The organism is Porphyromonas sp. HMSC077F02 (assembly GCF_001815465.1).
GTDB classification, from domain to species: Bacteria; Bacteroidota; Bacteroidia; order Bacteroidales; family Porphyromonadaceae; genus Porphyromonas_A; species Porphyromonas_A somerae.
The window spans coordinates 985-48923 of the sequence record NZ_KV820687.1; the positions used below are offsets into that span (position 1 = coordinate 985).

Annotated in this window: 45 protein-coding genes; 13 read left to right on the plus strand and 32 right to left on the minus strand. The window is 47.8% G+C overall.

Annotation, left to right across the window (positions count from 1 at the left end):
- Window positions 1–122: 122 nt before the first annotated feature.
- The 5 genes from guaA to HMPREF3027_RS08135 all read right to left on the minus strand — a co-directional run bounded on the left by guaA (window position 123) and on the right by HMPREF3027_RS08135 (window position 4307).
- On the minus strand, window positions 123–1637 hold the full coding sequence (gene guaA, locus HMPREF3027_RS08115) for a glutamine-hydrolyzing GMP synthase (protein WP_070708000.1): 1515 nt from the start codon (window positions 1635–1637) through the stop codon (window positions 123–125).
- Window positions 1638–1654: 17 nt separating this feature from the next.
- A complete protein-coding gene (gene trmD, locus HMPREF3027_RS08120; RefSeq protein WP_070708002.1) occupies window positions 1655–2347 on the minus strand; it encodes a tRNA (guanosine(37)-N1)-methyltransferase TrmD in 693 nt (230 codons plus the stop codon).
- A 469-nt stretch (window positions 2348–2816) separates the two neighbouring features.
- Complete coding sequence (locus tag HMPREF3027_RS08125) at window positions 2817–3149, minus strand: hypothetical protein (protein ID WP_070708004.1); 333 nt, start codon at window positions 3147–3149, stop codon at window positions 2817–2819.
- A gap of 11 nt (window positions 3150–3160) precedes the next feature.
- Entirely contained in the window at window positions 3161–3757 is a 597-nt protein-coding gene (locus HMPREF3027_RS08130; RefSeq protein ID WP_244401282.1) for a cob(I)yrinic acid a,c-diamide adenosyltransferase, read from the minus strand.
- Between the two features lie 22 nt (window positions 3758–3779).
- Window positions 3780–4307 (minus strand): hypothetical protein, encoded by a 528-nt coding sequence (locus HMPREF3027_RS08135; RefSeq protein WP_070708006.1) that lies wholly within the window; start codon window positions 4305–4307, stop codon window positions 3780–3782.
- A 96-nt stretch (window positions 4308–4403) separates the two neighbouring features.
- Between HMPREF3027_RS08135 and HMPREF3027_RS08140 the strand changes: the two genes are divergently transcribed.
- The 5 genes from HMPREF3027_RS08140 (at window position 4404) to menA (ending at window position 9646) form a co-directional block, all read left to right on the plus strand.
- A complete protein-coding gene (locus tag HMPREF3027_RS08140) occupies window positions 4404–5303 on the plus strand; it encodes a M48 family metallopeptidase (RefSeq protein ID WP_070708007.1) in 900 nt (299 codons plus the stop codon).
- Window positions 5304–5307: 4 nt separating this feature from the next.
- On the plus strand, window positions 5308–6642 hold the full coding sequence (tilS, locus tag HMPREF3027_RS08145; protein WP_070708009.1) for a tRNA lysidine(34) synthetase TilS: 1335 nt from the start codon (window positions 5308–5310) through the stop codon (window positions 6640–6642).
- A 61-nt stretch (window positions 6643–6703) separates the two neighbouring features.
- Window positions 6704–7393: a cell division ATP-binding protein FtsE gene (locus tag HMPREF3027_RS08150; protein ID WP_070708011.1), complete on the plus strand. Its 690-nt coding sequence runs from the start codon at window positions 6704–6706 to the stop codon at window positions 7391–7393.
- Window positions 7394–7409: 16 nt separating this feature from the next.
- Window positions 7410–8765 (plus strand): aspartate kinase, encoded by a 1356-nt coding sequence (locus HMPREF3027_RS08155; RefSeq protein ID WP_070708013.1) that lies wholly within the window; start codon window positions 7410–7412, stop codon window positions 8763–8765.
- Complete coding sequence (gene menA, locus HMPREF3027_RS08160; RefSeq protein WP_070708015.1) at window positions 8762–9646, plus strand: 1,4-dihydroxy-2-naphthoate octaprenyltransferase; 885 nt, start codon at window positions 8762–8764, stop codon at window positions 9644–9646. Before HMPREF3027_RS08155 ends, menA begins: the two co-directional genes overlap by 4 nt.
- Here menA and HMPREF3027_RS08165 read toward each other — a convergent pair.
- The 3 genes from HMPREF3027_RS08165 to HMPREF3027_RS08175 are packed head-to-tail and all read right to left on the minus strand — an operon-like array spanning window position 9638 to window position 11767.
- The gene (locus HMPREF3027_RS08165) at window positions 9638–10273 is read right to left on the minus strand and encodes a DsbA family oxidoreductase (protein ID WP_070708017.1); all 636 of its coding nucleotides are present in this window, start codon (window positions 10271–10273) and stop codon (window positions 9638–9640) included. The genes menA and HMPREF3027_RS08165 overlap by 9 nt on opposite strands.
- Before the next feature lie 6 nt (window positions 10274–10279).
- Complete coding sequence (locus HMPREF3027_RS08170; RefSeq protein WP_070708019.1) at window positions 10280–10927, minus strand: DedA family protein; 648 nt, start codon at window positions 10925–10927, stop codon at window positions 10280–10282.
- Window positions 10928–10933: 6 nt separating this feature from the next.
- Window positions 10934–11767, minus strand: a complete 834-nt coding sequence (locus HMPREF3027_RS08175) for an enoyl-ACP reductase FabI (protein ID WP_070708021.1) — start codon at window positions 11765–11767, stop codon at window positions 10934–10936.
- A gap of 1234 nt (window positions 11768–13001) precedes the next feature.
- On the opposite strand from HMPREF3027_RS08175, the gene queC reads away from it, so the two are divergent.
- The 3 genes from queC to HMPREF3027_RS08190 are packed head-to-tail and all read left to right on the plus strand — an operon-like array spanning window position 13002 to window position 14697.
- Complete coding sequence (gene queC, locus HMPREF3027_RS08180; RefSeq protein WP_070708022.1) at window positions 13002–13652, plus strand: 7-cyano-7-deazaguanine synthase QueC; 651 nt, start codon at window positions 13002–13004, stop codon at window positions 13650–13652.
- Entirely contained in the window at window positions 13649–14095 is a 447-nt protein-coding gene (locus tag HMPREF3027_RS08185; RefSeq protein ID WP_070708023.1) for a 6-pyruvoyl trahydropterin synthase family protein, read from the plus strand. Before queC ends, HMPREF3027_RS08185 begins: the two co-directional genes overlap by 4 nt.
- Window positions 14095–14697, plus strand: coding sequence for a 7-carboxy-7-deazaguanine synthase QueE (locus HMPREF3027_RS08190; RefSeq protein WP_070708025.1), 603 nt, complete (start codon window positions 14095–14097; stop codon window positions 14695–14697). The genes HMPREF3027_RS08185 and HMPREF3027_RS08190 overlap by 1 nt, the downstream gene beginning before the upstream one ends.
- Window positions 14698–14703: 6 nt before the next feature.
- Here the strand turns inward: HMPREF3027_RS08190 and HMPREF3027_RS08195 are convergent, their stop codons facing one another.
- The 15 genes from HMPREF3027_RS08195 to HMPREF3027_RS08265 all read right to left on the minus strand — a co-directional run bounded on the left by HMPREF3027_RS08195 (window position 14704) and on the right by HMPREF3027_RS08265 (window position 28813).
- Window positions 14704–15768 carry an adenosylcobinamide amidohydrolase gene (locus tag HMPREF3027_RS08195; RefSeq protein WP_070708027.1) on the minus strand — a complete coding sequence of 355 codons (1065 nt, stop codon included), beginning with the start codon at window positions 15766–15768 and terminating at the stop codon, window positions 14704–14706.
- Window positions 15765–16142 carry a diacylglycerol kinase gene (locus HMPREF3027_RS08200; protein WP_070708029.1) on the minus strand — a complete coding sequence of 126 codons (378 nt, stop codon included), beginning with the start codon at window positions 16140–16142 and terminating at the stop codon, window positions 15765–15767. The genes HMPREF3027_RS08195 and HMPREF3027_RS08200 overlap by 4 nt, the downstream gene beginning before the upstream one ends.
- A gap of 3 nt (window positions 16143–16145) precedes the next feature.
- Window positions 16146–17246, minus strand: coding sequence for a phosphotransferase enzyme family protein (locus HMPREF3027_RS08205; RefSeq protein ID WP_070708031.1), 1101 nt, complete (start codon window positions 17244–17246; stop codon window positions 16146–16148).
- 5 nt (window positions 17247–17251) lie between these two features.
- Window positions 17252–17947, minus strand: a complete 696-nt coding sequence (locus HMPREF3027_RS08210; RefSeq protein WP_070708033.1) for a phosphatase PAP2 family protein — start codon at window positions 17945–17947, stop codon at window positions 17252–17254.
- 6 nt (window positions 17948–17953) lie between these two features.
- Window positions 17954–18712, minus strand: a complete 759-nt coding sequence (locus HMPREF3027_RS08215; RefSeq protein WP_021903570.1) for a tetratricopeptide repeat protein — start codon at window positions 18710–18712, stop codon at window positions 17954–17956.
- 4 nt (window positions 18713–18716) lie between these two features.
- Window positions 18717–20519, minus strand: coding sequence for a BatD family protein (locus HMPREF3027_RS08220; RefSeq protein ID WP_070708034.1), 1803 nt, complete (start codon window positions 20517–20519; stop codon window positions 18717–18719).
- Complete coding sequence (locus HMPREF3027_RS08225) at window positions 20519–21259, minus strand: tetratricopeptide repeat protein (RefSeq protein ID WP_244401265.1); 741 nt, start codon at window positions 21257–21259, stop codon at window positions 20519–20521. Before HMPREF3027_RS08225 ends, HMPREF3027_RS08220 begins: the two co-directional genes overlap by 1 nt.
- The gene (locus HMPREF3027_RS08230) at window positions 21256–22293 is read right to left on the minus strand and encodes a vWA domain-containing protein (RefSeq protein ID WP_083317567.1); all 1038 of its coding nucleotides are present in this window, start codon (window positions 22291–22293) and stop codon (window positions 21256–21258) included. Before HMPREF3027_RS08230 ends, HMPREF3027_RS08225 begins: the two co-directional genes overlap by 4 nt.
- On the minus strand, window positions 22293–23273 hold the full coding sequence (locus tag HMPREF3027_RS08235) for a vWA domain-containing protein (RefSeq protein WP_070708038.1): 981 nt from the start codon (window positions 23271–23273) through the stop codon (window positions 22293–22295). The genes HMPREF3027_RS08230 and HMPREF3027_RS08235 overlap by 1 nt, the downstream gene beginning before the upstream one ends.
- Entirely contained in the window at window positions 23270–24238 is a 969-nt protein-coding gene (locus tag HMPREF3027_RS08240) for a hypothetical protein (RefSeq protein ID WP_070708040.1), read from the minus strand. The genes HMPREF3027_RS08235 and HMPREF3027_RS08240 overlap by 4 nt, the downstream gene beginning before the upstream one ends.
- 35 nt (window positions 24239–24273) lie before the next feature.
- A complete protein-coding gene (locus tag HMPREF3027_RS08245; protein ID WP_018028775.1) occupies window positions 24274–25146 on the minus strand; it encodes a DUF58 domain-containing protein in 873 nt (290 codons plus the stop codon).
- 10 nt (window positions 25147–25156) lie between these two features.
- The gene (locus HMPREF3027_RS08250; RefSeq protein WP_070708042.1) at window positions 25157–26155 is read right to left on the minus strand and encodes an AAA family ATPase; all 999 of its coding nucleotides are present in this window, start codon (window positions 26153–26155) and stop codon (window positions 25157–25159) included.
- A 180-nt stretch (window positions 26156–26335) separates the two neighbouring features.
- Entirely contained in the window at window positions 26336–26893 is a 558-nt protein-coding gene (locus tag HMPREF3027_RS08255) for an FHA domain-containing protein (protein ID WP_070708044.1), read from the minus strand.
- 39 nt (window positions 26894–26932) lie between these two features.
- Window positions 26933–27685, minus strand: a complete 753-nt coding sequence (locus HMPREF3027_RS08260; RefSeq protein WP_083317568.1) for a JAB domain-containing protein — start codon at window positions 27683–27685, stop codon at window positions 26933–26935.
- A 3-nt stretch (window positions 27686–27688) separates the two neighbouring features.
- Window positions 27689–28813: a mannose-1-phosphate guanylyltransferase gene (locus HMPREF3027_RS08265; RefSeq protein WP_070708070.1), complete on the minus strand. Its 1125-nt coding sequence runs from the start codon at window positions 28811–28813 to the stop codon at window positions 27689–27691.
- Between the two features lie 185 nt (window positions 28814–28998).
- On the opposite strand from HMPREF3027_RS08265, the gene HMPREF3027_RS08270 reads away from it, so the two are divergent.
- Entirely contained in the window at window positions 28999–29343 is a 345-nt protein-coding gene (locus HMPREF3027_RS08270; RefSeq protein WP_070708046.1) for a PAS domain-containing protein, read from the plus strand.
- 389 nt (window positions 29344–29732) lie between these two features.
- On the opposite strand, the gene HMPREF3027_RS08275 is transcribed toward HMPREF3027_RS08270, so the two are convergent.
- From HMPREF3027_RS08275 to HMPREF3027_RS08315, 9 genes are all read right to left on the minus strand, one after another.
- On the minus strand, window positions 29733–30659 hold the full coding sequence (locus HMPREF3027_RS08275; RefSeq protein WP_070708048.1) for a hypothetical protein: 927 nt from the start codon (window positions 30657–30659) through the stop codon (window positions 29733–29735).
- Window positions 30660–30673: 14 nt separating this feature from the next.
- On the minus strand, window positions 30674–31849 hold the full coding sequence (locus HMPREF3027_RS08280) for a hypothetical protein (protein WP_070708050.1): 1176 nt from the start codon (window positions 31847–31849) through the stop codon (window positions 30674–30676).
- Between the two features lie 27 nt (window positions 31850–31876).
- Window positions 31877–33079: a DUF4856 domain-containing protein gene (locus tag HMPREF3027_RS08285; RefSeq protein WP_070708053.1), complete on the minus strand. Its 1203-nt coding sequence runs from the start codon at window positions 33077–33079 to the stop codon at window positions 31877–31879.
- Complete coding sequence (locus tag HMPREF3027_RS08290; RefSeq protein ID WP_070708054.1) at window positions 33076–33699, minus strand: hypothetical protein; 624 nt, start codon at window positions 33697–33699, stop codon at window positions 33076–33078. Before HMPREF3027_RS08290 ends, HMPREF3027_RS08285 begins: the two co-directional genes overlap by 4 nt.
- A gap of 11 nt (window positions 33700–33710) precedes the next feature.
- Window positions 33711–34748: a DUF4302 domain-containing protein gene (locus HMPREF3027_RS08295; RefSeq protein WP_070708056.1), complete on the minus strand. Its 1038-nt coding sequence runs from the start codon at window positions 34746–34748 to the stop codon at window positions 33711–33713.
- Window positions 34745–35737, minus strand: coding sequence for a putative zinc-binding metallopeptidase (locus HMPREF3027_RS08300; RefSeq protein ID WP_070708058.1), 993 nt, complete (start codon window positions 35735–35737; stop codon window positions 34745–34747). Before HMPREF3027_RS08300 ends, HMPREF3027_RS08295 begins: the two co-directional genes overlap by 4 nt.
- Before the next feature lie 5 nt (window positions 35738–35742).
- Window positions 35743–37278: a RagB/SusD family nutrient uptake outer membrane protein gene (locus tag HMPREF3027_RS08305; RefSeq protein ID WP_021903585.1), complete on the minus strand. Its 1536-nt coding sequence runs from the start codon at window positions 37276–37278 to the stop codon at window positions 35743–35745.
- 5 nt (window positions 37279–37283) lie between these two features.
- Window positions 37284–40676 carry a SusC/RagA family TonB-linked outer membrane protein gene (locus tag HMPREF3027_RS08310; RefSeq protein WP_371440878.1) on the minus strand — a complete coding sequence of 1131 codons (3393 nt, stop codon included), beginning with the start codon at window positions 40674–40676 and terminating at the stop codon, window positions 37284–37286.
- Window positions 40677–40743: 67 nt separating this feature from the next.
- Entirely contained in the window at window positions 40744–43020 is a 2277-nt protein-coding gene (locus HMPREF3027_RS08315; RefSeq protein ID WP_070708060.1) for a TonB-dependent receptor family protein, read from the minus strand.
- Window positions 43021–43812: 792 nt separating this feature from the next.
- Between HMPREF3027_RS08315 and HMPREF3027_RS08320 the strand changes: the two genes are divergently transcribed.
- The 4 genes from HMPREF3027_RS08320 (at window position 43813) to HMPREF3027_RS08335 (ending at window position 47777) form a co-directional block, all read left to right on the plus strand.
- Complete coding sequence (locus HMPREF3027_RS08320; RefSeq protein ID WP_070708062.1) at window positions 43813–44439, plus strand: porin family protein; 627 nt, start codon at window positions 43813–43815, stop codon at window positions 44437–44439.
- A gap of 194 nt (window positions 44440–44633) precedes the next feature.
- Entirely contained in the window at window positions 44634–44960 is a 327-nt protein-coding gene (locus HMPREF3027_RS09455; protein WP_244860747.1) for a DUF4492 domain-containing protein, read from the plus strand.
- A gap of 60 nt (window positions 44961–45020) precedes the next feature.
- On the plus strand, window positions 45021–46604 hold the full coding sequence (locus tag HMPREF3027_RS08330) for a cytochrome ubiquinol oxidase subunit I (protein WP_026161839.1): 1584 nt from the start codon (window positions 45021–45023) through the stop codon (window positions 46602–46604).
- A gap of 12 nt (window positions 46605–46616) precedes the next feature.
- On the plus strand, window positions 46617–47777 hold the full coding sequence (locus tag HMPREF3027_RS08335; RefSeq protein WP_018029251.1) for a cytochrome d ubiquinol oxidase subunit II: 1161 nt from the start codon (window positions 46617–46619) through the stop codon (window positions 47775–47777).
- Window positions 47778–47939 lie beyond the last annotated feature (162 nt).

Consider the following 47939-nt stretch of genomic DNA (forward strand, 5'->3'; position numbering starts at 1 on the left):
GTGCGAGAATGGCACTTCGTGCAACATTCTCTGTAACTGTATCAGATAAAAACTTACTGCTAAAAAATATGCGGAACATACCGAGGTATATTCCGCATAATATATTTAGTGGATATTGAAGATTACTCCCACTCAATGGTTGCTGGTGGCTTGGAGGAGCAGTCGTAGACTACACGATTGATGCCCTTAACATTATTAATGATCTCATTGGAGACCTTGGCGAGGAACTCGTGAGGGAGCTTCGCCCAATCGGCCGTCATTGCATCGATGGAGGTGACAGCTCTCAAGGCACATACATACTCGTAAGTACGCTCGTCGCCCATCACACCAACTGAGCGGATGGGTAATAAGATGGCTCCAGCTTGCCATACCTCTTCATAAAGCCCCCACTCCTTGAGTAGTGATATATATATATGGTCTGCTTCCTGAATAATCCGCACTTTTTCGGGGGTAATATCACCTAAGACACGGATGCCTAAACCTGGGCCAGGGAATGGATGACGGAAAATCATATCGTGCTTCATACCCAGTTCGAGGCCTACCTTTCGTACTTCATCCTTAAAGAGCAGCCGTAGAGGCTCCACCAACTTCAGCTTCATCTTTGCTGGCAAACCGCCCACATTGTGGTGGCTCTTAATCACTTGCCCTGTTATTGAGATCGACTCAATCACATCGGGGTAAATCGTTCCTTGTGCCAACCACTTGACATCTTGGATCTTGCTCGCCTCTACCTCAAAGACATCAATGAAGCCTTTGCCAATAATCTTGCGTTTCTTCTCTGGATCAGAGACGCCGGCAAGTTGACGGAAAAAGTAATCCTTTGCGTCTATCCCCTTAACATTCAGTCCGAGATGCTTATAATCGTCCAGCACTTGCTCAAACTCTCCCTTGCGAAGTAAACCATGATCCACGAAGATACAGGTCAATTGGTCGCCAATTGCTTTATTGAGCAAAACTGCTGCTACACTAGAGTCCACACCACCACTTAGAGCGAGTAGCACCTTGTCACTTCCGAGCTGCTTTCTTAGCTCTGCCACCGTGCTCTCGACAAATGATGCAGGGGTCCATTCCTTAGCCACTTTGCAGATAGCAAGGAAGTTGTCTAGCAATTTAGTTCCCTCTTCCGAGTGTGCCACCTCGGGATGGAATTGCACACCCCAAATCTCCTTGCCCTTAATACGATAAGCAGCATTTTCGATCGTCTCGGTACTTGCTAATCGCTGGCCATCTGTAGGAAGTTGTGTAATGGTATCACTGTGTGACATCCAAACGGTACTCTTGGAGGAAAGTCCTTTGAGAAGGGGATCCTCGGCGAGAATATCCAAGTGAGCCCTTCCATACTCACGAGTAGCAGATTTCCCTACTGCTCCACCCAACTGACTAGCGATGAACTGAGCCCCATAGCAGATCCCCAATAGAGGCACCTTGGGTAGCTTGCTAAGATCTATCCGAAACGCCTCTGGCTGAGAGACGGAGTAAGGGCTACCAGAGAGGATAATACCCTTGAGGCTCTCCTCGGTCTTAGGAACAAAATGGTATGGGTGCACCTCACAATAGACGCCTAATTCGCGTATGCGACGAGCAATCAGCTGAGTCGTCTGCGACCCAAAGTCTAGGATGATAATCTTATCAAGCATAATCTATATCACTATTATCAGTTGTCAATTTCTCTTTTCTCCAATAGATGAGGTCTCAGTCTCTGCGTCCTTTCAAGTGCCTGCTCCATTTCCCATGCCTCGATCTTGGCAGGATTGCCTGAGAGCAGTACCTCTGGCACCTTCCAGCCTTGGTAATCTGCAGGGCGGGTATAGATGGGCGGAGCCAAAAGGTTGTCTTGGAAAGAATCGCTCAGTGCACTCTGTTCATCGCCTAGCACACCAGGTATAAGGCGAACCACGGCATCGGTGATAACGGCAGCTGGGAGCTCGCCCCCAGTAAGTACAAAGTCGCCAATGGATATTTCTCGAGTAATGAGATGCTCACGAATACGGTGGTCGATACCTTTATAGTGACCGCAAAGGATGATGATATTTTGTGCCAAAGAGAGAGTATTTGCCAATGGTTGCGTTAAGATTTCGCCATCGGGCGAGGTATAGATCACCTCGTCATAGCTACGCTCCTGCTTCAGGGCTTTGATGGCATTGTCCACCGGCTCAATCTGCATCACCATACCAGCAGCACCGCCGAATGGATAGTCGTCCACCCTACGCCACTTATCGGTGGTGTAGTCTCTAAGATTGTGCACGTAAATCTCAGCCAGCCCCTTATCTTGGGCTCTCTTAAGGATGGAGGTATGCACAAAGTCCTCCAACATCTCTGGCAAAACGGTCAGTATATCTACCCTCATATATGGGGCAAAGTTACTTAAAAGTAAAGAAACAGACTATAAACGACACACATATAGTAGAGGTTACGCATTAGAAGGTCTTACCATTAATGACCTCCCCTTGTGGAAGGGCAGACGGATTCTAGCCCCTAGTCGAGGCTCGTAGAGCCGATGACTAGGGGTGAAAAACCGCTCCCACCATTCGACCCCTTGTGGGTCGGACAATCCATTCCAGAATTAATCTGATGCGGTTGTCCGACCCGCAAGGGGTCGTGGGATAGGGGAGGGAATGACCGTTAACCCCCAGTCGTTCGGGGCTAACGCCCCTCCGACATGGGGGCTAGGATCCGTCGGACCTCCTCGCGGAGGTCCTTCTAGCCTATCAGTAGCTTTGGTGAATATAAGTTGTTAATGTTGTACAGTGTATGAGATGCAGGACTCTTTCTAATGCGTAATCCCTGCACATATATACGTAGCGTAGAGAGTGGCTCTACCTTCCACGCCAATAGCTGAGCCACGCAAAGTGCTTTCGCTCTTGAAGGTATGAGGGTTGAGACTGGTAGGCATAGGCTTCACGTTCAAAGCCAATTCGCCAATAAGCTCCAGCACCTCCGGCTATTCGGCGTACCAACCACTCAACAGCATAGATGAGATAAAAGCCCACATAAAGGAGTTCTCGCATCTGTGCTGTATGAATCTTTTCGTGCCGGATAAGAAACTCATCGACTTTACCACGATGATCACTTCTCACTACGATCCAACCTAGCAGATTGATCGCGATGAAGGGGCGAAAAGGAACGAAACGGCTAAAGTAGACCTTCACTCGGGATCAGCTTAATCTCTAAAGCGCTTCCAAGTGACTTCCTCACCATTTTCGTGGCGAGCCAAAACGCGTGCCAGCACAAAGAAGTAGTCGCTCAGACGATTGATAAAGTTCTTTACGCCAGCCTCTATCTCTGCTTCAGGGTCGGCATCGAGGAGTTGATAAATCACCCTTTCGGTACGCCTTGCTACCGTCCTACAGATGTGGGCAACACTAGCGGCTTGACCACCAGCAGGGAGAATAAACTCCTTCAGCTTTGGGAGCTGAGAGTCCATAATATCGATCTGACGCTCCAAGTGGAGGATATCCTCAGGGGTGACACCCGAAGGGACGTCATACTCCCGCTTTTGTCCCCTAAAGTCGGCTGCCAAGTAGGCACCACACGTAAAGAGTCGATCCTGAATCATCTCGAGTGTCGCATCCTGACCTATCTCGGTAGGAGTCAACGCCCGCAGCAACCCCACAAACGAATTGAGTTCATCGGCCGTACCATAAGTATTCAGCCTCAGCGAACCTTTAGAGACCCGTTGGCCACTCATTAGGGAAGTCTTTCCCTTGTCACCAGATCGCGTATAAACGGAACTTTTCTTTATCTCTTTCTCTTCCATAATATCTCATTTATATAGTTTACTACATTGTCGTTCTGTAAAGATACTTAACTCTCGGCATATCCACCACCAATATTGCCTCGTAAAGGTCTAATATCAGCCCTGAGGGTAGCTTTTCAACCCACTCTTTTATCTGCGCCCTTGTAGTTGGCCTGGGCAAGAAAAGCAACAGTCCATTATTGAGTTCCTCAAGAGAGGGTAGTCTTTCCATACCACGTGCTATGCATAGCGTTCGCCCTAAAAGTGGGGAAGGTTGAGAGCTGACCTGAAGGGTAGACTTTGCCAACTTCACCACCTCTATCAATGGGTCTCCCACTGGAAGCACCACTGCATCCAGATCACAGCGAGCCACCAAGCGATAAACCAAGCGTGCTAATGGGCTGGCAAATAGTTTTGGATACTGCTCAAAGTGATAATAGATGGCATACGGACGAATTAGCGAAAGAATCATCGCATACCCTTTGGGCGAATGTACTCCTCTTCCACGTCCATACCTCAACCTTCTAAAAACACGCCACCGATAGGGGCTAAACCGACTATACATCTTCATCAGGACAAAAGTACACAATTTTTGAATTACGGTAACTCAAAAAAAATGAATACCTTTGAAGAATAATAAGGACATTCAACTAACGATGTAGATATTATGAATAGAATTAAGATTACGATCATAGGAATACTGCTAACTATCGGTATTGGCAGTTGCTCAACAGTAGCCATTAGTGGCAGGAATCGAATCGACTTGGTACCCGATTCACAAGTGCTCTCCACTAGCTTTGCACAATATGCTCAATTTATTTCTAAAGCCCCAAAGAGCAAGGACCCTAAACAGACCCAACGTGTCGTAGCGATTGGACAGAGAATAGCCAAGGCAACAGACACCTACCTAAGGAGTGTGGGGATGGCTGCCGACGCAGATAACTACAGATGGGAATTCAACCTCATTGCTGACCGACAAATCAATGCCTTTTGTATGCCAGGAGGTAAGATTGTGGTGTATGAGGGCATTTTACCTATTGCTAAAACTGATGACCAACTCGCTACCGTTATCTCGCACGAGGTAGCTCACGCCGTTGCCAAACACGCCAATGAGCGGATGAGTCAGCAGATTCTTAAGCAGTATGGAGCTGGGGCACTCAGTTTGCTTCTAGCAGGCAAGGGTGGCCTCACTCAGCAGATGGGAGGAATTCTATACGATGTAGGCTCCACAGCCTTCTTTACCCTACCCTACAGTCGCAAGCATGAGTACGAGGCCGACATCATAGGTCTTTACCTGATGGCTATTGCAGGGTATGACTACAATCAAGCGGTTCAATTTTGGACCAATATGGCTGGGGACAATAAAGGGAAAGCGCAGCAATCTGACTTCTGGAGTACGCACCCTAACGATGCCAATCGCATCAAGAAGATTCAAGAGGAGTTGCCACGCGTGAAGGCTTTTATTGAAGGTGGTGGTAAGAGTGCCCCTGTGAAACCGGCCAACCACAGCGAGCTAACTAGCGATATCAATAAGGGACGACAAACTCCGCTTAAACTAAGGTACTAAGACTGTGCTGGCCAAAGCAAGAGCCATTATCCGAGAGGTCCTCAATGAAAAGGATAAAGTACTCGTGGGACTGAGCGGTGGAGCCGACTCCATCGCACTCTCCCACCTCCTTTACTACATGGGTTATAAACTTGTGGTGGTCCACATCAACTTCCACCTAAGGGGTAAGGAGAGTGATCGGGATGCGCAGTTCGTTGCGGACTATCTGGCCAAAAAACTTCCTGAGGCTGAGTGCCACTTTGCAGACGTTGATACTTATGGCAGGGCAAGAGAAGCTGGGATTTCCATAGAAATGGCAGCAAGAGAGCTTCGCTATGAACTATTTGAGGAACTACGAAATGCCCATCAATGTGCTTGGATCGCAGTGGGGCATCATGCTAATGATCAGATAGAGACGGCTCTCCTCAACCTCTCCAGAGGCACTGGTGGTAAGGGGTTGGCAGGAATGCAGGTAGTCTCTGGCCAATTATTCAGACCCTTTCTCACCACGTGGCGAAGCGAATTGGAGGCGTACCTTTCTGCTCACCAGCTTGATTATGTCACTGATAGCACCAACTACGATACCACCATCAAGCGCAATTATATTAGGCACCAGCTACTGCCTAGCTTTGAGCAACTCAACCCCTCCTTTCCTAGCTCTCTGCTAGAGAGTATGGCCCACTTCCGAGAGGAGCAAGAGTACATTGAGCAAGCAACAAAGCAATTTGCATCACGGCATTTCAATACCGAGGAGCAGAGCCTAGATATTCGGAATGTAGAGGAACCCTATCTCTTCAAAAGGTGGCTCCTCGACCACGGTTTTACCCCCACGCAAGCTGAAGATCTCATTAATAGTTGGGACAATCCCAAGACCATCACATTTACCTTTGGCTCTAGCTATGCCGAAGTCTATCGTGATAAGCTCTACCTCATCACCGAACCAGTTGAGGAATACCCCACCGAGCAACTATCCGACCGTTGGAACCATCCACAAATTGGAGCCATTCAGTGGAATAGACTCGGGTCAGTAGCACTGCGACTTCACCAAGACTTTGCAGAGAGAGAGGTGGTGGTACGTATAGGACGTAAAGAGGATCGCTTTACCCCTTTTGGCATGAAGTCGGGGAGCAAATCACTCTTTAGGTATTTGGGTGAAAAGGGACTTCCAGAGTACTACAGACCATTTTGCCCAGTCCTAGAGTGCGATGGCGAGGTGATTGCGGTGGTTCCATTTGAAGTGAGCCAGCATGCGAGATACCAAAGTCTCAGCGACTCTATCGGTATTGGATTTGAGCCTTCGGGAGCAGCTTTTGGAGCGATCCTTAGGAATCTCACAAGCAATGTGAGAGGAAATAGGTAAATTTGTCATTCGTTTAGCAGAGTTGAGCGAGATACAATAGGAGAAGTAAAAGAATAAAGAGATGTCGGAACAAGCATTACTATCACTGCAAAATATCATCGTGAAGCGTGAGGAGAATATCATCCTAAATGGGGCTTCACTTGTGGTGCAACCAGGAGAATTTGTCTATTTGATTGGTCGTGTAGGATCAGGAAAGTCAACACTTCTGAAGTCCATCTACGCCGACCTCCCAATTTCAGAGGGAGAGGGACGATTTGGCGACTTTGACCTAAAGCACATAAAGCGTAAGCAGATCCCTTTCCTAAGAAGAGAGCTGGGCATCATATTTCAAGACTTCCAACTGCTTACCGACCGCTCTGTGGTGAAAAACCTAGAGTTTGTACTCAGAGCAACTGGGTGGAAAGATAAAAAGCTAATCCAAAAGCGAATCTCCGAAGTACTAGAGCAGGTAGGGCTAGAGAGTAAAGGCTACAAGATGCCCCACGAACTATCAGGTGGTGAGCAGCAACGCATCGTCATCTCTAGAGCCCTCCTCAATAAGCCAAAGATGATATTGGCAGATGAGCCCACCGGCAATCTCGACCCCATTACGGGCGAGCAGATCATCACGCTCTTACGAGAAATCGGAGAGGCAGGAACCTCAATCTTGATGAGCACACACAACTACGCACTCGTGAAGAAGTTCCCCGCAAGGATTGTGAAGGTAGAGGGAGGAAAGCTGCAAGAGATGCAGTTGAAACAGGACTTATAATAGACTTGAAAGTGAAATGAATAACAACTCAACTTCCTTTTCAGATCTAGTAGTGATGAAGTTTGGTGGCACCTCTGTAGGTTCTGCCGAACGGATAAGAAATGTGGGCGACCTCATCAGTGGAAGCGAGCGTAAAGTGGTGGTATTAAGTGCCATGTCGGGGGTCACCAATATGCTGGTAGAGATCAGCCAGCTCTTCAATAATAGCAACACCCAAGGAGCACTGAATAAGATTCAGGAGCTACAAGAGAAGTATCAAGTGGTTATCGAGGAGCTCTACTCTCAGCCCGAACATAAAGAGGAAGCGCTGACCTTCGTTGCTGAGAAGATGAACTTTCTCAGAAGTTTCAAAGAGGAGTACTTTACCGACTTTGAGGAGCGTCAGATATTGGCTCAAGGCGAAATCATCTCCGTAGAGATGATGCGGCTCCACCTAGCAGAGCGAGGGATCGTAGCTATTAAGCTACCCGCACTGGAGTATATGGTAACGAACAAACATGGCGAGCCCAATTTACCTGAGATTCAGTCGCAACTCATTGAGCTACTCAGCCACTATCCTAAGCAAAGTCTCTTCATTACCGAAGGATACATCTGTCGGAATGCCTACCTAGAGATAGACAACCTGAAGCGAGGTGGAAGTGACTACACTGCAGCACTGATAGGTGCAGCTCTCGATGCCAAAGAGATACAAATCTGGACCGATATCGATGGGCTACACAATAACGATCCGAGGGTGGTCGACCATACAACAGCAGTGCGTCATCTGCACTTCAACGAAGCGGCCGAATTGGCCTACTTTGGGGCAAAGATACTGCACCCCGCCTGTATTCACCCCGCTAAGATGAGAAATATACCAGTGCGGTTGCTCAACTCCATGGAGCCTGAGGCAAAAGGTACCATCATCTCCAACCGCATCAAAGAGGGGTCACTAAAGGCAGTCGCAGCAAAAGATGGTATCACAGCCCTTCGTATCCTCAGCTCTCGTATGCTTCTTGCCCAAGGCTTTATGCGGAAGGTATTCGAGACCTTTGAGCGCTACCAGACTGCCGTGGATATGATCACCACCAGTGAAGTAGCCATCACCCTCACCATAGATAATACCAATCGGCTTGAAGAGATTCTACTAGAGCTACGAAAGATTGCCGATGTCTCCGTAGATGAGGATATGACCATCATCAGCGTGGTCGGCGATATGAATTGGAAGAATGTAGGCTTTGAGAGCCGAGTAGTTGAGGCTCTAAGTGAGCTTCCCGTGCGAATGATCTCCTACGGAGGTTCCAACTATGGCGTTTCTATCTTGATTCGTAGTGAAGACAAGGTAAGAGCACTGAAGCTACTGAGTAAGCACCTCTTTCACGAGGAGGTATCATGAACGAGCAGGTTCACAAATGGATTTATGCTACACGCCCCCACACACTCGGGGCGTCCGTTGCACCAATGTTGCTTCTACTAGGGGCCGTAGTAAGCGACGGAGTAATGCAATGGGGCTACTTCCTTCTCTGCCTTGTGGTAGCGGTATCGGCACAGATCTCAAGCAACTTCGCCAATGATTACTTTGGCTATAAAAGCGGAGAGGATACCGACCACCGCTTAGGATTCACTCGTCTTCTCTCCACTGGAGAGGTCACCCCACGGCAAATGCTCATTGCCCTAGGCATCTCGCTCTCCATTTGTGCTGGATCAGGCTTATTTCTCGCCTTCCAAAGAGGATGGTGGCTATTGCTGGTAGGGGCAGTAGTTATTTTATGTGCCATTGCCTACTCCGCAGGGAAATACTCATTGGCAAGGACTGCACTAGGCGACCTTGCGGTAGTTATCTTCTATGGGTTAGTGCCTATCCTTGTCAGCTACTACGTCATTGCCGATGCTCGGGCCCAGCTATATCTACTTTTGCTGGCACTAGGTATCGGGTTGTGGGAGACCAACATACTAGTCTGCAATAACTATCGCGACTACGAGGAAGATTTAGAGAGCCACAAACTGACGTTGATTGTTCGAATGGGCAAAAGGTCGGGCCCCCTCCTCTACCTCATTAATGCAGTGCTATCGCTACTGCTGATTGTTATTGGACTTATCACAGAGGGAAGCTGGCTCGGAGCGATTATTATTGGATTACTCGGTGCGGCACTCTACGCCAATGGGGTGATGGCAATCTATCGACTCAGAGGGAAGAGCCTCAATAAACTACTCCGCTACACCAATATCGCCACACTCATCATGGGTGTAGTGACCATGCTCATCCTCTTACTTTAAGGTCTTTTGAAGTGCCTCACGAATCTGCTCGGGAGTGACGACACCCTCCAGCATCACCTCATCACCGAAGTAAATAGTAGGGACAAAATTGTAAGCATATTGAGCTGCAAGTACCTGATCCTCTTTCACCTCCGATAGATAGAGGTCACCCTCAAGTACGCCAGCAACAGCCTCTGCAGGTAAATTGGCCTCTATTGCTACCCGCTTCAGCTCCTCCAACTTGCTAAAGTCTCTTCCTTCCGAGAAGTAACCACGTCCAAAAAGAGTTGCTACCTCTAGCATTCGACCCTCCTTCGTAGCCACCTTCAAAAGCCTTGCAGCCCTCTGAGAATTATGCGACCAAGCGGACTCTAGGTTGTTTTCCAGACCATACTTCTCCGCCAAATGATTCAGCACCGATCGACTCTTCTGGAAGTGTTGCAACTCCTCAGGGTCTTCCACCTTCTCCATCCTCTCAAGCCATGTAAAAGAGGTATTAAGAGGTAACTCTGGTGCCAATAGACAGCTTCGCCACCTCACCTCTACTTGATCTTCGTACCCACCAGCCTCTAGTTCGCGCTTCAAGAGTACCTCACCGATATAGCAAAAGGGACAGGTAATATCGCCCCAGAAATCAATCGTCATCATATAATATTATACACTTTTCTCCTTCGGACGGCGAAGTGCCTTAATCGTCATATAGAGGAGTGCTAGTACCACAATACCGAGGATAACCAAGCCAATCTCATGGCTATAACGCTCCACATAAGGCATCAGCTCCTCTCGCGGCACCACGCTCTCCAAGTACCAACCAATCAGAGCCAGCACTAGGTTCCATGTACCTGCACCCAACGCAGTATAAAGAAGAAAAGGGGAAACCTTCATCCCCGACATTCCCGCAGGAATCGATATCAACTGCCGAATGCCTGGCACTAGACGACCAACTAACGTAGAGATCGCACCATGCTCAACAAAGTAGGTCTCGGCCTTCACGATCTTCTCCTCCGAAAGCAGGAAGAAAGCCCCCACCCTACTCCGTGCAAAACGATGCACGAGCGGACGGCCCAACCATACTCCAATTAGATAGTTGATCAAGGCTCCAATCAGTGCCCCGAGAGTAGCGAAAATCGCCACCCCGCCAAAGGTCATATCACTACTACCAGATGCCACCATATAGGCTGCTGGTGGCACCACCACTTCACTTGGGAAAGGGATAAAGGAGCTCTCAATCGCCATCAGGAGCATGATGGTGAGATAATTGAGATTCTCCAAAGCCCATTCAATAAACGGTAGGCTCTCCATAAGCAATTAGTCGATATTGTCTAGCTCTCCTTTGGTGTACTGAGCCAAGGCATCGGCACTCATTCCAGTAGAGGAGAAACCTCCGTCGTGGAAAAGGTTTTGCATCGTCACCTTTCGAGTCAGGTCACTAAAGAGTGTTACACAATAGTCGGCACAATCATCCGCATCGGCATTTCCAAGTGGCGACACCTTCTCGGCAAAGTGACGCAAGAGGTTCATTCCCTCAACACCGCTACCGGCAGTAGTCACTGTAGGAGATTGGCTCACTGTATTGATGCGTACCCCTTTCTCCCTGCCGTAAATCAGCCCAAAGTTGCGAGTGATTGACTCTAGGAGTGCCTTGGCATCGGCCATATCGCTATAGCCCACAAAACTCCTTTGTGCGGCAATGTAAGTCAACGCCACCACGGAGCCTCCCTCACTGATTGCATCCATCTTCTTTGCCACGGTCAGCATCTTGTGAAGCGAAAGAGCCGAGATATCAAGCGTCTTCGTATAGTTTGGATAATTGATATCATCATAAGGAATCCCCTTACGCACATTGGGGCTCATTCCAATGGAGTGGAGTACAAAGTCAATCTTACCACCAAGGGCTTCCATACTTTCACTAAAGACCTTTTCAAGATCCTCCACACTCGTTGCATCACAGGCAATCACCTTTGCCCCCGTCTCCTGAGATAGGTCATTAAGCGTGCCCATTCTGATCGCTACAGGTGTATTGGTCAGGGTAATGCTCGCCCCCTCCTCTACCACACGCTGTGCCACCTTCCACGCAATTGACTGCTCATTCAGAGCACCAAAGATAATTCCCCTTTTCCCCTTAAGTAAACCGTAAGCCATATACTATATCTATTCTAATTCTTAATATTAAACTACAAACAAAGATACCAATTTTGAGCATACTCTCCATTGACAGCATAAAGTGTACAGGGGTTACGCATTAGATAAGCCTAGCCGTAGGTCATTCACAGGTGTGCTATTGGGGAGGACCCCGGCTGAGGGGTCTGTGTTAAATAGGCACAAGTCAAGGCACGTAGTGCCGAAGACCTGTGTATAACGATGTGCAAAACACCCTTACGACCCCGGCTGAGGGGTCGGACAACCTTATCTAGGTCTGACCCCTCAGCCGGGGTCAAGCAGATGAAAAATATGCCCTTGTACACAGGTCGTTCGGGGCTTTGCCCCTCCGACCTGTGCCTATTTAAGAGGGACCTCTGCCGAGGTTCTTACCCCATTATCCTCTACAACTTGTAAATGATCATTCGTGCAAGTGACGCTTCTAAGTCTCTTTCTAATGCGTAACCCCTGTCATGAGAGCATAGCAAAACATAGTCAAATATATCATTATAATTCCAGCGTTGCAGTTCGCCGATATTCCGCTAGGTTGCGGAACGTATTCCGTATGCGTGCGGAATGGATTCCGTAGCCCTGCGGAACGTATTCCGCACGCATACGGAATGAAGCGTTGTTACCAGAACGCATTCCTACTATAGTACACACTACTCATCTGTTATTCCTGAAAGAGTAGACACACTGTTTCCTCTATTTCTAAAAGTATAGACACTCAGACGAAAACCACTCAATAAGGTTTTTCTAATACGCTACCTCTGAATCATCCATGAAAAGATGATAGAAAAGCGGTGCAGTTTTTGGTATCTTTGTAATCGTTAGGTCTATATCAAATGTGAACAATGACCTCCAACTTACTAGATAACAGATGACCATGACTACGAACAGCTTTACTCGCTCCTTAACCGTCACCCTATTGCTGCTTTTATTCTCTGTCACCGCCAACCCCACAGAGATAAGGAGTCAGCAAACACGAACCGTATACATCTGTACAGGGAAATACTCCAAGGCCTATCATGCGAGAAGGGAGTGCAAAGGACTCAACAACTGTAAAGCAAGAATAAAAGCCGTCAGAATTTCAGAGGTGGGCAAACGCAAACCCTGTAAAATCTGCGTCTCCTAACTCACGACTTTCCAGTCTTGCCTAATAAGGGCACCCAAATCAAATTTGGCTAAAAAGCAGAGTCATTCCACCTCAAAATTATTGTTTATCTTTGTAGCTGTTATGAGTAAGAAAGGAATTATAGTAGTTTCGGGAGGTGTGGATAGCATCACGCTTCTCTATGATAAGCGGGAGGAGATCGGTTTGGCACTCACCTTTCGCTATGGGTCGAACCATGAATCGCGAGAGGTGCCTTGTGCGGAGTATCACTGCAAGCGGCTTGGTATTGAGCACCGGGTGGTGGATTTGGACTTTGTGAAGATGATGCATAGCTCTCTATTAGAGGGGGCGGAGCAGATCCCTACTGGGGAGTATGAAGAGGAGAATATGCGGAGCACGGTGGTCCCCTTTCGCAATGGGGTGATGCTCTCTATCGCTTGTGCCTTTGCTGAGGACCGAGGTATGGACAAGGTATTTATCGCCAATCACTTTGGAGACCATGATATTTACCCCGATTGTACAGCGGCCTTTATCAAGGGAATGAATGAGGCGATGGTGCAAGGGACCTACCACCACGTGCGGGTGGAGGCACCCTATACTGGGCTCTCTAAAACAGAGATTGTGGCGATTGGGACTAAGTTGGGGGTGGATTACAGCCACACCTGGAGCTGTTACAAGGGGGGTGAGAAAGCGTGTGGAGCGTGTGCCACCTGTAGAGAACGACAGGAGGCCTTTAGGGATAATGGACTTGTAGACCCAATACCTTACCTATGAACGGAAAGGAGTACAGAATAAGGGCTGAGCGATACCACGATATCTGCTTCGGCCATAGGGTGATGAATCACGAGAGTAAGTGCCGCCACCTCCATGGACACAACTATCGCTTTTACTTTGTGATAGAGGCGATGGAGGGGTTGGACGAACTGGGGCGTGTGCTGGACTTTTCAGTGATCAAGGAGACGCTCTGCCAGTGGCTGGAAGAGCATTGGGACCATCGCTTTCTTCTCTTTGTGGAGGACCCCTACCTGCCGACGCTTGAGCAGCTGAGCCCCGAGAGTATTGTGGCAGTGCCTTTTAACCCAACGGCGGAAAACATTGCCCAATATATGCTATCGACCATCGCCCCACCCCTCCTAGAGCCATGGGGCTGTAGACTGGTGGAGTGCCGTGTGGAGGAGACGCGTAAATGTGCTGCCACAGCTCACATTAACGAATAATGGAGCATCGACTGAGGATTGTGGAGCTCTTTCAGAGCTTGCAAGGAGAGGGGGCGAATAGTGGTCGGCTGATGATTTTCATTCGACTAGTAGGCTGCAACTTGAATTGCGCTTTCTGCGACACTGCTTTTGATCGAGTGGAGATGGAGTGCACACCAAAGGAGCTACTGGAGGAGATCAAGAAGAGATACCCGACCTGCAAAAACATTCTTTGGACGGGGGGGGAACCAACTCTGCAACTCACGGAGGAGGTGGTGGATTTTTTCAAATCGGCTGGCTACTGGCAAGCCCTTGAGAGTAATGGTCTGGTGCTGGCTCCTAGAGGTTTGGACTATATTACCCTCTCTCCCAAGGTGAAGTGGGAAAAGGTGACGGAGAACTACCATGATCGGGTGGTGGGGGAACTGAGATTTCCGATAGCTATGGGGGACCCTCTGCCTGAGATTGAACGATTTCCAATGGCGATGCATTATTACCTCTCACCCATCTTTGACGGGGATAGGGTGGTGGCTGAAAACATCGGTTACTGCCAGCAACTGATTGAGGAGGATCCTCGTTGGTCGCTATCCCTTCAGATGCATAAGCTCATAGGCATCCGATAGGAAAGGCTAGAGTTCTTTGATGAGCTCTACCAGCAGGGAAGCGAGGGGACCTTTACCTTGAGATTGGATAAAAGCATTGAGGTAGTCGGATAAGACTCTTTGATAGGTCTCTTTGGGGATTAAGCCCCACCCCATCTGCTCTCTTAGGTGTAGCAAGGGAGCGATATAGGCGATCACCTCTTTGCTATTCAGTAATTGATCAATTTGCTCTCTCTGCGGAGCCACTCCATAGAAGGCGATATAACGCTTTTCGAGCGCGTCATGAGTGATCCCGAACCGCTTACCTTGCCAAAGCAAACTGCCTTGTCGCTGGGGCGTCATCCCGATGCCGTGAAACTTAAGTGCCTTTTGAACTGCTTCCTTCACCACTCGTCCGATAGTAGAGCCTAGGCATGAATGCAATCCTGCATCATAGAGCATAGTGGGCGCCTCTAGGTTGGAGACCACCATAATGGTATCGGTGCCTGAACCGGTAGCTAAGCCACGTGAGTAACAGCTACCAGCTTGCAACTCTTGTAGTGCGGCACTCTTGGCCTCTGTAGCAGTGATGATGGCTTGTGTCAACACCCCCTCTGGTAGCTGTGCATCTATAAAGAGCATGATATTGATGGTACCAGGGGGTGGCAATAGATTCTCGCCAGTCAGTTCGTCATAGGAGGGCGGGTCGCCCGCTCGGCCACCATTGTGGTCAATACCAGCAGTCACGATAGCTTCTACTTGAATTCCATGGAAGGAATCCATTACCTCGGCACGCTCTTCTAGTTTCGCAGCGGTTCCCATTGCCACTGTCTGCTCCACTGGTAAACCAAGCTCTTTGGTGAGTAGTTGATAATGCTCGCACAGATTGGGAGCTTCCATTTTGGTCACCACTTTATTCTGCACCAATGGGGAGCTACTGTAGGAGTAATTGTAGAGGTACTTCATTCCTTCGCGGCAACCTCCATTCAGTGGCGAACTACTTGCCACCCGTTTACGCCCTTCAAGAGCCACTACCAGTGCCTCACCAGCTAGGTATATCCTATCACCACAGATAGTGGTGCCGACCAAGTTTTTATCTGCTATGAGGCTCAAAATAGATAGGGAATAAATATGATTAATCCTACAATAACTGCACCAATAGCTACGAGTAGAACCGCCCCTGCAGCTAAGTCTTTGGCATCGCGGATAAGTGGAGAGTACTCCAAACTCACTCTATCTGCCAGCTTCTCAAGGGCACTATTCATCGCCTCCATAGAGAATACCAGGAAAATGGTGAGTACAAGAATCAACCACTCTACTTTGCTCACACCTAGTATTGCTGCCAATATCACCACTGCTATCGCACAAAGGAGGTGGATACGTGCGTTGGGCGTATAGAGAAAAAGCTCCCATATACCCCGAAGGGCATAATGGAAGCTTTTGATTACTCTTTTCAGAGGATGGGTTTTAGGGGCGTTGGGTTTCATCGCTTATAGCCAGCTCTTCATAAAATGGTCCATCTCCTTTTGCTTTTCTTCCAACTTGAGAAGGAACTCAAATTGGGCACGGGTGCGTATCAAGTTGTGCTTTGGCTTATGCGTTTTGTAGTAGGTATCGCCATTGATGTAATCGGTGAGGAAACGAACGGTCTGCATATAGGTGAGCAGTCTACCACCATAAGGCAACAACTCTATCTCTACAGCTGTTAGGAATGCCTTGGCCTCCTCCATATATCCACGAATATAGCTCTCAAAGACTGGCATATTGACTTGGATATTGGAGAGGTTTTCATCATCCTCTTCACCACTATTCACCGCGGTACGGATAAAGTCGCCAATATCGGAGAGTACAAATCCGGGCATCACGGTGTCTAGGTCTATCACGCAGAGCACCTCGTCGGTAGCTTCATCGAAGAGGATATTATTGACCTTGGTATCGCAGTGATTGGTGCGAAGCTTGAGAGAACCATTTTGGTAGAGACGCTCTTGCACCGTCATCGCCTCGGCACGTTGCTCTATCTCTTCTATCAAATCCTGTACCTCTGCCACACGACCTACTCTGTCTTCGTTTACCGCATCTCTAAACTGCTGTAGGCGGAAGCTCATATTGTGGAAGTTGGGAATGGTTTCGCCCAACTGCCCCTCAGGTAGATCGGAGAGCATGGAGTGGAACTCGCCAAAGGCTTTTCCCGCTACATAAGCTAGCTTGGGCGACACACTTTCATAGCTCTTACTCCCCTTGATATAGTAGCACAAGCGCCACCTATTTTCCTCTACAGAGGCATAGTTCTTACCATCCTTTGTCTTGATAAAGGTGAGGACCTTCCGATCAATATCCTTCTCTCCTTGCCGCTCTAGGTGACGCCGGATATGGGAAGTGACGGCAAATATATTGCTCTGAAGGGTCTCTACATCTTCAAAGATCTGGTGATTAATTCGCTGCAAGACGTATTTACGCCTCTCGCCTTCAGGAGTATTCACAGAAATGGCATAAGTATCATTGATATGCCCATTGCCTATAGGAATAATCCCCATCACATCTTCGGTAATAGGAAATTGATTGACAGCGCGACCCAGCTCTTTATAATCCATAAATATTAGCTATAAAATTGAAAGAAAAAGGGTGCTGTAATCCAAATCAAGACAAAGAAGGAAGCCATTAGAATACCTACTGTCTGCCTTCGACCGATCGGACGGACAAAGCTGTGTCGTGCCTCTCGGCGTGGCACATCGAGAAATGCAACCCGACTCTCACTATAGAGCCAATAGCAGACCCAGCCACAAGCCAAACCGAGTAACAGGCCGGGCAACACGTCGGTAATGAAGTGCATACCTAGATAGATACGTGAGTAGGCCACCGTAGCCGCCACAATGAAAGAAACAATTGTAAATAGTCGGTGCCTTACGACCAACGAGGCAAAAAGTGAGAAGGCGAAAAAGTTGGTAGTGTGACCTGAGACAAAGCCATAGCCACCTCCTCGATGCCCTAGCACTGTTTTCACTACGTCCTCAGTCAGTGGGTGGTACGTAGGCCGCTCACGCTGGAATATCTGCTTGATGATACCCGATGAAAGGCCATCCGCCAAAACCACTAATAGCACAATCCCAAGCAAGAAGAGGATCACCTCTCCCTTTTTCTGCTTATAAGACATCAATACGAGGAAGAGCACCACGAACACGATCCATGGCCACTTATCCGAGATGAAGTACATCACACTATCTAAGTAGAGACTGTGGAGACTATTGAGCCACAAAAAAGCATCACGCTCTAGACTAACAAGGGATTCTACCATATTTATTTAGCGAAAGTTATTAATGATTTCAAAGGTATTGTTGGGCACCCATCCGACTGTACCGTCGGGGAGTTTGATCTCGGTATACCCCGAGAGTGTCTGCTGTGTTACCACCTTTAGGCCTCCATGCACCACCACAATATCTTTGGCAGAGGCATCGGGGGAGCTCTTTACGGTGATGATACTGCTCGTTAGTATCGCCTCCTTATCTTCATGCGTAAAAAGATAGGAGCGATAGGCAAGGGCATTGGTCAGGATGGTGAGTAAAAGGGCAACCAATCCTCCGTAAAACCCTATCTGCCGTTGCGACCTGCTACGTCCTCTGAAGTAGAAGAACAGTCCAACCAGCACAAGGACAAAAAAGATAAGCCCCAACATCCTCCATGCTGAGAGTGAGCACCAGTGTGAGATATCATCCCACCAACGGCTCAGGAAGAGCCTAGGAGTGGGCTCCATATCATCTACAATCTGGGAGCTGACCAGCTCAAGATTGAATCGGGTATCCCCGTCGGAAGGGTCGATTCGATAGGCTCGCTCAAAGTTGAGGATAGCGAGTGGTAGGTCATTATTCTTGTAGTAAGCCGAGGCTAAGTTATAGTATATCTCCGCCGATGGTTCCCCCTCCTCAAGTGCTTTAGTAAAGCATTCAATTGCTTTAGGATAATCGGCATCACTGTAGGCTGCCACTCCCTCCTGAAACGAAGAGGCGAAGAGTGGTAGGCTGAGGAATAGCAGCGATAAAGAATATAGTAGTTTGCGTCTCATAACATCACTTCCCTTTTAATTTCTGTACCCCATCTATCACAGAAGCGGCCTGATCATAGAGTTGCTCACGCTCCTCCGTTTCGCTAGGAGAGTAGCGTGCCACTTCCAATGTGCTTAGCGTCTGTATCGCCTTCTCTACTAGCTCATCACTGGCTCCACGCTCCTTCATGGCAGTCGCAATGTTCTCTTTGGATAGTTCCGAGAGTGGGATATGCAACTTAGCACTTAAGAAGTCACTCAACCCCTTCAGGAGAGCCTCGTAGTAGGCCGAGTCTTCGCCCTTATTCCTCATCTGATAGGCTATCTTGAGGTACTTCCGTGCCATCTTACCGGCACGTCGGCTCCGATTAGATGCGGTATCAGCCATGTAAGCCTCCTTTTTCCGATCTATCAAGATAGCTACGAGCAGTAGTACTACAAGGGCAATATAGGCAACAAGATAGAGTGTGCCATTGGTCTTATTAAGTGTGGTGGTTCGCTTTGACCCTTTGAGGTAACGGATATCCTTACCTAGATACTTCACATCCTCCTTATTGGAGAGACCTGTCACGGCAGAGACATCTGTCGCTTCACCCTTATCCACATGCACCTTTGTTTCGGGGAGTGTGATGGTTTCATACTGCCCCTTGGCAGGGTCAAAGTAGGTAAAGGGGATAGCTGGTATCACGAAGTCACCCACATGCTTTGGCACGGCAAAGTACTCCTTTGCTCTTGTTCCTCGTGTCTCACCACCTCTTACGCCAGTATCATCGCTCTCCTTTGGGTCGTAGGTATCAAAACCTTCAGGGAAAATGGGCTCAGGAATCTTAGCTAGTTTGATATTCCCCTTGCCCTCCAGCGACATCTTCATTGTAAAACTCTCATTGGTCTTGAGCACCTTAGTAGGCACCTCCATATTAAGAGAGTACTGCCCCACCGCTCCCGAGAAGTTATCGGGTTTAGGCTGTGGCAATGCCTTTACATCGATCGTCACAGGCTTTGTCTTGATCTTCTTACGTAGCTGCTGGAAGTTATCAAAGAAGGCATCAAAGATATCTCGCTTGGGGTTAGAGATCGGCATACTCACGACCATCTCAAACTCTGCCGGCTTAATGACTAATTTGCCTGCTCTCTGCGGGTAGAGTACTACCGAGTGAAAAGTGGCAGCATAGTATAGTTTCCCATTGACTTGCTCCGCCTCGAAGTAGGCTTGAGAGCCATCATCCTGTACGTATTGTACAAATCCCTCGTAATCTGGAAAGGAGAAGTTGGAAAACTGAGTATTCTCTAATCGTGAATAGAGCTTATAAGTAATCTGAACCGCCTCCTGCTCATACACTTGAGTTTTGCTAGGGATAGCTACGATGTAGAGATCCTCAGCCGAAATACTAGGAGAGGAGTTGGCTCCGCCATTATTCACCTCCGTATCTGTATCCGCTCCAAATACGGTAATGCGCCGGGAAGCGGTACGATAAGTGGCACCAGAAACCTCTACCTTTGCTTCCGGGAGGACGTAATTGCCCTCTTTCTCCGCTAGAAGTGTGTAAGTAAAACTAGTGGTTCGGCTAGAGCTTCGCTTACCATTCACGATGCTCATACTCGAACTGCTACTCACGGCCGGTCCGTAGACCACTTCCAGCCCCGACGGTGCATTAAAGTTGATATTCTTGGCAGATGCATTTACTGAAAAGACCACTCTAAATGGGCGTCCTGCTATAATATGGCTCGGCACTTCCACATCAAAAGCCACCTTATCCTGCCCCCACACATTCAGGGAGAGCAGAGTAAAGACTACCAATAATATATATCGATTGAATCGTATCATCATCACCAATTTTTAGGTCTTGACTTTTTGCCCCTTTGCTGTTGCTGCTTCATCTGCTCCACCTTACGCTGCGTATCCTTCTCGTCTTGTAGATAGGCTTGAAGGATCTTCTCCGCATTGTCTTGGCTCATTGTTTCAGCATTTTGAGGCTGTTCTTGCTGCTTATTAGGCTGGTCCTTCTGCTGGTCCTTCTGCTGGTCTTGCTGTTGATCCTGCTGATTCTGCTGTTGCTGGTTGTCCTGTTGCTGCTGCTCTTGATTATCCTTATTATCTTGATTCTCCTCGTTATTATCTTGCTGCTGTTGCTCCAAGAGCTTTTGAGCAAGAGCAAGGTTGTAACGCGTCTCCTCATCGGTTGGTCGACGTCGGAGCGACTCTTTATACATCTCAATAGCCTTGGCATAGTCCTTCTTCGCCATCGCCAAGTTACCAGCATTATGAGCCACATCAGCCGCCTCATCCTTCGGGAGTATCTTTATCTCCTTAAGCATCTCCTGGTAGATCTTATCCGCCTCTTCGCCTCGCTCCGTACGCACAAGGGTATTGGCGAGATTGAAGTTCGCCACCTTGTCACTTGGATTTATCTCCAATGCCTTGCGGTACTCCAGCTCCGCCTTATCGTACTGCTCCTTTTGAAAGAGTTTATTGCCACTCCTTGCCAACTGACGCACCTCTTTCTGGGCATAGCCAGAGAGGGAAAAGGAGACCAGTAAACCTAATAACAATAATATTCTTTTCATCATTCCTTACTTTTAGCTGAGGTACGCTCAAAGAGTTGCACCCGTCTAAAGTATCTATTCTTCCGGTCGAGCAATAAGAAATCAATCCACAGCAGAAGCAATCCGAGTAATAAAGGGATATAATACAGCTCATTATAAGCGGTATAAACCTTCATCTCCAACTCCGCCTGCTCCAATTTGTTGAGGGCCTCCTCCAAGGCTCTTACAGACTGTGACACATCACTGGCACGCACGTAGATACCCCCTGAAGCAGTGCCCATCTCCATTCCAAGTTGCTCATTGAGCTTCGTAATCACCATTTTGCCCTCGGCATCTTGGAGGTAACCACCCTCCGGCATAGGGATGGGGCCTCCGTCAGTAGAGCCAACGCCTAGCACATTGACCAAGATCCCCTGTTTCTTCGCCTCCTCAATCGCCGAAAGCACATTGCCCTCATGATTCTCGGCATCGGTAATCAATACGATGGCACGCTTCACCTTTTCATCACTTGAGAAGCTACGTACACATAGCCGAATCGCCTGCTCTAATTGAGTACCCTGCACCTGAATGAGATCGGGAGAGGCATTATCCAAAAACATCTTGGCCGAAATCATATCCCCTGTGATTGGGAGCTGCACATAAGCATCCCCCGCAAAGAATACCAGACCAATCTTATTATTATCCAGCTTGTCAATAATTCTCGAAACGATTGCTTTAGCACGAGCCAAGCGATTGGGCTTCACATCGTCCGAAAGCATAGAGTTGGAGATATCCATCGCTACCATCAACTCAATGCCCTCACGCTTTACCGTCTCACTCTTAGAGCCCATTTGGGGTCGAGCAAGTGCCACCACCAGCATCGATAGACTGAGTATAAGCACCAAGTCCTTTGCCAACTTACGCCGTAGGGAAAGATCGGGCATCAAGAGACGCACCAATTCGGTCTCACCAAACTTCTTCAGCTCCTTTCGCTGACGGCTCATTCTCCATACGAGGAAGAGAGCCACCACCAGCAATGGCAGCAAAAGGAAAAGTATATATGGGTGTAAAAATCTCATTATGGCATCCTCCTAAATAGCGTACTACGAAGTAATAGTGCTGCAAACAACAGTATCAGAGCAGCCCATAGATAGGGTGGAAATAGCTCTTCCTTTTGGGTGAAACTCTCCACCTTTAGCTTCACCTTCTCCAGCTGATCTATCTCCTCATATATCTTGTGCAAGCTATTGTTGTCGGTAGCTCGAAAATACTGACCTCCAGTAGCAGAAGCTATCTGCTTAAGGCTCACTTCATCAATCTCCACAGGCATACTGACATACTCTACCCCCAGATAAGTCTGAATTGGATAAAGTGCCTCCCCCATAGTCCCTACCCCAATGGTATAAACGCGTATCCCAAAGCTAGCAGCGATCTCAGCAGCGGTCACAGGGGCAATAGTACCAGAGTTATTGGTACCATCCGTAAGGAGTATCACCACCTTACTCCCCTCCTTGATCTCTTTGAGGCGATTCACTGCCGTTGCTAGTCCACTACCTATTGCGGTACCGTCATTCACCAGCCCCATCTCCACACCATTGATCATATTGAGGAGCACTGCATGGTCGGTAGTAAGTGGGCACTGTGTATAGCTCTCACCCGCAAAGACCACCAACCCGATATTATCATAAGGGCGAGAGCTGACAAACTCCCCAGCCACACTCTTTGCCGCTTCAAAACGGTTGGGTTGCAAGTCCTTTGCCAACATACTCCCCGAGATATCGAGTGCCAACACAATATTAATCCCCTCCGTACTCTCTGTAGAATAGGCATTGCTACTCTGTGGGCGTGCCAAAGCCACCACCCCAGAGATAAATGCCAATAATGCCAATGCAAAAGGTAACCAACAGAGCCGTGTACGCCACGACACCTTACGCCCTCTAAAGGCACCAATAGTGCTGAGCGTAAAGGTAGCTGGTCGCTTCTCTCGCCATAGGTAAAGCCATACTGCAAGAGGCACTAGCAGCAATAATAGAAAGAAATAAGGATGAGCAAACGTCATGGCTCCACACCTCCTCCCTCTTCTACACTCTTCTCCTCCGTAGTCTCCGAAGGCCTTTGTGCCTCCCTTTGTGCCTCTATGAATGCTACAGAAGCAGAGAGCAAGCTAATATTCTCATCCGAGGCAGGCTGATACTTTGCAAACTTAGCCAAGTCGGCTGTCTCCAAGATCCTTACAAGCTCGGTATACATCTTATCTCGACCTACTTGCGACTTAAAGGCCTCTAATATCTCCGCACTAGTCATATCCAGTGTGGTGATACCATAGACACGGAAGATATAGCGACGCAGGATATCTGTGAGCCTAGTATAGTACTCCTTCACCCTATTCTGCTGCCAAAGCTCCTCACTCTTCAGGGACGCCACACTCTGTATCGCCTCCTCATAAGGATCAAGTAGTGGCACCTCTTCACGTACCTCATCGACACTCTTCTTTCGTTTCTTTAGATACCTCACTAGGAAGTACGTTGCCACGCCAAGTGCAATAATGGCCAAAATGATATAGAGATAGATGAGGTAGTCTTGCCAAACGAATGGGGGTTTCCACTGCCCCTTAATATCGGCGTATTGGTCGGGGTGCTCCAGGTCCACGGGCACCGTATTCACCACCAAGCTCAATTGGTCACCCGCAGTATATAATGAGTCGCCTACCAGTGCAGAAATATTTCTGAGCTGATAGTTGGCAGAGTCAAAGGAGGTGAGCACCACATCATAAATCAATTCTTGTAGCCGATCATTAATCATAGTAGAATCCACCAACTGACTCTCTATGATCTCCACACCCGATACCAACGTATCCTCTGGCAGCACTAGCCGCATCATCTCCGAGCGAGGATAGACCACCTTCACATTGAGCTTCACCTGCTCACCGATCAAGATGGCCGACCGCTCCAATGTAGGGATAATGCGCACCTCCCCTCCATCCTCCATTGCCAAGAGAGAGAGAGGGGTAAGAAGTAGCGCCATCAGCCACCCTATACATTTTATATATATCCTATGTTTCACCGAATACTCTTATTAAATAGTCGTTGCAGTGCCGGCACATAATCCTGATTGGTCGGCATACTCACAAAGGTGATATCATACTTAGTGAGTGCCTCCCTCATCCGATTGGTGAGCTGCTCCCAGTAGCTACGATACATCTCACGAATCCGCTTGGACGAACTATCAATCATCGTCACCTCGCCACTCTCTGCATCCTGCACTCGTAGCAACCCCACATTGGGGAGCTCAGCCTCCTTCGGATCAAAGACCTGCATTGCCAATACTTGGTGCTTACGGCTCACCACATTGAGGGTTGACTCATATTCACTCTCATCAATAAAGTCGGAGAGGATAAAGAGCGTACACTGCTTCTTCTGCACATTATTGGCAAAGATGAGTGCCTCAGATAAGTTGGTCCCTTTACCCTTAGGCTCCAGACGCAAAATCTCCGTGAGGATATGGAGCACGTGCTTCCTTCCCTTACTTGGTGGAATGTACTTCTCCACTCTATCGGAGAAAAAGATCACCCCCACCTTATCATTATTAGTAATGGTGCTAAAAGCGAGCGTTCCCGCCACCTCAGCAATCAGCTGACGCTTGGTCCGCTCCACCGTACCGAAAAGTCCACTCTCAGAGACATCCACCAGAAGCATCATCGTCAGCTCACGCTCCTCCTCATACACCTTGATATAAGGTCGAGCATAGCGGGCGGTCACATTCCAGTCGATATCCCTCACATCATCCCCCAGCTGATACTCCCGCACCTCACTAAAAGACATACCTCGTCCCTTAAAGGCCGAGCGATACTCACCAGAGAATATATTCTGTGAAAGTCGCCTAGACTTAATCTCGATTCTACGTATTTTACTTAAGAGATCTTGTGTCTCCATCACTTAAGTATCAAGGTACCTGAACCTTATTGAGGATTTCGCTAATTATCTCCTCAGAGACAAGATTATTCGCCTCCGCCTCATAGCTCAAAGCAATCCTATGGCGTAGCACATCGTGGCAGACAGCTCGTACATCCTCTGGAATCACAAAGCCTCTGTGCTTGATAAAAGCATAAGCTCTCGCCGCCAAAGCAAGGTTGATCGAAGCACGTGGAGAGGCTCCATTGCTGATCATACCAGCGAGGTGAGGCATACCCGTCTCCTGAGGGAAGCGTGTAGCAAAGACGATATCCACAATGTAGCGATGAATCTTCTCATCAATATAGACTTGATGAACGATCTCGCGAGCCTTAAGTATCTGATCGATAGTCACCACAGGGGTCACATCTGGCTTCACCTTGCGGATCTGAGATTGTACAATCTGTTGCTCCTCCTCCTTGGTAGGATAGCCCACCACCACCTTGAGCATAAAACGGTCGCTCTGTGCCTCAGGCAGTTGATAAGTCCCCTCTTGGTCAATCGGGTTTTGTGTCGCCATCACCAAGAAGGGCTCTGGGAGCTTAAAGGTCTCTTCGGCAATCGTCACCTGTCGCTCCTGCATCGCCTCCAAGAGAGCACTCTGCACCTTAGCGGGTGCACGGTTGATCTCATCTGCCAAAACTAGATTGGCAAAGATAGGACCATGCTTCACACTAAAACGCTCATTCTTCTGGCTATAAATCTGCGTACCAATCACGTCGGCAGGGAGCAGGTCGGGTGTAAATTGTATTCGGCTAAACTTTGCATCCATCAGGTCAGACAAAGTCTTAATCGCCAAAGTCTTGGCAAGACCAGGAACACCCTCTAGCAAGATATGACCGTCGGCCAAGAGCCCAATCAAAAGACTCTCTCGTAGGTGCTTCTGCCCTACAATCACACGGCTCATACCACTCTCCAAGAGATCCAAGAAGTGACTCTCACGCTCTATTAGCTCCGAGAGAGCTCTCACGTCCACTCTATTTTCTTCCATCTAAATCGAGTAATTATCTGATTTACCAGGGGGGTCGTCATTGGGTGACTCCCCTTCATACTATAATACACAACACTCCCTCCCTACCTATTGCTAGCAAAGATAAGGAATTATCAGCACCTCTCTTAATATCGGGTAATAAAGAATGCTAAAAGGGAAGGGGCCGACTATAAAATAGCATCAAAAGTCGAGCCACTCATCCCCTTCATCCTCCTCGCCGTGAGGAAGATGAACGATGGCTGTAGTAGCTCCGAAAGTAAGGACATCGCCCTGAGAGAGCCGACGCCGCTCCCCTTGATCAATCTCAGCACCATTCACAAAGGTTCCGGTCATACTATCATTATCCATCACCTCGAGCCGACCATCTTTGGAGAGCGTAAAGTAAGCGTGTTGCCGATCAATACTCGGGTCGGCCGTTAGCACCTGTAGCTGAGCGGAAGATCTAGGGTTGTACCGACCGAAGAGGCTTCGCCCCTCAGGAATCTGAATCGTTTGAGGCTTAGTAAACTCCGTCTCAATAATCTCCAGATAGGTACCCTCCTCCGAGAAGTCGGCCTCCTCAATACTAACCGCTTTGATGGATCTATCTCTATGCTGTAGTGCCTCGGCAGCCGTCTTATACACAGCTATCGGTTGCTTGCACTCGTCGCAGACCACACGCTCGGCACTATCTTGATGATGACCGATAGTGACCTCCAAAGAGGCCCCACAATAGGGGCAAGTAATCACTGTAGACATGGCTATATAAATGGATATATATTCTCTAATAACTTAACACTATAATCCCACACCTAGGCGCCCATTATCTAGATAGCTATAGTAGCCATTGTCGGTAAAGATCACATGGTCCACCATACTTATCCCAATCAGCCGACACGCCTTGTAGAGCTGATCCGTGACATCGTCATCGTCGTGGCTAGGTTGCAGACTTCCTCCTGGATGGTTGTGCACGAGTGCCAAAGCCGGTAACTCAAGCCGGAGAGCGGTACTCAATATTACCCGAATATCGGCGGTTGAATTGGTGAGCCCCCCTTTTGAAATCCTAATCTTCCGCTGTGCAATCAGTCGCTGATTGAAAAGCACTATCCAAAGTTCCTCGTGCGAGAGATTATACAGGTCGGTATAGATGTAGTCGTAAATCATCTGACTATTGGTGAGCTGCTTTCCCTCATTGTCCAACTTCTTTTTGTGGTTCACCGTCCGCATACCCAGCTCTAGGCAGGCAAGGATATTGGCTTTCTTCGCCATACCCACTCCTTTAATGGGTATTGCACACCCTGTACGCAGAGACTCATAGAGTCGATATAGATTGTTATCTGCCGACTCCAAAATCAGGTGGGCAAGCTGTAGGGCATTGGTTCCCTGCAAGCCAGTTCCCAACTGAATCGCCATCAACTCTGCATCACTCAGAGCTCTAGGCCCATGGGTTAGCAATTTCTCTCTTGGACGCTCCGACTCCTTGAGGTCGGTCATCCGTATATGGTCTAGGGAGTAGAGGGGTGCCTCTCCTCCTTCGTCTCTCTTAGGCATCACTCAATCGGTATACTTTTCATTGAGCCCGTGTGCCTCTGCTACCACCTGACGTAATTTATCCTCTTCACCACGTCGGCAAATCAGTAGCACATCATCGGTCTCCACCACCAGCATACTATCAATTCCCTGTAGCACCACCAGCTTCTCTGGATCATTAATCGCCACCAAGTTGCTCCTACTATCATTGTAAATCGTTTGGTGTGCTCCAATAGTGGCATTGGCGTTCTGATCCTTATCGGTGAGCTGATAGGTAGCTGACCACGTACCTACATCGGTCCACCCCATATCCGCCACCAGCATCAGCACCTTCTGCGACTTCTCCATTACGGCATAGTCAAAAGAGATATTTGGGCAGTAGGGAAATACCTCGTGCACATAGATCGTTTCCCGTGCCGTTCCCCACACCTCGGGCTTACTATAGAGTCGCTCAGCTATCTCAGGAGCATGGGCCTTTACCTCGTCAATCAGCACTGATGTCATTGCCACAAAGAGACCAGCATTCCAATAAAACTCCCCACTATCCACCAAGATCCGAGCCATCTCACTATTAGGCTTTTCGATAAAGGTCTTCACTGGATAGCAGTGGCTAAGCATCTCACCCCCATCTTCAACGGGCGACTCCAGAGCTTGGATATAACCATAGCCCACCTCCGGATAAGTTGGTTTAATTCCGAGGGTCACGATCATCTCGGTGCAAGAGGCATATTGGGCCGCCTCACCTATCAAGGTGTGGAAAGAGGGTTCATCCGTCACCAAATGATCTGAAGGGGTGATCACCACCACAGCATCAGGGTTGATGGCATGAATGTGACGAGTAGCATAGGCGATAGAGGAGGCAGTATTGCGATTTTGAGACTCACAAAGCACATTCTCCATCGGGAGGTTAGGGAGCTGCTTCCGCACAATTTCTTCATACTGAATATTGGTCGCCACCAAAATACGATCTGGAGAGATGCAGCGCTGCATTCTCCGATAGGTCATCTGCAACAAACTCTCCCCTGTATTGAAGAAGTCCAAAAACTGCTTAGGATAGCTCTTTCGACTATAGGGCCAAAACCTACGCCCCACGCCACCGGCCAGTATCACACAATAAAGATTTGCGTAGACGTTATCTGCTTGAGTCATGATCATCGGTCTGAATATAGGTCAATCGAGAAAGGAGAGGGAGGCCCATTATGATATTCCTACGGAAGTCAATGGTCTGCCACCTCCATTCTTGCTACAAAGGTAATCAATTATTCCCTAATCTTGTGTACCTTTGGCACACCAATCAGTAGATACACATTATATTTATAACACTATATAGCACTATGATACCATACTTTGAAGAAGCTGATATCGCAGTCACTATCTGCGATAAAGAGGGAAAGATCATCGAGATGAACGGACAATCGAGAGAGGTCAACCTAAAGCCTGGGCAAGACCTTATCGGCAAAAACGTACTCGACTGCCACCCAGAGCCAGCCCGCTCCCTACTGGAGCATCTGATGACGCACGAGGAGAAGCACGTCTACACCATCACAAAGGGATCACGCAAAAAGCTCATCTACCAAATCCCGTGGTACCAAGAAGGTGACTACGCTGGATTTATCGAGCTCTCTATGATCATCCCCGAGGAGATGCCCCACTATATCCGCAAACCCAAAACTGAGTAAATTAAGGTGGTAGTGGACTAAGCAATTCGTCCATGTCGGGCTCGTCTAGCACCGAATCTTTTTATAACCCCACGAAGAGCTCCACTTTTCAGTGTTCAAACTGCAAAATGAGGTGAAAAACCCAGCTAAAGTGAGGTCTTTGTAGCCCCATTTACAACCAATTGTAAATCAATGCCATACAAAGGCGTTTGCCGAGATGCAACTAAGCAATCGGTTAGTTGCATCTCGGCAAATGCTTAGTTGCAACTCGCCGATTGCTTAGTTGCATCTCACCGATTGCTTAGTTACAATTAAACTTTTCACCTCCTTTTTATCCTATTTATTTGCAGTGCTCTAAAGATTACGAATACCCCGGATAGTGGGGATTCGGCTAAGATGCCCATTTTACATCACTTGATGTAGGGCATAATCACCTTAAAACCTTTTCCTCGGAGGGTAACCAACTGCTTCGTAGCATCTACCTGCTCCACGATTAGAGAGTGGCTGCCATCTCTCACCTTGGTATGGCGGAACTCCTGTGGATTATTAAGGCTTATCTGTAGCTTTACCTTCTCTCCTACGTGAGGTGCCGTTGGGATGGGTGAAAGGGTAACCACCCTCTCTGCTTGGTAGGGCTGTGCAGCATTGAATATGGTGAAGCTTCGATTACCTCTTTTGAGGGTCATGCCTGTCCGCATCATTAGGTAGAGGCTCCGCGAAGTGGTGCCATAGAGGCCTACTCCCTGGTCGGTGCCACTGCATCTGACAGTGATAGTGACGCTCTTTTGGCTGCCATCCTCTGAAATGAGATGCACCACCGCCACCCCTTCATGGTGTGCATCGACCTCTAGGATACTGGTTTTGGCATTCCACCTTGCCGATATTGCCTCCTCTGGGTCGTCGATCACCAGCTTTGCCTTATCCCCTCCACCTTGAAGTGAGATGAAGCGGCTTTCGTCGGTGGGGTAGAGGCGCACCTCTTCCATATTGACACTCACTGGGGGCACCACCACATGTATGGGTAGCTTACGGCGGTAGTCGCCCGAGAGGATGGTAGCGAAGGTCTCGCCCTCGAGGTGGCCTGTAATGCGGAGGGTGTCGCGACTAATTGAGACGCCTGCTATCTTGGAACTCTCCACATTGGCGATGTATTTTCCGGTACCTCCTTGTAGTATAATTGTATGGGTGGTCTGCTTATTGAGTGACACCTCAGTGAGGTCTTGCTCACCGACCTTGATAGGCGCTAGCTCATGGGGTGCCTTATTATTTTGACAAGCACCACACAATACTATCGCTAGAAGGGTGCTTGTGAGTGGTAGTAACAATCTTTGCTTCATATCTCTCTACAGGCTTACTTTACGGTGATGAAATAAGTGATTTCTATCGGCTCACGATCTTTTTCTTTAATAAAGATAATGAGGGAGTGCTCTCCGGGATCTAATTGGAGAAAATCGTCAGAAGGCGTTACCTCTTGCCCATCAAGTTGGTACTTAATCTCGGCTCCTTCGAGGATGAGATCGGTATAGAATAGTGGTAACTGCCTTGGTGCTTCGCCATCTTTAGAGATCATATAGAGATGTGGCACACGCGTAGGGTCATTGGGTGAGCGTCGGTACCCCTCTGTGTGCACCTTGATGACATCTGAAGGGCGTGAGAAAAGGCTACCCTTAATGCTCTTAACGCTGTAGCTGTATGTGGTATTGGCTTTACGATGCTTATGTATGAAGCTGGTCTCGGTAGTCTCGCCTATTGGCTCCCCATCGCAAAGTATTTGGTAGGTGACTCCCGGCTCGGCAATGGCTCTCCAAGTGAGTGTTATTTCGTGCTGCATCGCTTTGGACGAAAGGTTGGCTGGTGCTGGTAGCTGTGGCTCTTCTTCGCCTCTCTTCACCTGCATAAAGGAGATATCATCGATGTAGAACTTACTGCCCTCCGAGCCCTCTACCACTAAGCTAAAAGCTGCCTTATTGACTCCGGCGGGGGCCTTGATCTCGGAGATAGTATGTTGCTGCCAACTGTCGCCTACTTTGGGGACGTAGTATTTGAATTGTTTGAAGCTATTATCTTTTTTGATGAGTTGGTCATCTTTATACCACTCTATCACCACACATACTTTAGCTCTAAATACATAGTCGCCTCTGTACCAGAAGGAGCATTGATATTTGCCCCCAGCTTCAATGGGGATGATATTATTCTTGGGGATATGCCCCACTTGGGAATAGTCGTTATCGTGGTAGCTGATACTTCCACCATTGAGATAAAAAAGAATACAGTAGCCACCTGAGTGACCTCCTTGCACCTTAGTGCCAGCTAAAGTATCATCAAAGCGCCAATGGTGAGGATAGATCTTTCGCCACATATACTCTTCTTGTGGCTCTTCGCCCTCAAGAGGAGTTTTGCGGTAAAACTTTTCGAATCCCCCATTTTTCAATAGCTCCTTATTAAGCTCTTGAGCCAATGCGCTAGGAGCATTGAGCACCAAGATAAGGAGGAGGGAAAGGGTAGATAGGATATTTTTGAACTTCATATAACTGCTTGAATGTATTCGGGTGATCTACTTAATCTCCTGCAAAGGGAGCTCAAAACGGTGAGCCACCTCTTTAGTAATAGTATGGAGAAGGCCAGTATTGCCATCACTGCCGATGAGCTGGCCTCTATCCCATAGCCCATTGCCAGCAAGCAACTGCTCTTGCATCGCTTTCACTTCGCTATAGGAAAAGAGCGGTTGCCCCTCTTTATCGCAGGCAAATTGGAGGGAGTAAAGGGCTCCTACACCTTGGGAAAGGAAGAATAGAGCATTCTCTGGCTCTTCTCGATAGTTGGCCATTGTGATATTCCCCTGGAGCAATTGTAGAGCACGGACTGCTACCACTTTAGAGAGCTCTATGCGAATCAATTGCAATTGCTCTTGCAGAATATCGTACCTATAGTTGGTCAATGCCCAGCGCCCCAGAGCAAAAGCATTGTATAGCTGGATACGGCTCTTGCCCAGTAGAGGTAGATTGATACTGCTCACAAGAGGCTGCCAAAAATGGGTGTAGTAGCCAAAAGCTAGGTCCCAATGATGCTCCAGCTCGGTGTAATTATGACCATCGGGGAGGTAGGTGTGCTCATGACGAGTGAGCAATTCTCCATGTGCATAGAGGCTACTTGCAAGGTGTACATTAAGAATTAAATCAAGGTAAATAGCACCACGCACTAGCTCCCTATAATATTCTGCTGGAACCAATCCATCTTGAGTGGCAAAGAATATATAATCATCGCCAATGTGGGTGCCGACATACCCCGCCACTCCGATGGAGGCTCTCTGGTTACGGGTCAGATTAGGCGCCTCTGTACCTAGGCCACTAAGCTTTTCTATCGCCCTAAAACAATCCTCAATATCATTGATCACCTCAGCCCTATCGGCTTGGTGGAGCACAGATGAGGCAACCACCGATTGTGGGCTTACCAATCCATAAAGCCCATCGTGGAAGTAGTTGTAAACGGTATTGCGACTACCTTCGTTATTGATACGCGCCTCCCGAAGGAAGGTACTGTAGATAATCTGAAGGGGCTCATCTAGGAGAGTACACTCGTAGTAATCGACACTACTTCGCCCATTTCTACTGAATTTATACTCTGGATCGGGATATTCGGGTAGCTTGTAAGCACTCTCCACCGTCTCCCCCTCCCATCTATTCTGGCAACTTGATAAGCCCGATGTTGAGAGAGCGAAAAGGAGAAAGACCCAAGCATACTTTAGACAATTCTTCATGGTAGTATGATATATTCACAGAAGGGCTGGCTAATATAGTCTTGCCCCTCTCTATTTTGTGTTTGACTCACTTTCAACTCTTTTACTACGGTTAGTCCATCTTCCGACACAGCCCTAATGCTGGCAGTGATATTGGACTCACGAGGTGCGGTGCCATTGACACTAAGGTACATAGGATACCCCGACTCTGCCTCTATTGTCACTTCGTAAGGCTCTTCAAGGGTCATGATCTCCTCAGCACCCGATACGCTCGTACTACTTCCGATGATGTGTATCTGCTTATCTTCGCCAATGTACTTTACCACAAATCGGCTATTAACTTCATCGGGCACCGCACCACGCTCGGTAAATTGGCAGGTAAGGGTCACGGTGTACTTACGCTTTCCTTCAGAAATCTCCACCCCTGGGTAACTATAAGATTCTAATGCCTCATAGGGGTCACAAACCTGACGCACTTGATCTTCGTACGAGATCTTTGGCTTCTCAATACCCTTAAAGGGGAAAAGGGTGGCATAGTCCTCAGGCTCGGGATCATGATAGTTGCGCTGGCAACTCATAGCGCATAGCAGAAGGAGTGTACCACTCAGTAGTGGAAAAAGCTTCTTTGTATTATGTATCATATCATTGAATATTAATCTTTAATAATCGGGGCATCCCATATCACAGCTTTCACACCTGTGGGGATACCTTCGGGATGTAGGTGTTTACTTTCTAAGCTTGTCACCCGAGTGTGAGGGTTGTAGACCTTTACCAACTCCGCTTCGAAGCGATCATCTATCCGCTCAAAGTCCATAAACACAATATCCTTGCTGTATCTTAGTCCAGCTCTAAAAGTGATCCCTTCACTAGTTCCAGCATAACCAGATCCTAGCCCCACCATCTGAAGTGCAGGATAACCAGGGATTGGGTTACGCTTCTTATTGTAGAGAAATAGGTAGTATCTCTTGGTGGTCAACTCCTTAATATATGGGCGATTGGTTTCAGCCTTAGTTTTAATGTAGTTGTCACTCTCAAAGTACACCCTATCACCCATTCTAATAGAGAGCTGTGGATTCTGCATCTCCTCGAAAAAGAGACGGTTTTGATAGGCCTTTGCAAGGGGGTCCTCATCGCTTTTGAGCTTGGTAAAGATGATGTATTCCTTTGCGGGCAAGATAGTGCCGGCAGTTCGGAACACCAATTGACCATATTCATTTTTCCCTTGATAGAGAAAGTCGGTTGATCCTCTGAAGGAGTCGTTGACTAGCTCATGAATATAATTGAAGGTCTCAAAGGTAAGCTGAGTGTAGCTACCTCTTTTGATGGTATACCTGCTTACCTTAGGTTCGTCACAGCTCGCTTCGGTAAAGTCTGCCTTCATCTCCACAGTGCCTTCTTTGCTAAACTTCATCACAAAGCTGCTACCACCATAACCCAAACGACCACGAAAGGCAGTTTGGCCAATCAGCTCATTGGGATTGGAAAAGAGGAGTGAATCGCAGTGGGGAAAGTAAAGAACACTCCAACCACTAGGGCTACTTGTAAGCTCCTCGTGAAGCGATGAGATACTAGCTTGCACACGCTCCGATGGGCTCTCATGGAATGCCTGCTGTAGTTTTCCATTACAGCTAGCTAAGCTAGCTAGTGCAAGGGTGAGGGGAATAATAGTAGTATAGTATATCTTTTTCATTCTTCTTCCTCTTTGCTTTGAATAAATTGCGCCACTCTACGTAGGATAGTCACCTCGGCTTTTGTGAGATCCAATCCCCAATGCACCTTGATGTACTGGCTGAGAAAGGCTTGCTTCTCTAGCAACTCATTATGTGCCAAAGCCGCTTCTCTTGCATACCTCTCTGCTACCTCAGGGTTGGGGTCGCCGTCAGGGATACTTGTCTCCTCAAAAAGATACTCAATCTCTTGGGGTGTAGAGAGCAGGGTGGCACTTATCATCTCAGCCATGTCGTCTTCAGGGGAGAGCAAGGCGTACATTGTGTAGCATCCTCGCCTACCGGCATAGGTATCCAGACCAAACCGTTCCTTGTAACTCTGCTGGTAGCTTAGTGGGATGGCTATTGGCTCGGTAGAGGATAGGTATCTATGCCCACTAATTCGGTAAAACTTGTCTCTATCGTAGGGGTAGAGCTCTAGCATCCGCTTGGCAAACTGATGAAAGACACTTCGCATCAGTAGGAAGACCTTTTCGGGGTCACTCGGGTCGAAGCTATTGACATTGTAGATACACATCTCTACAGGTGTGCCTAGGGGGTTGTAGAGCAGTTCTACCCCATTAGGATCAAGGTTGGGACCGCCATACATCTTGATACGGATGGGGAGTTTGCCCTTGAGGTAGTGAAGGTCTCCGATGGCTGGTAGCTCGAAGCTCTCTAGGAATAGATACTTCACGGTCTCTAGCACGCTCTTGACCTTCTCCTCTTGGGGAGGGTAAACGTAGGTACCAAGTAGCTCCTTCTCGTCCCAGCGGTAGAGCACTTCTATCTGATAGGGCTGGGTAATGGATTGGGTTATCCATTGGTCTAGCTCACTCTCATTGGTGGTCTCTGCTGCAGGAGCCAATACGCTTGTATCGCTTAGTTTTGCATTTTGGCACCCAGCAATTATCATTATCAATGGGAGCAGCAGGGTGATTAGCTGCTTATTGGTTTGCTTATTGGGTCTCATATCAATTACTTTCTATCTAACTCTTTTCGCTCACGTGGGTTGGGCTGGAGCCCTCGTTTGATGGCCTCATTGGGTATTTGTAGAAGCTTGCGTGGGTCGTCTTTCTCAAGGGGAAAGTAATACTTACTCTTGCTATCACGAGCCACAGAGAGGTGGAAGCGACGAATATCCAACCACCGAAGCCCCTCTTGGTAAAACTCTTTTTGCCTAAAGTCGAGCACTAGCTTTACGAATGCAAGTTGCTTGATGGTGAGGGGATAATAGGGGCTATAGACCTGATAATTCTGGGGGTTGGTGGTCAGGTAGATAGAACGCTCTACGTAGGGGGTAAAGCCGAACTTCCCTCGTGTGTACTCTTGTAGGTCGTCAATAGCCTTATTGTACTCACCGAGCATCGCCAATGCCTCCATACGATTGAGCAGTACCTCATCAGTAGTAAATAACACATTGGTCACATAGAGCCCTCTCGGCTTGAGCCCACTATCGAGGTTACTCCTCACCTCATCAAACTTTGAGATGTATCGGCCCACCTTCAGTGGCAAGGGGGAGGGGGTAAAGAGGTAGCTACTGGATTGGTTGAGTCGCTTGAAGTTACCACCATTTTCAATCCCCTTCTTATCAAAGATGGCCTCTACGCTCTCCTTAGTAGGTCCATACTGCACTCGTGGAAGCTCACGAGCCCACCTCGACTCGGTAGTGGAGAGGAGTAGATTGGCAGGCTCCAATGCACTTGCATAGCTTTTAAATAGCTGTGGGCGTGCAAATTCGTACTGCTTTTGATACTCCGTCCAATGCCTTAACTCTCTTTTTGGGTCTCCACCCAAGACATAATTGGCATAGTCTACCACCTTTTGCCACTCCCCTTTGTGCAGATAAAAGCGGGAGGCAAAGGCGTAGGCAGCTTTTTTATTGAAGTGAAACTTGGGATGGCGGTAGAAGCGGTCGTTGACCAGCGTAATACCCAGCTTGAGATCGGCCTCGATCTCCTCATACACCTTTGCTACAGTTGCTCTATCATAATCGACCATGGCATGCTTCTCTGGGCTTTTCAGATAGGGGATACCAGGATGGAGGTCATCGGCTCCTCTATAAGGCTCTGCCCAAATATTCACCAGCATAAAGTGGAGATAAGCTCTTAGTAAAAAAGCTTCGCCATAGAGTGCCTTGACACGCTCTGTCTTGGGGTACTTTGTGAGTAGCTCGAGTGCAATATTGGCCTGAGCTATACCTCGATAACAAGCGTTCCAATAATTTAACGGCGTATCCAGGTCCTCTTGATCATAATCTTCCCAAAAGTACATTGCCTCATTGAGCCTATTCTGCTCACCATAAGGTCGGAAGCCCACATTATCTGTTCGGGGCTCAAGGAATGGAATATAGCTAGCTGTGGGATAGGCACCGGTGAGTAGCTCGGCAATCTTCTCCTCGTTGTCGACCTCTATATTGAGGTCGGAGTTGGGGCTCTTATCTAGGTACTTCGTACAGCTAGCGAATGTGATTAGCCCTAGTAGGGCACCTATGATCCATGGATATCTATTCATGATTTTCAAAACGTTATGCTCATTGATACGGTTACCTGCTTGGGTGTGGGGAGGGATACTCCACCTGTACGGTAGTACTCAGGGTCTTGTCCATTGAGCTTTTTATCGGCATAAAGCATCAGCGGATTGGTGGCATTCAGCCTAACTGATAGGCCTTTCAAGCGAATTCTTTCAAGAAGCTCCTTTTGGGCAGTGTAAGATAGTGAGATACTCTTCAGGCGAATAAAACTACCATCGGCCACTTTATTTTGCGAGAAGTTGTAGGTATTGTAGGCTCGCTCAATATTTTCCCTCCCAATGGCTCCTATAAGAGATTGCGATGGGAGTACTGGCACCTCGGTATGGTACTCATCGCCTGGGCTCAGCCACCTATCACGGTAGTCGCGAGAAAAGACGTTGAGATCGGCATAGAGGGGGTCAAACGTAGGATTGATCCGAATCTTATTCCCAGCCTGCATAGTGATGAAAAGAGAGAGCTCCCACTCTTTGTACCTAAAGGTATTCATCAGACCTCCCATTGCCTGTGGCTCTATAGGACCGTGATAGAGGAGATAGCTCTTATTGAACTCTGTATCCAAAAAGTCGGCACCAACAATCCGGGCATGCTCTTGGCTATTTTGGTAAAGGCCAAAGTCGAAGGTAGGTAATCCATTGGGGTCAAGACCTTGGAAGTTGAATGAGAAGAGTGAGCCTTTGGGATAGCCCACTAGATTGCCCCTGCCACGACCTGCTACCATATCAAAGGCATTAGGCGAATTGAGTAGACGGGTAATCATCTGGCTCATACCACTAATGGTGAGACTACTGCTCCAGGAAAAATTTTCTGTAACAATGTTTTTGGAGTGAATCCCTAGCTCCACGCCTCGGGTGGTCATATCACCAAAATTGGCATATTTATAGTACTGCCCCCCTACCCCTGAGGTACGTACGAGGTCGATAAGATCAAAGGTATTGCGCTGGTATAGGTCCAATGTACCGCTGATGCGGTTATTTAGCATACCCACTTCAAGACCCACATTGAGCTCATACATCTTTTCCCACGTGAGGTCTCTATTCTCCAATTGGTCAAGTAAGAGTGCATTCTCTCTATCCTCCAAGTGGAGCCGATTGGTGATGCCCATCCGGAAGATATTGCTGGTATTGATCGCCTCCTCATTCATCTTGGCCGTAAGACCGTAGCTAGCGCGGAGTGCCAGTTTGGAGATGGTGGAGTGGTTACTGAGCCACTCCTCTTGATCAAGATTCCACTTAGCACCTATATTCCAAGTGGGCAACCAGAGAGCCTTAGCTCCCTTGCCCGAAGTATTGGCACCTTCGTAATTGAGCACCGTATTAAAGATGTACTTACCTGCATAGCCATAAGTGGCATTGAGCGAGAAGGTAATGCCCCTATCCACCATGCTTCTGTGCGAGAAGTAGGGTGTATTCTCCTGCGCGAGCTTATCAAAGACTTTGGGGTTGGGGTAGACTTGATTAGCTTTATCGTACTGGATTCCATAACCTTGGAAAGGGGTGATAAAGCGCTCGGTACTACGCAACTCGCTGAAACCAAAGAGTCGGATATCGTGCTCATCTACCTTTTTATTGTAGTCGCCCGATAAGCGACCCAAAAAACTGGTCATCCCCACCTCGGTCTTATTGAGGATGCCACCGTGAGTAAGAGCCACCTTTGGCTGCAAGGCAGGGTTATTTGGGTCGTTAAGGAGGTAGAAGTTTTCATGGGCTACCGTAGGAGTCTCTGCTGCCTGATAGGCCAATACCACATTAGACTGCTCCTTCACCTCATGCTGGGTATTGGTTGCTGCCCTACGGATAGAGACGAGGCCTCCCACCTCGAGCTCTTGGATAGGCTTATAACTTCCTTCGACTTGCAACTTGAAATCTATCACCCGCATCTGCATCTGATTATTTTCGTACTCAGATAGGATATTGAAAGGAGCCCAATTATTGCGGTAGTAAGCCCTATTTCCATTGGCATCATAAGGGGTTAATGTACGACTAGTGCTAAGCGCATAGGCAAATGGATTGATATCAAAGTCGCGCTCGTAAGCACCGATCCGGCTATTCCGCCTTAGTGGCATGGTACCCGGGGCTCTCTGATTACGGATATTGCCATTGGCACTAAGAGTCAGCTTCAGCTCCTCTTTTGGGTAAAAGGTGCTCTTGAGGTTGGCAGTGAGCTGCTGCACCCCATCCGTAATGGTCCAACCGCCATCATGGTAATAACCAATAGAGGCATAGGTAGCTACATGGTCGCCACCTCCCGATAGAGTGACGGTGTGCCGAGTGGTGGGGCGGTAGGTAAAGAGGAGGTCAAACCAATCGGTATTGGCATACTCACCGCGTTGCAAAAACTCTAGCCTCGCCTTTGGAGTATTAGGCAGGAGATAACTGCCAGTATTAGGGTCTACTGTTAGAATATCACGATACATCTGATGGTATATACCGCCCCTTCGGCCATATAAAGACTCTTTGACGCCAAAGTAACCCTTATCCCACATCTCCTGGTAGAGCGACATCGTCTCTTGCGAATCCAAGAGGTCGTACTCCCTATAGGAGGGCTTTAGCCTAAAGGCATTTTCGGTGGCATAGGTAACGCTTAGTGGCATCCCCCTTCTGCCCGACTTCGTAGTGATCACTATCACCCCATTAAGGGCTCGCGCACCATAGACCGAAGTGGCAGAGGCATCTTTGAGCACTTGAATATCCTCAATATCGGAAGGATTGAGACCAGATACCGCCGAACCGATCAGCGTCACAGCATCACCAGAGGCCAATTGATCCATAGTCAGTGGTACCATATTTTCATACACAGCACCATCTATCACCCAGAGAGGCTGTGCATCACCTAGGATGGTGGCACCTCCACGGATGCTAATCTTTGGGGCAGCACCAAAGGTGCCGGATATATTTTGTACCGATAGACCAGGGATACGCCCTTCCAACATCCTCGACATATCAGGCACGCCATCAAGCTTTATCTCCGCCATTTTCACAGCGGTTGCGGCACCGGTGTAGACTCTGCTACGCACTTTTTGGTAACCAGTCACCACCACTTCGTCCAACTGAGTCTGATCTTCTTTCAGCTGTACATTCATAATGGATCCACTGACAGTAACCACCTTAGTTACCATACCAACAAAGCGGAAACTTAGCTTATCCCCCTTGGTGCCATACACCTTGTATCTACCCTCTGCATTGGTAACCGCCCTACTCCCATTGCTTTTATTCTCCACAAGCACGCCAGGAAGGGGTAAGCTTGTTTGGTCGCTCACCACCCCAGTAACGGTTTCTCTCTCATTGCTCTCTTGTGCTAAGAGGGTCCCTTGGCTACAAAAGAGCAAAAGGAGTAGAAGCATTGAGAGGTGCTGTCGCTGGAATATATTCTTCATCATCATATCTATTGATCACTCACAGTGGCATCATACCAACCCACTGAATATACATATACTACAAATTAGCTGATTAAAACTTCACCTCCACGCCCCCATAAATACCTCTTGGGTGACCGGCACGCATCCCTGAAGGATGACGCGATACCACGTAGGCTTTATTCGCTAAGTTAATGGCATTTAGCGTGAGTGTAACACCCTTATATACCTTTGCTCGAATGGTGGCATCCCAAATAGTATGGTGCGGAATAGTCTCCCTAAGTGCCATTGTCCCTTGCCCTGGCACCGTACGCATATCTCCATTGAAACGCACACCAACATTGAGATCTACCCACTTGGAGGTGACCCCCAACTGCCCATTGAATGAGTGCTTAAAAATATAGGGTATTTCATCACCTGCATGGACATCACCCCACGCGGAGCTGGTAAAGTCGTTCTTCATCTTGGTGTCGGTATAGGTATAGGAAAGTTGAGTATTGGCACGTACCACCCAATGACGGGGCATAGGGTCAAGGTTGAGCAATACTTCTACACCCCTTACCAGTGCGGCACCGACATTAAATTGATCCATCGTCCCCTGCCCACCGGCTGCTGTAAGGTCACTTCCAAGCATATTTTGATAGTTATTATTAAAGCCAATCACCTCAAAGTGCAAGCCAGATATAGCTATACGCAAACCAGCCTCCACATTGGTGGAGCTCTCAGGCTTTTGATCCAAAACGGCACTTGGAGGGGCAAAACCTCTATGTACGCCTGTAAATACCGATACTTCGGGGATGATTTTGTAGTTCACCCCCACCCCAGGTAACCACACTCGAGCCGAATTAGGGGTCTCAATACGAATACGACCTGACCGCCTTGGATCCTGCTTGGTATAATTCCGCTTCTCCAAAACCACATCTTCATAGCGTAAACCTGCGGTAATCGTTAGATTGTTCCATGCCCATGTATTTAAGATATAACCGCTCCATGCACGGGCTGTCGTTACTTGGTTAGACTGACTTCCAGGGTCTCCTGGGCGGAAGAGCTTCATCTCACCCGACTGCATAGAGTAACCGTCGTCCTCTTGGAAGCGATCCTCTCCATCTTCATGATACCGAATGCCGCCCTCTACAGTAAGGTAGCTCTCTCCTAGGCGCCACTTATGCTCTGCTTTGGATTGAATGCCTCTAGAGAAGTACTTCCTCCGATTGGCACGCACCATAAGTGCTTCACCAATATAATCACGCTGCCCCGTAAGGATCTCAAAGTATTCGTGATTGGTCTCTGGATCGGCCAGCACCTGACCTATGGAGCGCTTTTCCTCTTTCAGGTAACCTACCCTCACGTCACTCAACTTATACCAATTACGAAAAAAGTAATTATAGTATAGATTGGAGGTAATCTTTAGACCATTCTCGGCCATCAATATGTGGCTCAAAACGCTCTGAAAGTGCTGTGTCTTGAGGTGATCCTTATCGGCACCTGCATACCTGAAATAAGGGCGTAGAGCAAAGTCTTCACTACTAAGCCCAAGGTAGGTTTCATCGGAATCCTCATTCGCCCAGCCCAACTTCAGCTCTACATTATGATTAACACCCGAAAAACGATCGGTACTAATCCCGAACTTCGCCACCACATCATTACGCTTAAAACCAATACGCTCATCAGGCTCATCTCTCCTAAATCCTTTGGATTGATGGCGAAGATACTCCACCATATATCCGAATATACCCCTACGATCACCGATCATAATATGTCCCTTGGCGGTATCAAAGCTACCGTAAGAGGCATTGAACTTCCCAGTAAAGTGGGTAGGTATAGGAGTCGAAAGCATGTTGATGGCACCGCCCGTGGTAAAAGGGCCATACTGCACCTGGCTACTCCCTTTCAGCACCTCCACAGCACTCATCCTCGCTACACTCGGAAAGTAATAGGCTGCTGGTGCAGAGTAAGGAGCGGGAGCAATCAGAATACCATCCTCCATAAGTGAGATACGTTCACTTCGCTCGGCCTTGGTTCCACGCAAACTGATATTGGGGCGAAGACCAAAGCCATCCTCTTCATACATATTGACGCCCGGCACACTCTTGAGCATGCGATTGATGTCGGTATAATTGAACTTAGCTAGCTCACTAGGAGACAAAAAGTAAGCAGAACCAGTGCGGTTCCTTGCTTGAAACTTGCTACCTAATATCGGACGAGAGTAAATTACCACCTCATCAATAAGGCCATCATCTCTAATAGCTCCAAGGGTATCAACTGATTGAGTAGTCTGTTGAGAAACAGTATTACTGTCTTTTTCTTGGGCATAAACTAAACCGCAAGAAAAGAATAAAATGAGAATAATCGTCGAACGTCGAAAAAGCATAACTAGCGTATGGCGAATATGGTTCTTAATAAAAATATCCCAATTATCTGAGATATATATTCAAAAATTATTTAGCACTGCAAAGATATAAAGGCAATAATGTTCCCACAATACCTACATATAGGTATTTTATTCTCTTATGTCACGATGATTAATGCGGATAGTCTACACAACCAATATAACTAGAATGGTCAAATGATTTGGGATATCGCCTACTTGACGTTGCTGAATGACGTGCTTTATGAGAATGATGCACAAAGTAAAATAGGCAATACCACCTAGGCAAGCATTAGAGGTCTGGGAACCCTAATAGGCACTTGGAAGAGGGCCTGCCATACGGCAAGTTTATCCTAACATTTCAGCCCTGATTATCAGATAGTGGTTACGCATTAAATGAGCAAAGTGAAAACCTAGCTAAAACGGGGTGTTTGTAGCCCCATTTACAACCGATTGTAAATCAATGCCATACAAAGGCGTTTGCCGAGATGCAACTAAGCAATCGGTTAGTTGCATCTCGGCAAATGCTTAGTTGCAACTCGCCGATTGCTTAGTTGCATCACCACTTTAGCCTTACTAGCATAGAGGATTTTGGAGGTGCTTTAAGGTGGTTTTGGACCTACGCTTTTTCTTGCCTAGACAAAGGGGGGGCTCTCCCCATAGGCTCTCCAATGAATACCACTGGATAATACCTTATTATAATGTGTCGACCTTGACTATTCGTTTTATCGGCTCATAAAAATTGAATATCTTTGCGACGACAAATAGTTTATTAATCATAAATATAGAACGATTATGAAGAGAATTTATACCGTTGTTTCGGTTATTATCCTAGGACTTGCTAGCTCACTCACGGCACAAGCTCAAGGTGGCCTCCGCTGGGGCGTGATGGGTGGTGCCAACTTCAGCAAGTTCAGCACCAAGGCAGATGATTACAAGAGCGACCTATTCACCGCTTTCCACATCGGCCCTATGGTTGAATACGAGCTCCCCATATTTCCACTAGCACTTGAGGCTGGCGTACTTTATGCACAAAAGGGTGCTAACTTTGATATGGCAGGTAAGGATGCTCTAAGCCTAAAGAGCAACCTTATTGAGATACCGGTCAATGTGAAAGGCTATGTATTCAGTATCCCCGCAGCACGCTTTTTCATCCTTGCTGGCCCTAGCTTCAACTTTGCACTCAATACTAATGTAGGTGATATTAAGCTCGATAATTCAAACGACATCAAGGCCAATAAACTAGGAATTGGTCTCAATGCTGGTATCGGCGTAGAGGTACTCAAGTATCTACAGATCTCTGCCACATTCAATGCAGCGATGAGCGATAGCTACAAGTTTGAGGGTGCAGCAAAAGTCCTTAATGACTACATCAACACCAAGGAAAAGGGATTCTCTGTAACTGCTAGAGTCCTATTCTAAGTGATACTATCGGCTAACCTATAGTTGTTAGCATGCGGGGCTTTTCGTCTGAAAAGCCCCGTTTTGTATAACAAGATAGGCGACAATGTGAAAAAACAACAAAATAAGGGGGTTATTATTTGGTAGTGTGCATAATGTTTTATAATTTAGCACACGAATTCATTACCATAAGAAAAAGAAATAACAAGCCTGCCGTGAAAGAGATTGTTGATAATAACAAGGAACAAGCCACCAGTGGTGATAGCTTAGTCCCCCTCAAGAAGGGCTTCTTCCCCAAACTGATACAGCTATGGAAAGAAGGGCTAAGGAGTATGACGTGGGGTAAGCCTCTCTGGATACTCAATATCATTAAGTTGCTGATCCTCTTTGGCGTACTCAGGCTATTTTTCTTCCCCAACTTCCTCAAGGAGCAGTCCAAGACTAAGGAGGGCCGACAAGAGTATGTGCGGAATGAGCTTGTGAATAGGGCTATTGAGCCAACTGCTACCCCTACGATCACACCTGAGGGAGGTGAGGAGTAGTCGCACACACATTAAATAATATAATACAACAACAATATATCAGCATTATTTTTACCTACTATGTTACTAAGTGCACTTATCGATTGGTCGCGATTACAATTTGCGATGTCAGCGATGTACCACTGGATCTTCGTTCCGCTCACACTAGGAATGGGATTTATTATGGCACTCGCCGAGACTAAGTACTACCGTACTGGGGACGACTTTTGGAAGGAGACTGCCAAGTTTTGGCAAAAGATCTTCGGAATCAACTTCGCAGCAGGTATTGCCACTGGTCTTATTCTAGAGTTTCAGTTTGGTACCAACTGGTCCAACTACAGCTACTTCGTTGGTGATATCTTCGGAGCTCCCCTAGCGATTGAGGGAATGTTTGCCTTCTTCATGGAGGCCACCTTCTTTGCAGTGATGTTCTTTGGATGGGACAAGGTGTCGAAGAAGTTCCACCTCGCCTCTACCTGGCTCACCATTGGTGGTGCTACACTATCAGCTGTTTGGATCTTGGTGGCCAATGCCTGGATGCAGTACCCTACCGGTGCAGCACTCAACCCCGACACAGTGCGTCACGAGATGATCAGCTTCAGCGATGTAGCCCTCTCTCCTGTGGCTGTCTCAAAGTTTTTCCACTCAGTGATCTCTAGCTGGATGCTAGGCTCTATCGTGGTTATGGGTATCTGCGGCTATTACCTACTCCGCAAGCGCAATCAAAGGTTTGCACTTGAGAGCATCAAGCTAGCAGCCACCCTTGGTTTGGTATCAGCGATTCTTACCATCGCCACAGGTCACCTCTCTGCAGGCCATGTAGCTACCTACCAACCTATGAAGCTCGCTGCTATGGAGAATATGTATGAAGGTAGCGAAAAGGCACCTCTCAGCGTCATTGGTATCGTGAATAGCGACAAGAAAAAAGCCGATTGGGCAAGTGATAAGAGCGACTACGCTTTTAATATCGCACTTCCTAGCGGGCTTTCAATTCTTTCTTTCAACGACCCCAACGCCTACGTACCTGGTATCAAAAACATACTAGAGGGTGGTTATACCAAGCCCGATGGTACCATAGCGCTATCTGCCGAGGAGCGTATCCAGAGAGGTAAGATCGCTATCCAAGCACTTGCCGACTATCGTGCTGCCAAAGAGGCTGGCAACGAGGCTGAAGCAGCTGCTCAGAAAGAGATCCTAGATGCCAATTATGAGCACTTTGGATATGGTTACTTCGATAATGTTGAGGACCTGATCCCCAATATCCCAATGCTTTACTACAGCTTCCGCATCATGGTAGGGCTAGGAATGCTATTTATTTTGGTCTGCCTAGTGCCATTGATTATGCTCCGACGCAATAAGGAGAAGTTTATGAATATGCGTTGGTACCACTGGGTAATGATCATCAGTATCCCACTAGTCTATATCGCTTCACAAGCAGGCTGGGTAGTAGCAGAGGTTGGTCGCCAACCATGGACTATTCAGGATGCTCTTCCTGTACAGGCCGCTGTCTCCAACATTGCAGCAGGTGCAGTGAAGACCACCTTTACCCTCTTCCTAGTCCTCTTTACACTGATGCTCATTGCCGAGCTAAGTATCATGATCCATGCGATCAAGAAGGGACCAAAAAATCATGTTTCAAACGACTCTCAAAACGAGGCGAAATAATCGGGATACAGTATGGATAAGTTAATTTTTCTACAAGACTACTGGTGGTTTATCATTTCACTGCTTGGCGGTCTTCTCGTGTTTCTACTTTTTGTACAGGGTGGTCAGACTTTTGTCTTTTCACTGCACAAAAACGCACTACAGCAGAGGATGCTGGTCAATTCTACAGGTCGTAAGTGGGAGTTCACCTTTACTACACTAGTCACCTTTGGTGGTGCTTTCTTTGCTTCCTTCCCACTCTTCTACTCCACTAGCTTCTACGGAGCATACTGGGTGTGGATGCTCATTCTATTTTGCTTCGTTATTCAGGCAGTATCCTATGAGTACCAAAATAAGAAGGGTAATGTATTTGGCAAGAAGACCTATCAGTGGGCACTATTCCTCAATGGAGTACTCGGCCCATTGCTCATCGGTGCTGCCGTAGGTACCTTCTTCACTGGTGCTAACTTCGTAGTGGATAGAACCAACCTCACCAATCTTGGTGGCAACCTCTCTGTCTCTACTTGGCAGGATTACAATGGCGTGATGCTTCACGGACTTGAGGCGGTGCTCAATCCTTGGAACCTTGTTCTAGGACTTGCAGTGCTATTCCTTGCCCGTACCACTGGGCTACTCTATTTCGTCAATAACGTACGCGATGAGGAGCTCAATCAGGCTGCTCGCAAGCGTATCCTTCCAAATGCGATCATCTTCCTCGTATTCTTCCTCGCCTTCCTTGGTTTCTTACTAACCACTCAAGGCTTTGCAGTAGACCCTGCTACTGGCGAGGTGTTTATGGAGAAGTACAAGTACCTCAATAACCTCCTACAGCAGCCTGTACTACTTGTAGTAATGCTTCTAGGAGTGGTGGGAGTATTGGCGGGTATCCTACTGACTGTCTTCAAGCCTCACTTTAATAAGGGTATTTGGTACGAGGGCATCGGTGTAGTACTCGTAGTGACGGTGCTGCTACTGATGGCAGGTTGGAACAATACAGCTTACTACCCAACTACTGCTGACCTACAGAGCTCGCTAACGATTCGCAATAGTAGCTCTAGCCAATACACGCTAGAGGTAATGGCTTACGCATCGCTAGTGATCCCATTCGTACTGGCTTACATATTCTATGCATGGCGTAAGCTAGACTTCCATAAGTTTGACGAAGAGGAGATGAAGAAGGGTAACCACTATTAATATCTCACTCGTTCAGATAGTTCAAAGGGGCTCAGCCGTTGGTTGAGCCCCTTCCTTTTTCTAGTCTTTTGAAAAGATTGTCCGACCCGCAAGGGGTCGTAGGGTGGTGGGAAGGTTTTTTATGTTCCCCTGTCTTGTCCTAGAAAAAGTTGACTCATAGAT

What these genes read in the sequence shown, in the direction of transcription:
- queC (WP_070708022.1), top strand. Translation starts at nt 13,002, where the DNA reads ATGAGTAAGAAAGGAATTATAGTAGTTTCGGGAGGTGTGGATAGCATC.
- HMPREF3027_RS08265 (WP_070708070.1), bottom strand. Translation starts at nt 28,813, where the DNA reads ATGACTCAAGCAGATAACGTCTACGCAAATCTTTATTGTGTGATACTG.
- HMPREF3027_RS08260 (WP_083317568.1), bottom strand. Translation starts at nt 27,685, where the DNA reads ATGCCTAAGAGAGACGAAGGAGGAGAGGCACCCCTCTACTCCCTAGAC.
- HMPREF3027_RS08210 (WP_070708033.1), bottom strand. Translation starts at nt 17,947, where the DNA reads ATGGTAGAATCCCTTGTTAGTCTAGAGCGTGATGCTTTTTTGTGGCTC.
- HMPREF3027_RS08285 (WP_070708053.1), bottom strand. Translation starts at nt 33,079, where the DNA reads ATGAAGAATTGTCTAAAGTATGCTTGGGTCTTTCTCCTTTTCGCTCTC.
- HMPREF3027_RS08245 (WP_018028775.1), bottom strand. Translation starts at nt 25,146, where the DNA reads ATGGAGACACAAGATCTCTTAAGTAAAATACGTAGAATCGAGATTAAG.
- HMPREF3027_RS08165 (WP_070708017.1), bottom strand. Translation starts at nt 10,273, where the DNA reads ATGATGACGATTGATTTCTGGGGCGATATTACCTGTCCCTTTTGCTAT.
- HMPREF3027_RS08200 (WP_070708029.1), bottom strand. Translation starts at nt 16,142, where the DNA reads ATGAAACCCAACGCCCCTAAAACCCATCCTCTGAAAAGAGTAATCAAA.
- HMPREF3027_RS08275 (WP_070708048.1), bottom strand. Translation starts at nt 30,659, where the DNA reads ATGAAGCAAAGATTGTTACTACCACTCACAAGCACCCTTCTAGCGATA.
- HMPREF3027_RS08320 (WP_070708062.1), top strand. Translation starts at nt 43,813, where the DNA reads ATGAAGAGAATTTATACCGTTGTTTCGGTTATTATCCTAGGACTTGCT.
- HMPREF3027_RS08315 (WP_070708060.1), bottom strand. Translation starts at nt 43,020, where the DNA reads ATGCTTTTTCGACGTTCGACGATTATTCTCATTTTATTCTTTTCTTGC.
- HMPREF3027_RS08280 (WP_070708050.1), bottom strand. Translation starts at nt 31,849, where the DNA reads ATGAAGTTCAAAAATATCCTATCTACCCTTTCCCTCCTCCTTATCTTG.
- HMPREF3027_RS08215 (WP_021903570.1), bottom strand. Translation starts at nt 18,712, where the DNA reads ATGAGACGCAAACTACTATATTCTTTATCGCTGCTATTCCTCAGCCTA.
- HMPREF3027_RS08135 (WP_070708006.1), bottom strand. Translation starts at nt 4,307, where the DNA reads ATGAAGATGTATAGTCGGTTTAGCCCCTATCGGTGGCGTGTTTTTAGA.
- HMPREF3027_RS08140 (WP_070708007.1), top strand. Translation starts at nt 4,404, where the DNA reads ATGAATAGAATTAAGATTACGATCATAGGAATACTGCTAACTATCGGT.
- HMPREF3027_RS08335 (WP_018029251.1), top strand. Translation starts at nt 46,617, where the DNA reads ATGGATAAGTTAATTTTTCTACAAGACTACTGGTGGTTTATCATTTCA.
- HMPREF3027_RS08290 (WP_070708054.1), bottom strand. Translation starts at nt 33,699, where the DNA reads ATGATACATAATACAAAGAAGCTTTTTCCACTACTGAGTGGTACACTC.
- trmD (WP_070708002.1), bottom strand. Translation starts at nt 2,347, where the DNA reads ATGAGGGTAGATATACTGACCGTTTTGCCAGAGATGTTGGAGGACTTT.
- HMPREF3027_RS08170 (WP_070708019.1), bottom strand. Translation starts at nt 10,927, where the DNA reads ATGGAGAGCCTACCGTTTATTGAATGGGCTTTGGAGAATCTCAATTAT.
- HMPREF3027_RS08225 (WP_244401265.1), bottom strand. Translation starts at nt 21,259, where the DNA reads ATGATGAAAAGAATATTATTGTTATTAGGTTTACTGGTCTCCTTTTCC.
- HMPREF3027_RS08185 (WP_070708023.1), top strand. Translation starts at nt 13,649, where the DNA reads ATGAACGGAAAGGAGTACAGAATAAGGGCTGAGCGATACCACGATATC.
- HMPREF3027_RS08220 (WP_070708034.1), bottom strand. Translation starts at nt 20,519, where the DNA reads ATGATGATACGATTCAATCGATATATATTATTGGTAGTCTTTACTCTG.
- HMPREF3027_RS08270 (WP_070708046.1), top strand. Translation starts at nt 28,999, where the DNA reads ATGATACCATACTTTGAAGAAGCTGATATCGCAGTCACTATCTGCGAT.
- HMPREF3027_RS08305 (WP_021903585.1), bottom strand. Translation starts at nt 37,278, where the DNA reads ATGAATAGATATCCATGGATCATAGGTGCCCTACTAGGGCTAATCACA.
- HMPREF3027_RS08250 (WP_070708042.1), bottom strand. Translation starts at nt 26,155, where the DNA reads ATGGAAGAAAATAGAGTGGACGTGAGAGCTCTCTCGGAGCTAATAGAG.
- menA (WP_070708015.1), top strand. Translation starts at nt 8,762, where the DNA reads ATGAACGAGCAGGTTCACAAATGGATTTATGCTACACGCCCCCACACA.
- HMPREF3027_RS08230 (WP_083317567.1), bottom strand. Translation starts at nt 22,293, where the DNA reads ATGAGATTTTTACACCCATATATACTTTTCCTTTTGCTGCCATTGCTG.
- HMPREF3027_RS08175 (WP_070708021.1), bottom strand. Translation starts at nt 11,767, where the DNA reads ATGGCTTACGGTTTACTTAAGGGGAAAAGGGGAATTATCTTTGGTGCT.
- HMPREF3027_RS08235 (WP_070708038.1), bottom strand. Translation starts at nt 23,273, where the DNA reads ATGACGTTTGCTCATCCTTATTTCTTTCTATTATTGCTGCTAGTGCCT.
- guaA (WP_070708000.1), bottom strand. Translation starts at nt 1,637, where the DNA reads ATGCTTGATAAGATTATCATCCTAGACTTTGGGTCGCAGACGACTCAG.
- HMPREF3027_RS08155 (WP_070708013.1), top strand. Translation starts at nt 7,410, where the DNA reads ATGAATAACAACTCAACTTCCTTTTCAGATCTAGTAGTGATGAAGTTT.
- HMPREF3027_RS08255 (WP_070708044.1), bottom strand. Translation starts at nt 26,893, where the DNA reads ATGTCTACAGTGATTACTTGCCCCTATTGTGGGGCCTCTTTGGAGGTC.
- HMPREF3027_RS08300 (WP_070708058.1), bottom strand. Translation starts at nt 35,737, where the DNA reads ATGAGACCCAATAAGCAAACCAATAAGCAGCTAATCACCCTGCTGCTC.
- HMPREF3027_RS08240 (WP_070708040.1), bottom strand. Translation starts at nt 24,238, where the DNA reads ATGGCGCTACTTCTTACCCCTCTCTCTCTCTTGGCAATGGAGGATGGA.
- HMPREF3027_RS08310 (WP_371440878.1), bottom strand. Translation starts at nt 40,676, where the DNA reads ATGATGATGAAGAATATATTCCAGCGACAGCACCTCTCAATGCTTCTA.
- HMPREF3027_RS08205 (WP_070708031.1), bottom strand. Translation starts at nt 17,246, where the DNA reads ATGGATTATAAAGAGCTGGGTCGCGCTGTCAATCAATTTCCTATTACC.
- HMPREF3027_RS08330 (WP_026161839.1), top strand. Translation starts at nt 45,021, where the DNA reads ATGTTACTAAGTGCACTTATCGATTGGTCGCGATTACAATTTGCGATG.
- HMPREF3027_RS08150 (WP_070708011.1), top strand. Translation starts at nt 6,704, where the DNA reads ATGTCGGAACAAGCATTACTATCACTGCAAAATATCATCGTGAAGCGT.
- HMPREF3027_RS08130 (WP_244401282.1), bottom strand. Translation starts at nt 3,757, where the DNA reads ATGGAAGAGAAAGAGATAAAGAAAAGTTCCGTTTATACGCGATCTGGT.
- HMPREF3027_RS08295 (WP_070708056.1), bottom strand. Translation starts at nt 34,748, where the DNA reads ATGAAAAAGATATACTATACTACTATTATTCCCCTCACCCTTGCACTA.
- HMPREF3027_RS08190 (WP_070708025.1), top strand. Translation starts at nt 14,095, where the DNA reads ATGGAGCATCGACTGAGGATTGTGGAGCTCTTTCAGAGCTTGCAAGGA.